Source organism: Dyadobacter sp. CY323 (assembly GCF_021390245.1).
Lineage (GTDB): Bacteria > Bacteroidota > Bacteroidia > Cytophagales > Spirosomataceae > Dyadobacter.
In genome coordinates, this window is sequence record NZ_JAJUXH010000003.1 from 57,672 (window position 1) to 115,342 (window position 57,671).

A 57,671-nucleotide genomic window follows, 5' to 3' on the forward strand; every position below is an offset into this window, starting at 1 on the left:
TCGTAGCCGACTGCGCACACCTTTGGGAGCGTGTATTAATCTACGATGTGGAAGCCTGATCATTCCTAATATTTGTTAACAAGTTATCCACAACAGCACTGTTGATAACTTGTTAATAATACTGCATTTAATGCATTTCCAGGCAATTAGAATGCATTTACACACTTTACTAGCTGTGGATAACTTAGTTTTCGCTTCTGGTAGACAGCCTGGGATTCCCTGAGAAAGGCACTTTTACGGTCTTACAATCGTTTTAATAGTAGCACAAAACGAACTAAGACCGTGAAAACAAATAGATTTCTGCTGTCATTTATCGTTACGATCATTGCAGCAATAAGCATTTCATCCTGTACATACAGAGCGTCATATAACCCTGGCTATGATTACGGTTACGGGCCCGGATATGGATATGGCTATCGGTATGCACCGCCACCTCCACGCGTAGTTGTCGTGAAGCCACCTCATCCGCACAGACGTGTTGTGAATGCCGACCGCCACAGATCGAGCAGGTATGGCGACAGAAATTACAGAAAACAGTACAGAAGCGGACAGCATTACGGCAACAACGCTCGTACAAGAGGTCCGAGAAGGTAATCAGAAGTATTTGATAAAAAAGAAAAGGTGACAAACCGCGCGATATTTGCCGGTTTGTCACCTTTTCTTTTATTTTGCTTTATATGGATATACTGGATCTACTGGAATCGAATGCGAAATTATATCCGGATAAACCTGCTTACAGGTACCTCGACAAAGAAGGTGAAATCTCAGAGCAACTTACATATCAACAATTAGCACGCGAAGTCTCAGCTGCGTCGGGCCAGTTAAGAGACCGATATCCATCCAATTCAAGAGTGATCGTCCTGCTGCCGGCGGAGGCTTCGTTCATCCGGTTTTTCCTGGCATCACTTCACGCGGGTCTAATTTCAGTACCCTGCCCGATCGGCTATTCCGAGTCCGGTATCCGGCGAATCCTAAACATCATCAGTGATTGCGGGGCGATTGGTATCATTACCAATAAAAAAACGCACAAAATGCTTTTCCAGCGGCAAAACGCAGCTTCTAATGCATTTCGGGATTATGATATCGACTGGTTTTTTACGGACAATTTCTCTGTTGAAACTTCCTCAATCCGGCACGATAGGGAAGAAACAAATGCCGACAAACCGGCTTATTTACAATATACTTCCGGCTCTACGAGCCGTCCAAAAGGCGTAATGATCAGTCATGCCAATCTCGTTGCCAATCTGAGTGCGATCAATCATTGCTTTGGCCGCACTGCCGAAGATACCTCCGTAACCTGGCTGCCTCATTATCATGATATGGGGCTGGTCGACGGACTTTTATCACCACTTTATACGGGAGGAACGGGAATGGTTATTTCGCCGCTTTTATTCATTACCAAACCCTTTTTACTACTTCAGTCGATCAGCCGGTATCAGGCTGGTTTCTGTGGCGGCCCAGGTTTCGGGCTCGATCATTGCGTGACACGTATTGCTCCCGAACTTTTGGAAACGTTGGATCTCAGCACTTTACGCGTTTTGTATGTCGGCGCAGAACCGATCCGGATTTCCAGTCTGGAACGATTTGCAGAAACAATGCGCGCGACCGGTTTCAGAAAAGAAAGTCTGGTTCCGTCTTACGGATTGGCGGAAGCGACGCTGGCTGTAAGTCTGCATTTCAACGGGACATCATTGAGCTACAAAAAAATACCCGGCGCTCACTTGAAAGAGGTCGTTGCCTGCGGTCCGCCGGTGGAAAATACCGAGGTCCAAATTGTTGATCCGGAATTGAAAACCGTTGTCGGCAATGGTGAAATCGGTGAGATTTGGGTCAAAAATGCAGGGGTAGCGTTAGGATATTGGCAGAACGAGGAAGCGACAAATGCGACATTCCGTGCATTCACCAGCTCAGGAAATGACCCATATCTGAGAACGGGTGATTTGGGTTTTATGGATGAAGGAAAGCTTTTCATTACCGGCCGGATCAAAGAGCTCATTATACTTAGGGGCGTAAATTACTATCCTCAGGACATTGAGGAAGTGGTTACTGAATGTCACGAGGCCATTCAGCCCAACGCCACGGCGGCATTTTCGGTGGAAACGGAGACAGGAGAAGCGCTGATGATCGTCAGCGAAGTGAGACGGATTGCTCAGCAGGCTGAACATTTGGATACCATCAAAACAAAGGTTGCTCAAAGTGTCGGGTTGGCTTTCGGGCTTATTGTACATAAAGTGGTGTTGATCCAGCCGGGAAAATTGCCCAAAACTTCGAGTGGTAAAATCCAGAGATTGAAGGCCAGGCAGGAGTTTGCCGAAAACTAGCAGGCAGTTTCGGCAAGTTTCAAAAAAGGACGATTCGCCTTTTTTTGAATAAATAATGATATTACATTCACAAATAAGAAATTCTACGTTCTACTCAACCATTCATGCAGAAGACTTTTACTGAAATTTCCGACTGGATCATTGCACATATCTCCAAATACGCCGAGATCGATCCGTCTGAGATCGCACTCGACGCTGACATTGTAAACTTTCGCCTCGACTCTCTCCTGCTTGTCAACATTACCACCGACCTCGAAGAATGGATCGGAATGGAATTGAGCCCGTCTATTTTCTGGGAAATGGGCACGATCGCAGCTACTACGCAATGGATTGTTGAAAATCAGGAAGTATAAATAACTGTTTCTATACTTGGTTCATGTGAAAAGTCTGCAACCTACCCCTATGTCTGTAACAGCCATTTGGTCTTCTCAAAAAGAGATCAACCAAAACTACTCTGAACTGATCGGTGACGTCCGAAAATCAAATCCGGTCCACTTCAATATGTTCGGCGATTTGGTAGTGATGGATTACGCAAACGTTAAAAAGATTTTTTCCGATTCCGTAAATTTCAAAAATTTCGACTTTACCGAGCGGTTCAAGATCGTATCAGCGATTGCGAATAATGATCCCGGCTTGTTGCGATTCGGTGAAAGCCTCAGCAACTGGCTGTTGTTCATGAATGGTGAAAAGCATGCGGAACACAGACGATTTGTAAACCAAAAATTTTATCAGGCTGATTATGAGAAAATTACTTTCGAAGCAATCAGTGAAATTCTGGATTCACTAAAAGATCAGGAAGAGACGGACCTGGTGGAAATGGCGAGACGGTTCAGCTTTTTGATCATCAGCAAGATCATCAATCTGGAAAGTTCAGACTTTGAGTTTATCCAGAAGTTCTCCTATGTGATTACATTAATTTTCGAGAAGACCCTCGCCATCAAGGATTTACTGGAATGCGCAAACATGTCCACCCGGTTTCACAGCTATCTTTCACAAACACTAAGCCGGCACGAAAATGAACTTACCCATAGCCTTCTGCTGGAAATGAGAGAAGTAATGGGCAGCAAACGCGCGCCAGAGCTAATCGGGACCTGGGAATTCCTGGTAAATGCCGCAACCGAAACGACTACATTATTGCTAACCAGGTGCATTGCGACATTAATTGAAAACCGGGATAAGGAGATCAACTGGAACGCGCACAACGATTGCGCCATAGCTGTCGAGGAACTGATACGCTACGTCAGCCCGGTGAACTGGATCCCACGGCAGATCGAAAACGATATGGAGATTGAGGGATTGAAATTAAAAAAGGGGAAAACGGTACTATTGGGCATTGCCTCGGCCAATCGGGACCCAAGTGTGTTTGAGAATCCCGATGCGTTTATTCCTACCCGTAAACCGAATCCGCATATCGGTTTCGGGTTTGGAATTCACCATTGCCTGGGTGCGCGGCTATCCCGGTTCGAAATGCAAAAATTCCTCCCAAGCTTCATGAATGCGTTTCCTGATATCCGTCTGCATCCGCAGAAACCGGCTGAATGGGATTCCAAAGTCTTTTTCAGAGGCTACAAGAGCTTGCCCGTGCTTTTGAAATAGAGCAGGATGATCAAATTCACTGATTTTTCGTATTTCCTCTTGTTATTCCTGATCGTACCGGTCTATTATAAGGTTCCGGACGGCAAAAAATGGATTTTTCTGCTCATACTCAGTACCCTTTTTAATGCAAGCTGGAGTGGAAAGTATCTGCCGGTTTGGCTCACATTGGTCGGGATTTGTTATGTAGCGGCAAAGTATCTGGGAAATCCGGCGTATTCGAAAAAGCAGCGGAAAGCCTTGCTCGCTATTTCTATCATTATTTGCCTGCTGCCGCTTCTCGGTTTCAAATACCTGGTCCCGATCCATGATTCCATGTCGCCGATTGCGCTTAACTGGCTGGCGCCCATTGGTATTTCTTACTACACATTTCTGATCATCGGATATCTCACCGATGTGCACCGTCGATATATCAAGCCCGAAAATCACCTGGGTTACCTGGCACTTTATCTGGGCTTCTTCCCAACCATGCTTGCGGGGCCCCTCGAACGTGCGCGACAACTTATCCCCCAGCTCCGCAATCCCGTTACGTATCAGGAGGATAATATAAAAGCCGGCATTTACTTCATTGTCTGGGGATTATTCAAAAAAGTAGTACTCGCATCCAGACTTTCCGGCGCAACCAATCCGGTATTTGACGAGCCTGGAAATTATACGGGCATATCGGTAACATTGGCGATCCTGCTGTTTTCCATTCAGCTTTACTGCGATTTTTCGGGTTATACCGATATCGCAACCGGATCAGCGAGATTGTTGGGGATTAAGCTGAGCAAAAACTTTTCAAATCGCTACTATTTTAGTTTGTCACGTACCGAATCGTGGAACTCCTGGAACATCACGGTCACTTCATGGTTCCGCGATTACGTATTCTTCAACATTAGTAAAGGTGTTTCAAACAAAAACCGCCTCGAATTCAACCGTCTTCTGACTTTCATCATTACCGGTCTATGGCATGGGCCAAGCTGGTCATTTGTGATATGGGGTTCGCTGCAATGGGCTTACATTAACTTTGAAATGCGGACAAAGCATGTCTGGCAAAAATTTTATTCCGCATTAGGTTTCCGGATCGGCTCACACATGCACGATGTATGGCGAATCGTGGTAAGACTTCTCACAGGCACATTGATCATGGGCTGGTTTCGTGCGGCGGAAGTGGGCAGCGGCGTGAAGTTGTACAGCAGCATGTTTGGCTTTACGTCCGGAACAGGTTCCATGATTACCCCCGGTTTTTTCCTGACGGTTGCGCTTTTCCTGGTCATGGATTTTTTTAATTATCGAATGGGTGAAAAAGAAGACATTGCCTCCTACCTGCTTAAAAGACCAGCCATTAACCGGGCACTTTCTATGTTACTTTTGGTTCAGCTTGTGCTGATATTCGGGAGGACCAACGTTGCCAATTTTTACTACATCCAGTTCTGACAGCCCACATCCACCATTTACCGAAATAATACATGATTGTAAAAATTGCAAAATGGCTCATCCTTTTCATTGTCATCAAAACGATGGCAGTGCTGCTCATTTCGCCATTTTACATAGATCCAAGGCTGCATATAGAAGCTAGAAAATCGCTTTGCAATGCATTCAAACCGAATGTGGTATTTATCGGGACCAGTCGGACGCTATATGGAATAAACCCTTCATTGTTTGATTCACTAAATAATGGGCAAACACGTAGTTATAATTTCGGCCTGTTTAGTTTATCCCCCGAAATCTCGTTTCAAATCGCAGACGACTTGATCCTGAATGAGCCAGAGGTCAAAAAGATTTACATAGAACTGAGTGCGTTGGATTACAGCACCGTCACTTTAACGCCCGGCACCATTTTCAGCGACGTCGCATTCAGGGCGAATGCCATGGCCGGTTGTTCCGGCCTCGATACTTCGGAAAAATTGAAGAGCTTTTTTCAGGGGCTCAGCACCACGTTATTCCAACTGTTTTCCATCGCACCGCAGATCACACTCGTCCGAAAAATCATGGCTCCCGATAACCATCCCATTGAAGGCAAACCGGAAATGCGACAGAATGGACATCAATCCGTTGCTCTGGCGCTATCTCAAACCAACGACGGCATATTAAGCAATGAGAATGCCTCACAACAAATGTTGGAAAAAGGTAAGCAGTCAGTGCCAAATACTTTTTACATTTCAAGGATCAACCAGTTGATCATGCGGGCCGGGCAGCTTGGGAAAAAGGTCATTTTCTTTTACCCCAATAACTTTACAAAAACCGAATCGATGATCCTTTCCGAAGTAGCGCCCTATTTACCGGAGCAGAATCTCATTCGATTGCCGGAGGATCAGCAATTAACGGAATTATTCAAACCGGAAAATTTATTTGATCCACACCATCTGAATCAAAAAGGAGCAGCCGTGTATACCCGTTTTTTACAGAAAGAATCATTAATTCGACCTAACCTATAAAGCCGACCACGAATGCTTGCCTTCTCTATTCTCGCTTATTTACTGGCCAACCTGGGCATTGGCCTTTGGGCTTCCCGGAGAATAACCACCACGCAGGATTTTGTATTAGCAGGCAGGCGATTACCGCTGGTACTTGCTGCCTCAGCCACATTTGCAACCTGGTTCGGTTCAGAAACAATTTTGGGTGCGCCATCGGAATTTGTGGAACACGGGTTACTGGGCGTCGTTGAAGATCCTTTCGGCGCTGCATTATGCCTGTTGCTGGTCGGGCTCTTTTTTGCGAGGCGATTTTACAAAATGAACATCATCACCTTCTGTGATTTTTTTAAAATCCGGTACGGTCGCTACGCCGAGCTGACTTCCGCCATTCTCATTATCCCCTCCTATTTCAGCTGGATCGCGGCCCAGTTACTCGCAATGGGGATTGTTTTAAATGTAGTGCTGGGCTGGTCGCTGCCGGTTTGTGTCATCGGGAGCTCCGTGATTGTGATCATTTATACCATTTGGGGCGGCATGTGGTCGATTTCCATTACCGACTTTTTACAAACGATCATGATCATCGTGGGATTACTGATCGTCGCTTATGTGTTGTATGAAAAAGTAGGTGGTTTTCAGCCGCTGATCAATGCGGCACCGGAAGGATTCTTTCGGTTTTATCCGGATTTTACATTAAAAGGTTCCCTCGAATATTTCGCAGCCTGGATTACCATTGGACTTGGATCTATTCCTCAACAAGATGTTTTTCAGAGAGTTATGTCCGCAAAATCAGCGGAAGTTTCTGTAAAAGCGACATTACTATCTTCATTTATGTACCTGACCATCGCATTGTTACCGCTTTTCATCGGACTTTGCGGAAATTACCTTTATCCTGGAAATCAGAAAGATGGGCAGCTCATTATCCCGAATATGGTGTTGCAGCATATGAGTTTGCCGTTGCAGATCGTCTTTTTCGGCGCACTCGTTTCAGCGATTTTGAGTACGACCAGCAGCGCGATTATGGCGCCTGCCACGGTATTGGGAGAAAACGTTTTCCGGTTCTTCAATCCGGAATTGACGGATCGCCAACTTCTTAAAATTATCCGCATTGGCATCGTGGTGATCACGGCGGTGTGCATTGGAATGGCTGTTACGCGGGAAAGTATCTTCGAAATGGTAGCCGAATCTTCCGCTTTCAGCTTGGTTTCACTCTTTGTACCGCTGACTGCCGGGGTTTATTGGAAAGCCACAAATCAGCTGGGATGCATTTTGTCTATGTTATTTGGGCTGGTAACCTGGCTTCTATGCGTTTCTATCGGGACCGAATACCCACCCTTGATTTACGGTCTGCTCGCCAGCCTTTTCGGAATGATTTTGGGGATCATTTTTGGAAAAGGATCCCCAAAAGACGCTTTGATCTGATCAGATAATAAACTTGGCAACGCCGCCATCCACTTTCAAAGCGGCTCCATTGGTACCCGCCGAAAGTGGGCTCGAAACGTACGTGACCAGATTGGCGATTTCTTCCACCGACGCAAAACGCTGCAGTAACGAACTCGGTCTTGCCGTTTTGAAAAAATCCTTTTCCGCTTCTTCCGCAGTAATGTTTTTGGAAGCACCCAGTTGTTTCACAAACTCAGCCACTCCTTCCGACTTGGTCGGGCCGGGCATTACCGTATTCACCGTTACATTTGTACCTTTTGTTAATTCCGCCAAGCCTCTGCTCACGGCAAGCTGCGCGGTTTTAGTGGTTCCATAATGGATCATTTCTTCCGGGATATTCACCGCCGATTCACTCGAAATGAAGATAATCCTGCCCCAATCCTTTGCCAGCATCTGAGGAAAGAAATGGCGCGACAGGCGAACGCCGCTCAATACATTTACTTCGAAAAATTTGAGCCACTCCTCATCTGTGATCTCTACAAACGGTTTTGGCTCAAAAATCCCTGCGTTGTTTATTAATATATCAATTTGCGGAAGTTGGGCGAGCAATGCATTCACTTCTTCAACCTTGCCAAAGTCAGCCGCATAGCCGGAAACATTTCCTTCTGGGAAAGCGTCTTTCAAGTTTTGCACAGCTGCATTGACCTTACTTTCAGATCGTCCGTTGATAATTACAGCAGTACCTTCCTTTAATAAACCCGTCGCGATGGCGAACCCGATTCCCTGCGTAGAACCGCTGATGAATGCAGTCTTGCCTGTCAGTTGTAAATCCATAATTTTTTATTGTTATTCAAAGAAAATATGTAGAAAAGGCTGGCAATCAAACCCTTTCATTGCAGCCAGCCCCGCAATGGGTATGTTACTAACACTTCTCCCAAGGAAAATGTCCATATGAAAAACATTTATATTCTCTTCTTTTTGCTGATTTCCACCATTGCTTTTGGGCAAAGTCCACGCATATTGATTGTTACCGCGCATCCCGACGATGAGACAATGTTCCCGGTTACGGTTTTCAAAATCACACATGAATTAAAAGGCTCTGCCGATCTAGCTTTGATCACCGACGGCTCAGGCGGCTATAATGGCGTGGTCGCATCCAGTTATTATGGAATGAATATGACTGATTCGGTCAATGGAAGAAAGCATTTGCCTTTGATCCGAAAAAAGGAAATGATGGCCTCGGGTGAGATCATGGGAATCGGGAATTTCTTTTTCCTCGACCAGCTTGATGATTACTACAACCGGGACGAAAAACCTTATTTGACTGGGAAAAACTGGGATATTGCTTATGTGGAGCGAAAGCTGGACAGGATTTTAAGTAACGGAAATTATGATTTCATTTTCTGCCTCATTCCGAGTGATGGCCAGCATGCACATCATAAAACGGCCTCAATCAGCGCGATACGTGCTGCGCAGCGTTATAAAGGAGCGAAAAAACCTATTGTACTTGGCGGGCAATCGCGAAACAAAGGGGGTGACATAAAGTTTGCAGGACTGGCAGGTTATCCTGAAACCAATGTCAGCAATGCAACTCCGGTTTTCGACTTCGACCGTTCATTTAGTTTTGGCGAGGAAAATAAGCATAGTTACATGATTGTCGCCGATTGGGTAAAAGCGGCGCATAAGTCACAGAGTGGCGATATGAACCAGGCCATGCACCGCGGGGAGCTCGAAACGTTCCTCTACTTCGATGTGAATGGGAATGCGGGTATCGGTAAAACCCAGGAATTGTTTGATAAAATAAACAGCTCGGGCTTTTCGAAAAAGAAGTAAATGCCGTCAGATCGGTTTGATCGTCATAAACAGGGAACTGCCAAACGGCGCACTTGAAAGTACGGCCGACTCGGTTTTTGTAATCGCCTTCAGAATGCTATTAATCGCTTCCCCCGGGAATTTCACGTCTGAATCCACGTGTTCCACGCTCAGGTTACTGTTTCTGATCCTGAATTTCTGCCATTGACGGACCGCCAGGATCGGCAATGAAAGTGCGAAAGGCCAATATGTGCTGTGAGTAATTTTCAAACCGGCTGCGGCGGTATAACCTCCAAAATCGTTCAGTTTGAACCGCCGCTGGCTGCCAACGGCCAGATCATGCGTACCCGAAAATGCCTCAAATGCATGAATGTTGATAATCAGCAGCCCGTTTTCGTTGAGGCGATCTTTGAATGCGCGGAGTGCCTGAACAATTTCGTCATCCGATAAAAAATACAAGGCATCATTGCAGCAGATCACGTCAAAAGTTTTTCCAGGGAGAAAATCCTGCACATTCCGAAGATCCCCAAAACCCACGGAAAGGTCACGCTCGTGGGAAAAATCGATGGCATGTTGCGAGTAATCGAAGCCTGTCAACGAAGTATAGCCGTTGATTTTTAGAAATGACAATAAACCGCCCGTACCACACGCTGCGTCAAGAATACTGACTTTTTTTTCTCCAAAATGCCTTTTAATGCTCGTCAGTACTTTCTCGTGGAGCACCTGATACCACCAAAGCTTTTGCTCCACCTCAAACATTCGCTGGTATTCGAGCCGGTTATCGATCATATCGTCTGCTCACTATTGTATTTGATCACATACTGGGGTTGTCCGCTCTGAGCCATGAAGCTTTTCCCGATATACTCTCCTAAAACGCTTAAAAGAGTGCACTGAATGCCGCCAATAAGAATAAATGTAGCGGTTACCACCTGCCAGCCTTTCGGGTCCGGCCCGATCACCCATTGAATTGTGAGGTAACAGAGCAATAAAAACCCTAACAGGAACATTCCCAGGCCGATCGGCATAAAAACCCGGATCGGAAGGGACGAATAGCAGAACAGAATATTTAAGAAAAGTGAGATCAGTTTTCGCCAGGTATAGTTCGAAATGCCTTCCTCCCGTTTCAAATGCGTAACCTGTACCGTTCCTATGTTTTTGGTAATCCTGAAAACCAGGCCATCGATATATGGATACGGCCCCTGGTATTTGATCACCTCCTGCACCACTTCCTTACGGATCAGCTTAAAGCTCGACAGGTACAGGTCCTTTGGTTTATTGAGAAGGTAGCTGGTGATCCAGTTTACCAGTTTGCTCCCCAGGTTCCGGCTGACGGAATGCTGTTTTTTTGCATAATACGTGTAAACGACGTCATAATCGCCTCGTTCGGCTACTTCGATCAGTTTCAGGATCTCTTCCGGCGGGTTTTGAAAATCATCATCGATCATCACGCAGTAATCGCCATAAGCCCAGTTGAGACCGCACATTACCGCATTGAACTCCCCATAATTTCGGCGGAGAGAAATAAAACGAACGTTCGGATACGCTTCCGCCAGTTGCATGCCCACCCGCTCGGAACCGTCGCGGCTGGCATCATTCACAAGCACAATTTCAAATGTAATTTCCGCCAGCGTGTTTTGTAGTTTTTCAACCAGAAAACCGATCGTTTTTTCACTATTGTAAACCGGAATAATAACCGACAATTTCATGCTTGTGAATCAAATTGATTTACTGTACGGATAATGTACGAAACTTCTTCATCAGTAAGAACCGGATTTAGCGGCAGACTTACCACCTGCTCGTGGATCAGCTCGGTAATCGGTAAGCTTAACGAGTTAAATTCCGCGTAAGCTTTTTGTTTATGAATGGGTTGCGGGTAATGTATATTGGTTTGAATGCCGTTTTTATCCAGATATGCCACAAATTCGGCGCGACGCGGGTGCCTCACTACGAACAAATGCCAGGCATCTTCATCCACACGGTCTGCCGGCGGCAAAATGAGTTCATCAACTTGTAATTCCGCCAGGTAACGTCTGGCCAATGCGCGGCGGCGGTTGTTTTCGGTATCGAGATACGGAAGTTTCACACTCAGGATCGCTGCCTGTATCTCGTCCAGCCTGCTGTTCACTCCCTGATAATCATTTTGGTAACGGATTACCGAGCCGTAATTCCGCAAGTATTTAACCTTTTCGGCCAGCTCGGGATCAGCCGTGGTTACCGCGCCTGCATCGCCAAATGCGCCCAGATTTTTGGTGGGATAAAAACTGAATGCGGTTGCATGAGCAAGACTCCCGGCCTTTTTTCCCTGAAATAATGCCCCATGGGATTGAGCGGCATCTGTGATCACTTTGAGATTGTACCGGTCGGCCAAATTCCTGATCTGGTCCATTTCACAGCTTCTTCCGTAAAGATCGACCGTAATGATCGCTTTGGTATGGCTTGTGATTTTTTCTTCAATGCGGCTGGGATCCAACAACATGGTCCGCGGATCGGGCTCCACGAACACCGGTTTTAAATGCAGGTAACTTACCGGCAGCACGGAGGCAATGTACGTATTGGCAGGTACGATCACCTCGCTGTCCGCAGGAAAATCCATTGCTTTTAAGATCAGCGTAATTGCATCCAGGCCGTTGGCTACTCCCACGCCATGCGCAACGCCGCAATAATCGGCAAATGATCTCTCAAAGGCTTTTAACTCATTCCCAAGAATGTACCACCCAGACCTGACTACACGCAGAGAAGCCTTCTCAATGGCTTCCAGGTAAGGTGCATTGACCTGATTTAAATCCAGGAAAGGGATCATTGGGATAAGATCTGATTCAGCAGATAGGGCTCATCAATGTAGTCAGCCTTGTCATAATATTCATTAGACAAAACGAGCAAAATCGCGTCCTCGGAAAACGCATCCATGATATGCCAGTCTTTGGGTTCCAGGATCAGGCAGGAAGCCGGACTGTCCAGCAAAAAGTATTCTTCTTTGTTTCCATCATTGGAATACACCCGGCAGCTGCCATGTATGCAAATGAGTGCGTTCCAAGACTTATGATGTCTGTGGCCTCCACGTTGCGTTTCGCCGGCCCCATAGATATAAAAAACACGCTTGATTGTTCCCGGAATTATTTTTTCAAACACAGTCAGGTTGCCTGAATCTGTGTTGAAAGTATCTAATTCAATCAACTGAGGCATATAGAAGTTCTTATTTTACGAATATTAATCGTTTACGCGCCGTCTTTTATCTATTTGAATATCAGCAACTCATGACAAGTGTAACCGGAAATTCCTTTCAAAATACAATAATAATAATCACAAAAAAAAGCTGATTATCCTCAGGCAAATACTAATTATTTTATACTCAGGCACTTGTAAGAATAAACTCTGACAAACTTAATATCCATAAAACATTCGGTATTTCTTTTGTTATGAAATACACCGAATTCATCCAATAACGGGCTAGTTGAAAAAATTCCAGTGTAACAATGTATCCATGTACATCAGGACTTTTACGGGAAGAGGTTCAAGCCACAATATTTTATTATACCCCATGTAAAATACTTGTAAATGGCTCACGCAAATAACCGCCATAAAAAAGAAAAGGAGCCGGTTGGCCTGAAAAGAAGTGGTTTTGAGAAGAATGAAAGCAGAAATCAGGATAAATGGAAACCCATATGCGAGTGCCCTGTCGAGGTCGTGCACGTAAATTCCCGTCGCTACAAGAACTGCGAAACCAATAACCAGTGCAACAAGCAGCCAGTAATGTTTTGAAAGCCATAGTACCAGCGCCGCGGCAAAAATGATCAGCCACGTTCCCTCAAATGTGCCCCAGATACTACTGCCCAAACCGTTTCGATGATCATTCGCGAACAATACCGGCGTCCCGATCGTAGAGTAGCTGTGGTTTGGGAAATACGCATCCTGGACATAAAAACGTACACCGAAATAGGCAATCCAGGCAATCCACACGATGAGGCTTTCGCCTGAAAAAACGGATTTGAGAAGAGAAGGAAATGTAAAGTCGTTCTTTTCATATGCTTTGGTAACCATCCACCAAAGCAGCAGATACCCGCCAGCCACCACCGCCCGCTCATCGGTAAAAAATGCAAGCTGCAACGAGGAAAAAATGAGTGCGGGGTTCCGGCTAAGTAATGCCAGCAACAGAAAAAAATATGCATATCCGTCACCATAGCCATGAATATCCGCAAATGTCCAGACGCAGACAAAGGTGTTAGCCAGCGATAAGACAAAAAGTGCAGTGAGTGATCTGTCACCGCAAAGCGAATACAGGTAATCGCCGATTTTTTTTATAAACAAAACCCCTAATGCGGCCTGAATGAGCAAAATCAGGAGCACATTGTGATGGGTGAGAAAAGACAACAAAGGAAGTGTCCACCTGAAAATCATGTTTTCACGCCTCACATCGTAATCCATATCCCTCGGATGGAGCAGGTCCTGAGCCTGATTTTGAATAAAAACCCAGGCATCCAGCTTTACGCCATTTTCCCTGAAATGGTCTATCAGAAGTGTGTATGGCGGGAATGCAAGAAAAAGGGAAAGTGCAATTGAGGTTAATGTGACCTTCCAAAGCCAGTTTTTATCAGATAATCTCGATTCAAGCCAGACAAAAAAAGCCTTGTAGAAGTTTTCTAATAGCATAAATAGGCGGAAAGCATTTCTCTGTTCAAATATACAGCTTAATGTAGTACTCCATATAGGCGCGCAAGTCCATTACTTCCAACTGGCTTGAATACGGCTGCCTTCTTCACTTTCCGTAATCCGGAGATAGCTCTGGATTTCCTGCTGCAATTCGTCGACGTGGCTGATAATTCCAACGATGCGATTCTCTTTTCGCAACGATTTCAGCGTTTCGAAAACGGTCTGCAGTGCATTTTTATCAAGCGATCCGAAACCTTCGTCGAGAAAAAAGAAATTATGTTTCGATTCGTTTCGAATGTGAATGTGATCGGCCAATGCGAGCGCAAGGGATAATGCTGCCTGAAATTTTTGCCCGCCGGAAAGTGTTTTCAGCAAACGCATATGACCTCCATTAAGTAAGTCCCTCACCCAAAAGCTGTTACCTTCACCCAATTCCAGGTGAAGCTGCTGGTGTGTCATTTGATGGAAGCGGTGATTGGCCGCCTGGATCAGGTTTTGCAGGTAAATACTTGACGCATAATCCACAAATCCGCTCGAACGGAACAGTTTGGCAAGATCATCCAAATGCTCTTTTCTCAATTGCAAACGTGCTTTTTCAGTCAGTAGCAATGCTTTTTTTGAAAGATCTTCCGCCAGCTTTCTCAGCGATCTTTCCAATCCTCCTTCTTCCTTTTGTTTGGTCTGCAGTTTTTCCGTTAAGGCGACTTTTGCCTGGATAACCACCTGGTGTTTTTCGGCATCGTAATGCTGGTCCGGATTTTCTGTTAACAAATTTTGCAGATCCCTGACCGTCGTTTCCAATGCAAACTTAAACTGGTCGATTTCCTTTCGCTCACGATCTATCTGGATCGGCTTTTGAAGAACCTCAGTCACCTGGCTTTCGGACTCAAATTCAAAAGCTTTCAATTGAGTATCCATCGTTGCCTGCAACACAGTCAGTTCCTTTCTACTGACTTCGAGCGCCGATTGTACCGTCTGCTGACTCCCCGAAAGCACGTTTATTTCTTTTTCCAGTAAATCGGTTTGCTTGTCCGTTTCTTCAAAAAGACCGGTGATTTTTTTATAATTCGTCCTCAACGATGTGATTTGCTCTGAGATATACGATTTCTCGCGGCCTTCGAAATCGGTATATTTTACTCTTTGTAATTGAGTTGTAAGTGTAGAAACTGTGTTTTCAAGCCGCAGGATCTCGTCTTTCAATGCTTGTAAAGGCTTTTCAAACTTCTCCGTTTTTTCGAGGATGCCGGCCTCAATCTGTGCGGACAATTCCTTTAAAAAAACCTCATTACGTTTAATTTCTTCCTGAACTTTGTTGATTTCGGTGAAGTGCTTTTCAAATCCTTCACGATCGTTTTTGCTGAATTTTTCCCAAACAAAGGCGGTCTCATGCTGGTCCAGCTTTGACTTCGCATCTGCATATCGTTGCTTAATGGAGGTTTTTTGCTTCTCAAGATTTTCAATTTGTGTAAAAATCCGTTCAATGGGAGTTTGCAAACGCCGGAGCAGTTTTTCCTGCTGGTCCAGTTTGGCCAGCTTCTTTTCAGCACCGGAAAGATCATCGGCAATGGAACCATCGGCATGGAGCGCCGCGGGATGATGCTCCGCGCCGCAAAGCGGACAAGGTACGCCGTCTTCCAGCTCGCCCGCATATTGGTAAAGTGCGAGCCGGGTATTGAGTTGCAAAAGCTGTTTGTTGGCCAATTTTTGCAGCTCCTCATTTGTCCGCAAATATTCCTGAACGGTACTTTGAAAGATGTCCGCAGTAATGGTTTCCGGCAATGCAAGTGAGAATTCCAGTTTGATGCCGTCTGTTTTCTGCCTCAGATCTGTTTGAAGCCTTACTATTTCAGCTTGCAAAGTTTCGGCTTCGGTTTTCACAATTTGTCTGGATTCCGTCAAACTATCCAGCGTTGTAAACCAGGATTTAACAAGGCTTAACTGCTGAATATCAGACAATTTATTTTTCAACAAATCCGTTTGCGACTCCTTTTCCAGCTTATTTTTTTTAAGTAAATCAATAGACTTTTCCTTTTCGAAAAGCAATTGTTCACCACGCACCAGCCTTTCTTTGGTTCTTGAAACCGACGAAATGCTTTCGAGGATAAGAATTACCTTTTCCAGTTCCTCGGCAGTGTCCAGCAATTCTTCTCTTTTGTCGTGCTGGGGTTTTAATTGAAGCAGCGTTTCCTTTTGTTTTTCCAGATTACCTGCTAATTCCGTAAGTCGCGCTGCATTCGACTGGACCGTAAGTTCGTCACGCGAAATGGACGTTGCTATATTTTTCTTTTGATCTAATATGGATTTAAAATGCAGTGAGCATATTTCGAAAACTTTCAGCGTTTCTTCTCGGAGAGCCATTACCGCACGCTTTTCTTCCAGTGCAGTTAATTGATTTTGAAGCCCCAGGATTTTATCGGCAGTCTCTTTTAGTTTTTGGAATTGATTTTCCTGTGTAGTGTAAATGAGTAATTCTTCATTCAACTTCTTGATTTCCAGCCTCACTTCCTCCCGCTTTTTTTCCTCCGCCTCCATCATATCGGCAGTCACTTCACCAAGGCTCAGCAATTGCCCCTCGACATTTGATGCGGCAATGTCATTTTGCTTACTCAATGAACCCACATTCCTGCTCAGATCGTACTTTTCGAGTTGGAAAAGCTCTTTCATCATGCGGGTGCGCTCGGCATCGCGGAGTTCGATAAATTCCTGAAAACGACCTTGTGGAATGATGATCGTACGCCGGAAATTATCGTAGCTCAGTCCGATGATACTTTCTGCAGTGACATTTTCCGAAAGCGGCACCCAGGCGTTTTCTTCCCAGATGTAGGTCCGTCTTTCAAAGGTTTTGACATCTTTGAAATTTTTGCTATTCCTTTTCCCCCGGACCGTGAAGCGGTAACGATCGCCATTTTTTCCTGCGATGCATTCAAAATCAATCAGCAACTCGTCCGACCGGAGATTCATCATATTATAAGTGCGGTCATCGCCCGACTTATTCAGACGTTCCGTATCGCCGTATAGTGCAAAAGTGATCGCTTCAAGAATAGAAGATTTCCCACTCCCCACCGCCCCGAAAATCCCAAACAACGAAGCGCCAGTCAGCGGATCAAAATCAATTTCCTGCTCGGTTTGATAAGAATATAAGCCTTTTATTTTGAGGGATTTAGGGATCATGGGGAGCTGTTAGCTATTAGCGGTTAGCCTTTAGCTTTTTTATTTCTGTTAATAAAGTTTAATATAGATGAAAGCCCACGCCTGACCATTTAAAGCTAAAGGCTAATAGCTAATGGCTAATAGCTATTAGCTATTAGCTAATGGCTAATAGCTAACAGCTAAAAGCTATTCACAAACTCCCCAGCAAATCATCCAGATATTCCCGGTTGTTGCTTAGTCTTGGGACTTTATTCTGGCCTCCCAGTTTATGAAGTTTTCCCATCCAGGCGTAGAATGTTCCCGCAGGGACGAAATGGATGATCGGATCAAGAAGCGCCATATCCTTGTACCGTTTTGCATCATAGTCGGAATTCACTTCGCGTAATGCATGATCGAGGGCAATTTTAAATTCATCTCTGTCATCCGGCTCTTTAGTAAATTCGATGATCCATTCATGCCGGCCGCGCGATCCGTCGCCCATATAAACCGGCCCAGCGGTATAATTGGCTACCAGTGAATCCGTCTTTTGCGCAGCTACTTTAATCGCATAATCGGCATTCTCAACAATTACTTCTTCTCCAAATGCATTTATAAAATGCTTGGTACGTCCGCTGACTTTTACTCTGAACGGATATAATGAAGTGAATTTCACCGTGTCGCCAATCAGGTAGCGCCATAAACCCGCATTGGTCGAAATCACCATCGCATAGTTTTTCCCGATTTCCACTTCGTCCAGCAACAATGCTTTCGGATGTTTCTTACCTACTTCTTCGACCGGTATGAATTCATAAAAAATGCCGTAATCGAGCATTAAAAGCATTTCACCTACCCGGGTAACATCGTCCTGGATCGCGAAAAAGCCTTCGGAAGCACTGTATGTTTCGAGATACAACACCTGATCCGACGGGAAGTATTTAGTCATAAACAAATCCCGGTATGGCTCAAATGACACGGCTCCATGCACAAAAACTTCAAAATCAGGCCAGACTTCCAGCATATTTTTCTTGCCGGTCATTTCAAGGATCTGGTCGAGAAGAACGATAGTCCAGGTAGGCACGCCGAGAATGCTCGTCACATTTTCCTGCGAACAAATGGAAGCCATTTTATCGAGCTTGCTTTCCCAATGGTCCATTAATGCTACCTCTAATGGCGGGGTACGCATGAACTCTGCCCAGGAAGGCAGGTTTTGCATGATCACCGCCGATACGTCACCGATTTGAGTATAATCATCAAATGGGTTGGCATGTAAAGTTCCGCCGATCGACAAGCCTTTTCCATCAAAAACACGGGTATCCGGACGATTATTGATGAGCAGCGTCATCATATCCTTTCCACCTTCATAATGACATTCTTCCAATGCTTCCGGCGAAACCGGCAGAAACTTACTTCTTGCATTGGTGGTACCCGACGATTTGGAAAACCACTCGATCTGGGAAGGCCACATCACATTCGGCTCACCTCTGAGGATTTTTTCAATATATGGATAAAGCTCCTCGTAAGTTGAAACGGGTACCTGATCCTGATATTCCTTAATGGTTTTAATCTGTCCGTAATTGTACCGGCTCCCCCATTCGGTATAACGCGCAGTATCGATTAGTTCTGAAAACATACGTTGCTGCGCCTCGATCGGGTATTTCATAAACTGCTCGATCCGTTCGAAGCGTCGCTTCAAAAACCAGACAGTCATATCATTAACCAGCTTCATAAGCAATCAATTAGTTAGGATCTTGTCGATGCATGCTTGTAAAAATAGCAATAAAAAATGGTGACAGAACAGTTTTGAAGCTGTTTACGATCACCATCAAATGATTTTCCGCGACGTTTATTGCTTAAAAAACATGTTGCTGCCGCCGGCCTTTTTGGTAATGGAAGAATTAATTACCTGACTCTCTTCCTCCTGCAGAATTCGGGCGTCTTTTGCCTGCCTCACTACATGCGTCCCGGTGATCCGGAACAATGCCTCCCCGAGCAGCGGATCTTTTGGGTTACCATATGGGAAGAGAAAAATCCCCTCGCTCACCGGATAATCCGGAACAAAACCGGTATTGTAATCCGACTTTTTGTCTTTATTCAACGATTTGGAAACGATGGGCTGCAATCCCCATTTAATACCCTTATCCTTGCCGGTCAGCGTTACCGATCCTACATTTTTCCCCACTGTTTTACCACCTATCAGGGTTACATTCATATACGGTTTCAAACCATTGATAACCAGCTCGCTTGCAGATGCAGAATTTGAGGAAACGAGGATGTATACATGATTGAGGCTGGAACCAATGTTCTGGGCCTTTGCCGCGAATTTGTCATAAAAGTAACTGTCCCCGAATTTCTTGCGGCTGGTTTCCGTCACCTCGTCGTTGTATTCTTTATAATAAAAAATGTCATTTGAGGTCGCTCTCACAATCAGGCTCGCCAGATTCGTGGCAGAACTCACGTAGCCGCCCGGATTATATCTCAGATCCAAAATCAATGCATTGACATTGCCGGCTTTGAACTTCGCGAAAATGTTGTCCAGTTTTTTGTCATACAAACCATTATTTGCCTGGTAAGGCTCGGGGACAAACTGATGGTAAACCACGTAGCCTATTTTGTTTGCACCGTATGTGTAAGTTGTATCAAAAAACACCGGATCTTCCTGCAAAACAACCGGGGTAACTTCTTTCACAATCGTTCCTTCTTCCAGCACGCCGTCTTTGTCGGGCTTGGAAAGTGTGAAGGTTTTTTTATCCTGATTATTCAAAAGACCGCTATAATTCGTACCACTCAGTTTCTGGCCATTCACACTGCTGAAAATGTCACCTCTGGCGAACCCTGCCTTCGAAGCCGGGGAATCCGGCGCCACATATAAAACAACACCGATCACATTCGTACTCCCGCTCGGATAATAGACCAGCTTGTACTCCATTCCGGTGGTTTTGGATTCACCCCCGAGCGAAGCCTGCAACTCGTCCGCGCTTTCCTGTATCCACGAAAACCGGTCGCCATCAGGCCTCGAAGTCGCATTATACTTGTATAAGAGTGACTCAAAAAAAGCTTTCGGATCTTTTGAATAATCGGGGGACGCCGTAATGTAATCGTTCCAATAGTACCAATACTTCATATTGGCATAAATCCATTCATTTGTTTCCGTCTCAGAAGCCGGATCGACGTTCCTCTCTTTACAGGAAAAGAACATCGTGGCCAGGAATAGAATGGGCAGGAAAATTTTCAATTTCATAAGTTGCCGGTCATTTCTAAAAATACTTCTTGAATGATATCACAGGCTTTGTTCATTTGTTCCTCATTGATCACTAATGGCGGCGCGAAGCGGATTTTGTTACCATGTGTCGGCTTACATAGCAAACCTTTTTCCATCATTTTATAACAAAGATCCCTTGCTGTGCTGCTTTCTTCACTGTCGTTGATCACAATTGCATTCAGCAAACCCTTACCTCTAACGATTTGGATCAGAGAACATTGTTGTTGTAATCCTAGCATTCTATTCCTGAAAAGCTGGCCCATATTTTCTGCATGATCGGCAAGATTCTCGTTTTCGACGACTTCGAGCGCAGCGATAGTGACGGCACAAGCAAGCGGATTTCCGCCATACGTGGAACCGTGCTCGCCCGGGGCGATGGTCAGCATAATTTCATCATTTGCCAAAGCTGCGGAAACCGGCATGGTACCTCCGGATAAAGCTTTGCCCAAAACCAGAATGTCGGGCTTTACACCTTCCCAGTCGCAGGCAAGGCGTTTTCCCGTTCGTCCGATGCCCGTTTGAACTTCGTCGGCGATAAAAAGTACATTGTATTTGGTACATAAATCCCTCACTCCTCTCAAATACCCATCCGCCGGAACCACAACCCCGGCCTCCCCCTGAATGGGCTCCACCATAAAGCCGGCAACATTCGGATCGGATCGGAAAATCGCTTCAAGCGCATTCAGATCGTCATAAGGAATGATCTCATACCCAGGCAAAAAAGGCCCATAATCGGAAGTGCTTGATGGGTCCGTCGACGCGGAAATGGCGGCTAACGTCCTGCCCCAGAAGTTACCTGATGCGTAAACGGTTTTTGCTTTATCCGGCTCGATGCCTTTTACTTTATAAGCCCATTTCCGGGTTAGTTTCAATGCAGTTTCCCCGGCTTCCACACCGGAATTCATCATTAAAACTTTATCGTAACCGAAATACTCGCAAATGTATTTTTCACATTCTCCGAGACGGTCATTGTAAAATGCGCGCGAAGTCAGCGTTAGTTTCTGTGCCTGTTCCATCATCGCATTGATAATATGCGGATGACAATGTCCCTGACTTACAGCACTATATGCCGATAAAAAGTCAAAATATTGTTTCCCCTCCACATCCCAGAGATACACTCCCAACCCGCGCTCCAGCACAACCGGCATAGGTTTATAATTATGTGCCCCAAACCGGTATTCCAGATCCATCGCATGTTCAGATGCATTCAAAGTGATGGTGTCGGTATAGTCAGGCATTTTGAGTTTCGTTTTTGGAGAAAGTAAAGTTTGTAAAAATAGCGAAAAGCAATGACGGAATTGGTGGTTTTGCATTTAGCTTCATAATCTTATATTTGCAAAAGACCAAAGAACAAAACTCATAAAACCGCACTATATTTCAGACAATCAGAACATTACCACCCGCATCTTTATTCCGGTTCAGGAGTGGAACTCTCTAAAATCCGAGCCCTCGGATAGCCAGGCAGGATATCAGGAGTCTGCCCGTCTTTCCATGTGCCATTCACTTTAAAATTTACAGCGCGACGAAAACGGTGGTCGTTTTTGCTGTTTTTCATACAAGCCTTAATCCCGCAAAGTGGCAATTACGAAAAGAATAGCGAAACATTCTTGAAACATCGACTCTTCGCCTTACTTTTGTAGCATAATCTCAAAGGGGTGCCCTACCTGACGGGCTGAGATCATACCCATAAACCTGATCCGGGTAATGCCGGCGTAGGAAGAGAAAGCCAGCTGAAAGTCTGGTCGTTTCTGATTTTTTATTTTTTTTCAAACCGAAGATAGGTGGCCCCTGCCTGTTGTAACAACTTATCTCGCAATGCGAAACGTTACTACCTATCTGTATGCGCTGCTTTTTAGCGTCTGCTTCATTTCCCAATCACATGCCGGGCAACGCTTTGCCCAACAAACCATTTCGGGCAAAATCACAGATTCCGAAGATGGAAAACCATTACCCGGCGCGACCGTCAAAGCCGGTGAAATCCGCGGTACAAATTCCGGCAAAGACGGAAACTTCTCATTGAAAAACATTCCTGCGACGGTTACCGCACTTGAAATTTCCTACATCGGTTATCAATCCACGGTCATAGCGATTCCAACTGACGGCCAGGTGGATGTGAAACTCACAAAAAGCACCTATCAGGCTGATGAAGTGGTTATTAATGCAACCCGCGTGACTGAAAAAAGCGCAATGGCATTTACAAATGTGAATGCAGCTGCCATTGATAAACAAAACTTCGGGCAAGATCTTCCGGTGTTGCTCAACTTCACGCCATCGCTCGTCAGCACAAGTGACGCGGGCGCGGGCGTCGGTTACACAGGCATTCGCATTCGCGGTTCGGATGCCACGCGCATTAATGTGACGCTAAATGGAATCCCCTATAATGATGCAGAAAGCCAGGGTGTGTTTTGGGTAAATATGCCGGATTTCGCTTCGTCTGTAAGCAGTATCCAGATACAGCGAGGCGTCGGGACATCCACAAACGGATCCGGATCATTTGGAGCAACCGTCAATATCAACACCAACGCATTACACAAAGAAGCTTATGCCGAGCTGAACAATTCGTATGGTTCATTTAATACATTTAAAAACACCCTGAAAGTCGGATCGGGACTCATTAAAGACAAGTTTACTTTCGACGCCAGGTTATCGCGCGTTTCTTCCGACGGATTTGTGGATCGCGCGTCTTCTGAGCTGCATTCGTACTATTTATCGGGAGGTTATTTTGGTAAAAAAAGCTTTGTCCGGGTCAATGTATTTTCGGGTAATGAACGTACGTACCAATCCTGGAATGGCGTGCCGGAAGCCAAGCTGCGCGGAGATCGTGAAGGTGTTCTGAGTTATATCAATCGGAATGGCCTGGATGAAGCGGATGCACAAAATCTATTGAATTCCGGCAACCGGACTTATAATTCCTATACCTATAAAAACGAAGTCGACAATTACCGTCAGGATCATTACCAGATCGTTTCCTCGCACGCATTGAGCGATAACTGGAACTTCAACCTGAATGCATTCCTCGTTCGCGGGCTGGGTTATTATGAGCAATACCGTAAATCAGACGATTACAGCAATTACAACCTTCCGAATGTCATTATCGGAAACGATACACTCAGTGGCACAGATCTGGTCCGTCGGCGCTGGCTGGATAATTACTTTTACGGGACCACTTTTTCGCTCGATTACAACAGTTTCAAAAAGCTGACTGCGAGTATCGGCGGCGGGTGGAACAAGTATGAGGGAGAACATTATGGCCAGATTATCTGGGCCAGAAATGCCGGAAATATTGAAAACGAGCATCGGTATTATTACAGCAATGGCATTAAAAAGGATTTCAACATTTACGGAAAGCTGTATTATCAGTTCACGGATAAACTGAATGCATTTGCCGATCTGCAATTCCGGACGGTCAGCCACGACATTCATGGAACAGATAATGATCAGGTGCAACTGGCTGTGGACGAATCGTATTCATTTTTCAATCCAAAAGCCGGGCTAACCTATCAGCTGGCGGATCAAAGTTCAGTTTATGCATCTTACAGCATCGGAAACCGCGAACCGAACCGGGATGATCTGACTGCGTCTACTGCCATTCTTTTCCCAAAAAGTGAGCATATGCAGAATGTCGAAGCTGGCTTTCGGACGCAGCGAGGCAAATGGGCGTTTTCTGCCAACTATTATTTGATGCATTATAAAAACCAGCTGGTACTCACGGGACAAATTAATGACGTCGGTAATTCAATCCGGGTGAATGTTCCTAAAAGTTACCGGACCGGGATTGAACTGGAAGGTGCGGTCGCATTCAACAAGTTTTTAAAATGGAATTTGAATGCGACTTTCAGCCAGAATAAGATCAACAATTTCACAGAGTACATCGTGAATTACGATGATGGTGGTTACAATACGATCGATCACGGCAAGTCCGACATTTCATTTTCACCCAATGTGATCGCGGGAAGCCAGTTTACATATTCATTGGTCAAAAATGTAGAGCTGGCATTACTGACTAAATATGTGGGCAAACAGTATCTCGATAACACCTCCAATGAAACCCGGAAACTGGACGCCTACTTCACCAATGATATCCGGCTTTCCTGGACGATCAAACCAGCCTGGGCACGTGAAATTTCGCTCAATTTGTTGGTCAATAACATCTTAAATGAACGTTATGAATCCAATGGATACACCTACGGATATTTCGCCGGCGGCGCCGTAACGCAGGAAAATTTCTACTTCCCACAAGCCGGGACAAACTTTTTGGTCGGGCTTAATTTTAGGTTTTGAAGTTGAAGCAGAAATAATAAGTCTAAAAAGAAATTTCTTACCTTGTCTTAAAGATTTACAAAGTCTTTAAAGCAAGGTTTTTTATTTCACACACAATCAAAAATACATGACCTCCACATCTTTGGAATTGGTACAGGCATTTATACGATCCCTGACGTTTCCTCCATTTTAGGTCTACCTTCGAATAAAGTACGTCGATGGCTTCATGAGTACTGGAATGCATAATTTGGCAAACCTGATCAAACTACTTTTTCAGAAGGATCAATATTTACAAAACACGGCGGCAACGCGAGTTATTTGAAGCGCACAATGTTGGTGTCTTTTTTCTCTCTCCTCCTTCCAAGAATGGCTATCAGTACTGGGAAATGGTGGAACAAATCATAAAAAGATGGCGTGAAATCAAAAAGCTCTGCCGGGAAAAGCGACCTTTTGCATTTGGCTGCACATCTCGAAGTAATGTGTTCGAAAGATGTTAATCCGTCCTTTGCTATTGTTACCTTTGCCGCATGAAATTGAAAAATGACCTTTTACTCCGTGCGGCACGGGGGGAGAAAACGGAGCGTACGCCCGTTTGGATGATGCGGCAGGCAGGCAGGATATTGGCAGAATACCGTGCAGTCCGTGAAAAAGCAGGCAGCTTCATTACCCTCGCAACCACGCCGGAAATGGCAGCCGAAGTAACGCTTCAACCCGTTGATATTCTTGGAGTTGATGCAGCAATTATCTTCTCCGACATTCTGGTGATCCCGGAAGCAATGGGACTTCCCTACGAAATGATCGAACAACGCGGCCCGGTTTTTCCGGCAACTGTGCATTCCATTCAGGATCTCGAAAAGCTGCATGTCGCCGAACCGGAAACGGATTTAAAATATGTCCTGGATGCCATTAAGCTGACCAAGATCGGTTTGGAAGACCGCGTTCCATTGATCGGTTTTGCCGGCGCGCCTTTTACCATTTTCTGTTACATGACGGAAGGTAAAGGCTCCAAAACTTTTTCAGTTGCTAAAAAGCATTTGTATGCAGATCCTCAATTCTCGCATTTATTACTTCAAAAAATAACAGATAGTACCATCGCATATCTGAAAGCGCAGATTACTGCCGGTGCCGATCTGGTGCAGATATTCGATTCGTGGGCGGGGATACTTTCACCCGAGCAATACCGGGAATTTTCACTTCCTTATATCAAACAGATCTGCGACGCGATCCATGAAGTACCGCTTACGGTTTTTGCAAAAGGTGCATTTTTCGCAAGAAAAGAAATCGGAGAACTGGATTGCTCCGTTGTCGGGCTGGACTGGAATATGGATATCCGGGAATCCCGCGATTTGATCCCGAACAAAACATTGCAGGGAAACCTGGACCCTTGCGTATTATACGCTTCTTATGATCAGATCAAAAAAGAGGTGAAAAATATGCTGGACCAGTTTGGTACGCAACGCTACATTGCCAATCTCGGCCACGGCGTTTATCCCGACACCGATCCGGATAAAGTGCGCTGCTTTATTGAATCTGTAAAAGAATTTTCAGCCTGATATGTCCGAAACAAAAACCAAATGTGTGTTCCTGGATCGCGACGGCGTACTCAACGAAGATTGTACAAATTATATGTACGACCTGAAAGATCTGGTAATCCCCGAAGGAGTTCCGGAAGCACTGAAAACGCTGAAAGATGCAGGCTTTCTACTGGTAGTAGTGACGAATCAGGCAGGTATTGCCAAAGGATTGTACACAGCCGATCATGTATACACGATCCATCAGGCTATGCAGGCAGCGTCCGGAAATGCGTTGGATGATCTTTATTTTTCTCCGTATCATCCAGACAATTCAGGTGTTTCACTTTCCAGAAAACCGGGTTCTTTGATGCTGGAAAAGGCGATTGCGAAATATGACATTGATCCTTCGCAATCCTGGATGGTTGGCGACAGGGACAGAGATATGGAAGCGGGGAAAAATGTGGGCGTCAGAACCATTCACATTGTCCCGGAGAATGAGGAGTCTTTTGGTGATTACGCTGTGGTGAATTTATTAGAAGCAGCAAAAATCATCCTTCAAAATCAGAATTAAGCTTTTACAACCGGTGCTGGTGCCGTTGTTTTTTGAACTGAGCCATAAGCCGGGCAAGCATGCTTGGTGCACGAAGAAACGGCGAGCGTTCCGAAAATAGCAACAAGAAGTAGGATCTTTTTCATTTTTCTGTTCGTATAAGATTTTGTCACCGCAAAAATATAAAAATAAATTCTTTGAATGAGCATTCACGTTGGACTAATAACGAACTCATTCAAAGAACTTTATACCTGATATCAGATTTTTGTTTCAGCCAATTCCGCCTCGGCTTCAACCGCCTCGATCTCAGTTTCCTTTTTGATTTCCGGCGCAGTATAGGTTTCATCTTTAAAACCCAGGATTTTCAGCATTGAATCACTGTTCTGCTCTTCTGCAAAAACACGGGAAATAAGATTACCTTCCTCGTCCCGATCCACCAGCACATGCTTGGGCGCCGGAATCAGACAATGCTGAATGCCGCCGTATCCGCCCAGAGATTCCTGATAAGCTCCGGTGTGAAAAAATCCGATGTATTGCTTCTCGGTTTCCTCTTCAAAAATGGGCATATACAGATCCGCACTATGCATTTCACTGTTGTAAAAATCCTGCGAATCACAGGTTAACCCTCCCAGATTTACTTTCTGATACGGACTGTCCCAGTTGTTGATCGGCAGCATGATGTATTTCTGGTTCATGCCCCAGGAATCGGGAAGCTGCGTGATGAATGAGCCATTGATCATATACCATAACTCCTTGTCATTCTGCAACTTTTTGTCAATGATTTCGTAAATCACCGCGCCACTTTCACCAACGGTATAGCTGCCGAATTCGGTAAAGATATGCGGCACCGGAACGTTGTTTTTATTACAGATCCACTGAATGTTTTCAATAATCTCATCGATCATCTGCTGATAATCGTAGTTGGATTGCAGGGATGTCTGGATCGGTAAACCGCCACCGATATCGATCGAATCGAGCTCCGGACAGATTTTCTGCATTTCACAGTATTTGAACATAAAACGGGTTAATTCACTCCAGTAATATGCACTGTCTTTAATGCCCGTGTTAATAAAGAAATGCAGCATTTTCAGCTTAAACCGCGGGTTAGGCTGGATTTTCTCTTTATAAAGCTGCTGAACGTCGTTGTAACGAATGCCCAGACGTGATGTATAAAATGCAAAATTCGGTTCCTCGTCCGTTGCGATCCGCATTCCGAAATTGACTACATCTGCGGTAACCTGCTGCTCGTAAGATTCAATTTCTTTGAGGTTGTCAAGGATCGGAATCACATTGAAACCTTCATTGATCAATTCGCTCAGATATTGGGTGTAACGTGGCAGCTTGTAGCCATTTGCAAGAATGTAGGTGCTTTTCTGGACTTTGCCGCGGCGGTACAGTTCCCTGATAATGGGGATGTCAAAGGCCGAAGAAGTCTCAATGTGAATATTGTGCTTTAAAGCCTCTTCCAGAACAAAACTGAAATGGGAAGACTTGGTACAATAGCAATAGGTGTAAGACCCTTTGTAATTATGCCGTTTAAATGCATTCCGAAAAAACATATTTGCATTGTAAATATGCTCTCCGATTTTTGGTAGATAGTTGATCTTTAATGGAGTACCATGTTCTTTGATGATGTCCATCAGCGGTACATTATTAAACAGCAATTCGTTATTATCAACGTTGAACTCCATAGTGGGAAACTCGAACGTTTGCTCAATAAGGTCAATGTAGCTGCTTTTCATTGATTTGTCAGTCGCGATAGCTATTAGTGAATGGTGGGTTAAACAAAAGGAACAAAAAGACTCGAAATTTGGCTAGAATCTATGTCAATTCCAAACACCGATTATTACCAAATCATTCCCCTTCCAAACTGATTTATCGGCTTAAATACCAAGTTCATACCCCAAATAAACCGTTTGATAATTTTTTCGTTGATCTTGGATTTCATGTCTTCCTACATTTAAACTTCATTACTTATCAAAATGTGATGTTGCGGTTACATATATAACGTTTTCAGGAGTAACTTTCAAAATACTTATTCTTGATAATTTACCATTTGCAGTTTTTAGCTAAACTTTTCAAAATTCTTATGAACACCTCATCAACTTTCGAAAAACAAATTCCGCTTCTTTTAAGTAGTTTATAAAATATTGATAATGAGACGTTTAATTTACATGCCGCGACTTAGCATTCATTCAGAAAACACATTATTAAAATTTCCTTAGAAAACTTTAAAACTTTACAGAGTTTTCATAGTTTTTATCATTCGAATATTTCAAATTTGCTGCGTGAAAGATCGAATTATAAAATCAGCATGTAATCTGTTTTGGCGCTACGGGATCAAGAGCGTTACGATGGACGATATTGCCAAGGATTTGGGTATATCAAAAAGAACTATTTATCAACATTACTCCGATAAAGAAGCAATACTCGCGCTGGTCATCCAGCAAGAGATCACGTCTCAGAAATGCGAGATGGAAAAATTGGACGAGCAGGCGTCCAACCCGATTGAGCAAATGATGTACGCGTCCAGGCAAATGCGCGATTCACTTTCGGATATGAACCCAACCCTGCTGTATGATCTCAAAAAATACTATCCCGCTGCCTGGGATTTATTTCAAACCTATAAACATGAATATATCATCAAAAGCATCCGCGATAACCTTGTTCAGGGGATCGAGCAGGGATTTTACCGTCCGGACATCGACATTGAAATCCTGTGCATTTTACGCGTCGAACAAGTCGTAATGGCCTTTGACCCCACTCTCTTCCCTCCCAAGAAATTCGATATGATGCGGACACAAATGCAGTTTCTGCTCCACTTTTTGAGGGGGATATTGTCGGAAAAAGGATTTGAATACTACAACACCATAAAAGATAAATCAGCAATCGAATTCAACACCCATGAAAAATGAACAAAGGATACGCCGCGCACTGATGCTGCTGGCGATAGTAATCAGCTTCTTCCCCGCCCGGGCGCAGGAAGGATATTCCCTGCCTCAGGCTGTGGAATACGCGATCAAGCACAATTTGAATATTAAAAATGCACAGCTTGATGCCGTGTCAGCGGAGGCGCGCATTGGTGAAATTCGTGCGGCAGGTTTACCACAAGTGTCTGCGGCCGTTGCATTGACAAATAACATCATTATCCCAAGGTTTTTCCTTCCGGGAGGCAGTTTGGATCCGAATACCCCCAAGGATGCACCACCAGCCGCTCTTGAATTCGGTATTCCGTGGCAGGGTTCGGCTTCGGCTAATTTGAACCAGCTCATTTTCAACGGTTCTTATTTTATCGGTTTGAAAGCCGCTGCAACCTATCGGGAACTGGCCCAAAAATCAACTACTTCGTCGAAAGTGCAGGTAGCAGAGGCAGTTACGAAAGCTTACTATTCCGCGCAAGTGGCGGAAGAACGTGCCAAGTTGCTCGACCTAAACATTTCCCGGGTGGACTCGCTCATGCGCGAAACCAAAGCAATGAATGAAAGTGGTTTTGTAGAGCTTTTGGATGTGAATCGCCTTGAAGTGCAGATCAATAACCTGCAAACGGAAAGACAAAAGGTGCAAAACCTTATCGAACTCAGCTATGCCCTGCTGAGATATCAGATGGGAATGCCTGCAAATGAGCCGATCAAACTGACGGATGATATTAATGCAGTGGATGTGGAGTCGCTCAGGGCAATATCCACCGGCAATGATCTGAGCTATGAAAACCGCATTGAATACTCGTTGCTGAATACCCAGGAAAAGCTCGCGGGACTCGACCTGCGCAATATCAGGAGCGGTTACCTGCCCAGCGTGTCGGCCTCGCTTGGATATGGATATAATGCGGGTGCGGATAAATTCTCGCAGTTGTTTACCAATAACTGGTTTCCCAACATGGTTTTAGCCATCAATCTCAACATTCCGATCTTCGACGGTTTTTCCAAAAAATACCAGATCAACCAGAAAAAGATCGCCATTGACAAGGTTAAGAACAACCAGACATTGCTGAAACAGTCGATTGATCTCGAAAATAACCAGGCGAGCATCAACATCAAGAATGCATTTGCAACACTGGAGACGCAGAAACGCAACCTGACACTTGCCGAAGAAATCGTGCGCGTTTCGAAGATCAAATACAAAGAAGGCGTTGGCTCCAACATTGAGGTGATCAATGCGGAATCTTCACTGAAAGAGGCGCAAACCAATTACTTCACAGCACTTTACGATCTGATGATTGCCAAGGTAGATCTAAGCAGAGCCAAAGGTGAGCTTTACACCGAAAAATAATATTAACACGAAACAAAATTTGAAACAGCTACTTACTAATACCATGAAAAACAATATTTTGCTCATAGCGGTCCTGGCTACCTTGCTCGCAGCATGCGGCGGAGCGGAAAAAGAAGGTCTCGCAGGAAAAAAAGAGGAATTGGCCAAGCTAAAAACAGAGCAGGCTGAAAATGAAAAGAAAATCAAGGCACTGGAAATTGAAATTGCCAAGCTGGATCCTAAAAAAGCAGCTACCACGAAAATCAAACCGGTTTCCATTGATACCCTGAATGCGGAAACCTTCCGTCACTATGTGGAGCTGCAAGGTACCGTAGATGCGAAGAACAATGTGATGATCACGCCGAAATCAGGCGGTGTCGTGGTGGCTATGAATGTAAAAGAAGGCGATTATGTGAAAGCAGGAAGCGTCATTGGTAAAATAGACAATAGTCTTATCAATGAATCGATTGAAGAACTGAAAACGCAGATGAGTCTTGCCAACACGCTTTATGAGAAACAAAAAAACCTCTGGGACCAGAAGATCGGAACGGAGATCCAGTTTATTCAGGCTAAAAACAACAAGGAAGCGCTGGAAAGACGTCTTAGCACATTAAATACGCAGCTTTCACAAACCAACATCGTATCGCCAATGGCAGGAGTAGTGGATATGGTGAATGTGAAAGTAGGTGAAATGGCTTCTCCGGGAATGGGCGTTGTCCGCGTTGTGAACCTGAGCAATCTGAAGGTAGTGGCGAAAGTTTCGGATACGTATGCGGCCAGCGTTCGCAAAGGCGACGAAGTGATCGTGAAATTTCCGGATCTTAAAAAGGAATTTAAAGCGAGGGTTACGTTCGTCAGTACAGCTGTCGATCCATTGTCCAGGACTTTTACCATTGAGGCAAATCTTCCTTCGGACAAAGACATTAAGCCAAACATGATGGCAAATGTTCAGATCAACGACGCTACCAGCAAAAACGCATTGGCGATCGATCAGAACTATGTTCAAAGCACTGAAAAAGGAACGGTGGTTTACGTGGCGGTTGCCGAAGGAAACAAGAAAATCGCCAAAGCCAGGGAGGTGAGAACCGGTTTGTCTTATAATGGCAAAATTGAAATTCTTTCAGGACTTTCAGCAGGCGATCAGTTGATTACACTAGGCTATCAGGAGGTATCTGACGGACAAGTGATAAGTTACTAGTCTAACATCACCGCACCGGCGACCCGCGACCCGGCAAACCGGTCATTCAAAATTTAGAAATATGAAATTTGAAGAATATAAAACCCTTGGCTTCACCAACTGGTGCGTAGAGAACCGTACAACGATTTACATCTTTACGTTCATCATTACGTTGGCTGGGTTCATGGTTTACAGCAACCTGCCCAAGGAGCAATTTCCGGACATTAAGATCCCGCAGATCTATATCAATACGATCTATTTCGGGACAGCTCCGGCCGATATCGAAAATACGATTAACAAGCCCATTGAAAAACAGCTTAAATCACTGAGCGGCGTTAAAAAGATCAAGTCCAATGCATTACAGGATGTATCGGTAATCCTCGTTGAATTTACCCCGGACGTGGCTGTGGAGGTAGCCCTCCAGCGAGTCAGGGACGCGATCGATAAGGCAAAGACGGACTTACCGCAAAACCTCGATTCCGGGCCAACCGCGCAGGACGTGAACTTCTCGGAATTCCCGATTATGAACGTCAACATCGCTGGTAACTATTCTCTGAAACAGCTGAAACAATTCGCAGAAGACTTACAGGACGGGATTGAGGCACTGCCTGAAATTACACGTGTGGACATCTTAGGTGCATTAAACCGTGAAATCCAGATCAATGTGAACCTGGACCGCATGAAGGCATCCGGCCTTACATTTTACGATGTTCAGACTGCCATACAAGGTGAGAACATCAACGTTTCGGGTGGTGAATTAAATGTAGTAGGTGTTCGCAGAACGTTGCGTGTAAAAGGCGAGTATACCAACGTAGCCGATATGGCGAACATCCGGATCCGGACTTCAACGGGCGCTACTGTTCGCCTGGGTGATGTGGCTGAGGTGAAAGATGATTTCGAGGAGCAGCAGGATTTTGCTCGTCTGGCGAATAAGTCGGTAATCACTTTGAATGTCATCAAACGTTCCGGAGAAAACCTGGTGGATGCGGCCGACAAAATCGAAAACACGATTGCCGAATATAAAGAAAACCGTTTTCCGCAAGGTCTGGACATCAACATCACAGCGGATCAGTCGATCCAGACGAGAGCCGATCTTCATGACCTGATCAATACCGTTGTACTCGGATTTATTTTCGTGGTAATGGTACTGATGTTCTTCATGGGAGTTCGCGACGCCATTTTTGTGGGTCTTTCGGTACCACTATCCGCATTAGTTGCATTTGTAATGATGCCGATCATCGGGCCGATGGTTGGTACTGAATTTACCTTGAATACCATTGTACTTTTTGCATTCCTGCTCGGGATCGGTCTGGTTGTGGATGATGCCATCGTGGTAATTGAAAACACGCACAGGCTTTTCAACAATCACAAAGACTGGACCATTCAGCAGGCGGTAAAAGCAGCAGCCGGCGAGGTGTTTATTCCGGTACTTTCGGGAACGCTTACTACGATTGCGCCATTTTTTCCATTGCTTTTCTGGACGGGTATAGTCGGGGAATTCATGAAATTTATGCCGCTGACGCTCATTATCACCCTCGGAGCCTCTCTTTTTGTCGCCTATGTGATGAACCCGGTATTCGCGGTTTCATTTATGGGAAGGCATGATGATGAAAAAGAGGCGCACGATACGAGCTTTAAAGCGATCCGCAGACCGGTGATCATCCTGGGAGTGGCTGCATTGCTGGGTTATCTGATCGATCGCGGTATTGGAAACTTCGTGGTTTTCATTCTGATCCTCTGGATTTTCAACCATTACATTCTGACACCAAGAGTCCTGGTCCCATTCCAGGATAGACTTTTGCCGTCCCTGAAAAACGGATATCGGAAATTGATTGACTGGCTGCTGAGAGGTTGGAGACCGGTCGTAGCGATCGTTACCATGCTCGTAATGTTGGTACTTACGTTTGTGCTTACCGGCATCGTTCAGCCGAAGGTACTTTTCTTCCCGAGCGGCGATCCGGATTATGTGTATGTATATGCCAAAATGCCTATCGGCACGGATGCCAGGGTTACAGATTCCGTGACTAAAATCATTGAAAAACGTGTTTTTGAAGTCCTGGAAAGAGAAAAAGCAATGGATATGGTCAACTCGGTGATTGCGAATGTTGGCAAAAACGCCGGTGATCCTTACAACCCCGACCGGGCCGCCACGCCGCATAAATCGAAGGTGACAGTTGCATTTGTCTACGGAACGGAGCGAGGAGGAAGATCTTCGGAAGCCATTCTTCGCAAAATACGTGAAGCTGTTTCAGGCATTCCGGGTGCTGAAATTTCTGTAGAAAGAGAAGCAGTGGGCCCGCCGACCGGGAAACCGATTTCGATTGAAATTTCCGGTGACGATTTTGAAATTCTCCAAAAACTTGAAAAGAGCGTTCTGGCGAGGGTTGAAGGTTCCGGCATTGAGGGGATCGATCAGCTTCGTTCCGATCTTGTCACCAACAAGCCGGAAATCGTCATCGATATAGATCGTGAAAAAGCGCAGCGCGAAGGAATCAGTTCGCAACAGGTTGCTCTGGCGGTGAGAACAGCATTATTTGGTCTGGAAGTGTCCAAGTTCAGGGATGATAAAGATGAATATCCGATTATGGTCAGACTACAAAAAGACGACCGCGAACAGATAGAAAAGCTCCTGAGCCTGAATGTGGTTTACCGCGATATGGTCATGGGTGGTGCATTGCGCCAGGTACCCATTACTTCCGTGGCAAATATCCGTTATTCGACCACATTCAGCCAGATCAACCGGCAGGATCAAAGCAGGATCGTTACATTGGGTTCCGACGTTTTGCCGGGCTACAATGCCAATGAAATAGTGGCTCAGATCCAGACACTCATTGAAGACATGGAAGTACCTAACGGTTATACCATTAAAATGGGTGGAGAGCAGGAAGAACAAAATGAATCGATGGCATTCCTTGGAACTGCCTTTGGCGCCGCCATTCTATTGATTTACCTGATCCTGGCGACTCAGTTCAACTCGGTCGTGAAGCCATTTATCATCTTCTTTACCATTATCCTTTCTTTGATCGGTGTATTGCTGGGTTTCATTATTTTCAACAAAGACTTTTCAATCATCATGTCCGGGGTCGGTATCATTGCATTGGCCGGTATTGTGGTGAAAAATGGTATCCTGCTCATTGAGTTTATCGAAGAGCTGCGCGGGCGGGGTTACCCGATGCGCGAGGCGATTATTGAAGGTGGAGCGATTCGTCTGACGCCGGTATTGTTGACTGCCTCTGCGGCGGTACTTGGACTCGTACCCCTGGCACTTGGTATCACCGTTGACTTTGTCGGTCTTTTCCGTAACCTCGAACCCCACCTGATCATTGGTGGCCCAAGCTCGATTTTCTGGAATATCCTGGCCTGGACAATCATCTTCGGACTTACATTCTCCACCGTTCTTACGCTGATTATTGTACCATGTATGTACTATGTCAACGAGCGTGTGAGAGACAAATGGTTCAGAAAAGGCAAAGTTGAGCCTGTGAATCCAAACTGGCAGAACGAGACGATCTGATCATCGAATTTCAAAGTATCGGAGAAAAACCTCCGATACTTTGAAAAAAATTGACTCCACTGGAAAAGATTATTACATTTGCAACCCCAAAGAAGGCGGGATGTAGCGCAGCCCGGTAGCGCACTAGCATGGGGTGCTAGGGGTCGCAAGTTCGAATCTTGTCATCCCGACAAAGGCCTGGTCGAAAGACCGGGCTTTTTTGTTCTAATACAGTCGCGAAGCAGCAGATGGTGCCAGGAGTCGCAAACCTGCGCGGCCCGGTTCGAATTTTGTCATCCCGACATTGATTATCAGGCTTTTAAGTGTAACAACTTGAAAGCCTGTTTTTGTTTAGTCGAACATAAGTCGAACATTTTTGTCAGATTGCTTCGGCTGATTTAGTGCTTTCCATCCGATTTTTGTCTTGGGTTAGATCTTACATCGGTCAGTTTTTTACCTTCAAGCTGGCTGTATATGAGGTGTTTAGGCTGACCTATCAGCTGGGAACCATAGATACCCCGGTGTCCCGAGAAGAAATAGGCCATGATGCACGCAATCGCGACATATACCCCGCATTCCGAGCCAAATAATTCGATAGCCATTAGTATACATGCCAGCGGCGTATTGGCGGCACCCGCAAAGACAGCGACGAAACCCATTGCCGCCAGAAGCCCCATTGGCAACGGGATAAAATACGACAAGGCATTGCCCAGTGTAGCACCAATAAAAAAAAGTGGTGTCACTTCACCCCCTTTAAAGGCTGCTCCAAGGGTAACCGCTGTGAAAATGATCTTGAGTAAAAAATCATATGGCGGCAGCTGCGTGGTAAACGATTCCAAAATGACCGGAATGCCGAGCCCAATATACCTCGTAGTCCCAAGGCACAAAACTGCCAGCGCCACAATAGCGCCGCCTATCATCGGCCGCAAAGGTGGAAATGAGACTTTATTTTTGAAAAGACTGGTTACGAAATGGGTCAGGGTTCCGAAAAGGACAGAACCGGCACCGAAGATGCAGCCGGCAAACACAGCGTATAAAACGTTTAGCACAGAGACATCCGGGATGAGCGGGATATGGTAGTGTGTGTGCCCCACCTGCCAGGCTTTCGTCACCAGGTCAGCAAATATGGCCGAAGCGAAAGCCGGGATCAATGCATCATACCTGATGCGTCCGATCAGAAATACTTCAAGGCCAAATACACCGCCCGCAAGGGGTGTCCCGAATACCGATCCAAAACCAGCTGCAATCCCCGCAATCAGGATCAGTCTTCGGTCCCTGGGACGCAGCCGAAAGATCCTCGTAAACTGGTCTGCAATAGATCCCCCCATTTGGAGTGCAGTACCTTCTCTGCCTGCTGATCCGCCAAACAAATGCGTGGCCATCGTCCCAATTAAAACAAAAGGAGCCATTTTCAAAGAAATAATTTTGGCCGGACGATTGATATTTTCCAGCAAAAGGTTGTTGCCGGCTTCAACTTCTTTTCCAAAATAATGGTACATGCACCCAATCACAAATCCGGCAAAGGGAAGTAGGGAGATAATCCAAATGTGGCTTTCTCTATACCGGGTCGCCCAGTCCAGTGAAACCAAAAACAAAGCGGACGCAGAGCCTGCCAGGATTCCGATCAGCGCTGAGAGAAACAGCCATTTAACCGTAAAAAAAATAATTGGTTTGCGCCAGAAAAAATAAGCGAGCGACTTGGGGAGGCGAAAAGCTGACATTATATATGTATACCTATTAGATGAACAAAGTTAATTGATCCAAGAGGTAAGTTCATTCTTATACATCCAGACCTAGCGACACACAACGTTCGGTTTGTAAGTTCGAATGTCCATTACCGGACACTGAAATAATACCAACTCATTGAAAAAGAATAATATACTGGCTGGTACATTTTTGAAAGCATGAAAAAACAGTTACTCAACTTTTCTATTCTGATAACCTTTCTTTAACATCCAGACCATGCTTCAAAATTATTTTAAAGTTGCTGTGAGGAGTTTGCTAAAAAATAAACTCTTCTCGTTCATTAACATTTTTGGACTGGCGCTGGGGATGTCTTGCAGCCTTTTGATCTGGTTATGGGTGCAGGATGAGATTTCTTATAACCGTTTTTATCCGGATTTAAGCCGGATCTATTTCATCCGGTCGGGTTATGACTGGAAAGGCCAAACCGGGGCTGGCGACGCAACACCCGGCCCGTGGCAGGAAGCCATTCAAAAGCAGGTCCCCGAGGTGGCGGCAATCACCAAACTTACCTGGAATCGCGACCTGTTGATCAAAGCCGGTGAAAAGTCCACCAAGGAAAGCGGGATTTATGCAACCAGCGATTTTTTCAAAGTATTCAACACACCTTTTATAACCGGCAGCGCTGCGAATGCGATTGCTCAACCGACCTCCATTGCAATCTCCCGCAAGCTGGCCGAGAAATATTTCGGTTCCGGAAAAGCGGTCGGTCAAACGGTGAAAGTGGATAACAAGACAAATTTCGTGGTGAGCGCAGTCTTTGAAGACATTCCTATGAATTCCTCCGAACGTTTTGACTGGATCATCAACTTCAAAGTCCAGGAGCAGGATTGGATGAAATGGTGGGGTAATTCAACCTTCAAAACATATGCCCTGCTTACTCCCGGTGCCAATGCTGCCCACCCTGAAAAAGTAATGCGGCAAGTAATCAAGAAAAGCGCACCACCCGAACTGCTCAGCTTCCCATTGCTGCAAAGTTTGCAGGACGTTTACCTTTATTCTGATTACGAAGGCCTTAAAGCGACTGGTGGCCGCATCGAGTATGTGCGTGTATTTTCAATCGTAGCCATTTTTATATTACTCATTGCCTGCGTTAATTTCATGAACCTGGCTACGGCACGCTCAGTCAAAAGGGCAAAAGAAGTTGGCGTGCGGAAAGTGGTTGGGGCCGAACGGAAATATCTGGCCATGCAATTCTTAGGAGAATCGCTGATTGTGAGCATCCTGGCCTGCCTCCTGGCTTTGGTGTTTGTGATTGCAGTACTACCCTATTTCAACGAGGTGGTTCAAAAACAGATAACACTTACCTTTTCTGATCCCTCCCTGTGGCTTTCGCTTACCGCCTTGCTGTTGCTTACAGGTTTGGTGGCGGGAAGTTACCCTGCATTGTACATGTCTGCTTTACAACCGATCCGTATTCTCAAAGGCCGGCTCACTTTTAACAACAAAGGCGCATATCTGCGAAAAGGCCTGGTTGTGTTCCAGTTTGTGCTTTCTATTTTTCTGATTACTGGTATGCTGGTGATAGGACGTCAGATGAACTATATTCAGACGAAAAGATTAGGTCTTGACAAAGAAAATGTGCTTTATATCCCTATTGAAGGCATTCTTACTGAAAAGCTTGAAGTTGCGAGACAAGAAATCATCAATTCTCCCTTCGTGGTTGCAGCGACGTCGACCGGCGATATTCCTACCAATATTACTGGGAACTCCGGCGACCTGGACTGGACGGGGCGCGACAAAGATCTGGACAACACCGTTCATGCGACCTACGTCGGTTACGATTTCGCCAAAACAATGAATATTGAAATGGTGGACGGACGTGATTTTTCGAAAGATTTTGCAGCAGATACAGCAAATTATATCATCAATGAGGCTGCTGCTAAAATGATGAAAATGAAAGATCCGGTTGGAAAACAGGTGAAATTCTGGATGGGCAAAGGAACCATTGTCGGTGTGATGAAAGACTTCCACCTTTCCACGTTCCACCAGGCAATCAAACCTGTGGTTTTGGTTAATTACAAAGGACTCAATACCGAGCATTTGATGATCAGGGCCCAGCCGGGGAAAACCAAGGAAGCACTTGCTCACATCGAAAAGGTTACAAAGAGTCTAAATCCGGAGTACCCATTTTCTTACCACTTCCTCGACGAGAACTATGAAAAGATGTATCGCTCCGAAATGGTTGTCAATACGTTGATCAAATGGTTTGGTATGCTGGCGATCGTCATTTCTTGCCTGGGGCTCCTGGGACTTGCCGCCTTTACCGCGGAGCAGCGCACAAAAGAAATAGGGATAAGAAAAGTTATGGGCGCAAATGTGGCCAATGTGGTCGCGTTGCTTTCCAAAGATTTTGTAAAGCTTGTCTTGCTCGCCATTCTGCTTTCCACTCCCCTGACCTGGTATGCGACCAGCCATTGGCTAAAAAGTTTTGTATACCGGATTGATCTGTCGTGGGAGATCTTCGCGATCGCGGGCGGCATTGCCATAGCCATTGCATTATTCACGGTAAGCTTCCAAAGCATCAAAGCGGCCATTGTAAATCCGGTCAAATCCTTGAAAGCTGAATAGTGAGATTACCAAAGAATTTCATTTGTAAATGAAATTGTAAATCGAAGTCTTAAACGCTGGATCATGATCGGAAGCTACTTCAAAACATCCGGGCGCAGCTTAATGCGCAACAAACTGTTCTCATTCCTCAATATTAGTGGCCTTGCCATTAGTATGTCGGTCGGGTTACTATTGATCGCATTCGTGCTCGACCTGCGTTCGTACGACAAGTTCCATAAGAACGGTGAGCGGATTTATCGCATTACCAACGTCGTCACTTTCAAGGGTGAACAAGGCAGCGGCAAATTTTCATCGACATCCATTAAAACAGGAAAGCTTATCCGGGAGAAGGTAACCGGCGTGGAAGAAGTGGCTATTATGCGCAATGACTTTTTGCAGGATGCGAAGGTCGGCGATAATGTCCTTCCCATCAAAGGCTTTTGGGCCGAGCCGTCGATTTTCAGAATGTTCACATTCCCGATGCTGGAAGGCAATCCCGAAACGGCGTTGAAAGATCCCTACTCGATCGTTCTCACGGAGACGGCCGCCAAAAAGCTGTTCGGCAACCGATCTGCACTCGGCAAAGCGGTCAAATTCGATTCGCTCGATTACCAGGTGACCGGTATCATGAAGGATGTCCCCTTTTTCTCACACATCAACTTTGAAGCGTTGGTGTCTCTGTCGACGGCCACACAGCTCAACAAGAACGACAAGAGTTTTGAAGATTGGACAAATATGTATTCAAACTCGGTGTACGTAATGTTACCGGAAAATGCCGATATGACTTCAATCCAGTCACAGCTCGACGCCATTGCAAAGCAGGAAAATCTGGCAGAAGAAAAAACGAAGATCCAACTTGAACTTCTTCCTTTACATAACATTGTAGTGGGAGAAAATCTCCGTTCCGGCTCCATGGCCGGCTCCGTGAACCCACATATGCCTCCGGTTGTGCTTTGGATACTGGGTGCTCTCGCAATCGTTGTGATATTGTCGGCGTGTTTTAATTATACCAATCTTTCGATCGCACGTGCCTTGCGCCGCTTTAAGGAAGTAGGTCTTCGCAAAGCCATTGGTGCCGGAAAGAGCCAGGTACGACAACAGTTTCTCGCAGAGGCGATCATGATTTCCCTTGCCGCGCTTTTCCTTTCATTTTTCATATTCATGATATTGCGGCCGCAGCTAATAAACATGGCCCCGGAGATGCAGCGTACAGTGAAACTCAATCTCACGCCGTCCACGGTCGTGGCTTTTATCCTCTTTTCGGTCGCCGTAGGTGTTATTGCAGGCTTCGTGCCCGCCATATTCTTTTCGAAGGTCAGCGCCATCAATGCACTGAAGAACGTGTCCGTTCCGGCATACCGGTCGGTGAAAGCATTCAAACACGGGACACTCAGACGGGCTTTGGTTGTCATACAGTATACGGTCACGCTGATCTTTATCACAACAACTGTGGTTGGCTATGTGCAGTATAAAAGCATACTTGCATTCGACCTGGGATTCAATACCGAAAATATCCTGAACATTGATATGCAGGATAATAAACCCGATGCATTGATCAAGGAACTGATTGAGATGCCGGAGGTAGCCGCATTATCCCGCTCGCTCATTATCACCAGCGTCGGGAACGCCTGGGGCGGCCATATGAAATACAAAGATTCCCGCGATTCTGCCTTGGTGCTGACCAACCATGTCGACGAAAACTATTTGTCCTTACATGGATATAAACTCCTCGCCGGCGGAAATTTCATTGCACGACCCGCCACCGCCGAGGCTGCCAGCGAGATAATCGTCAACGAGCAGGTCTTAAAACGGTTTAACTTAGGTAACCCCGAACAAGCAATCGGAAAGGAAGTCACATTTAGCAGTTTCAGAATAAAAGGACGCAAGATGACCATTGTCGGCGTAATGAAAGATTTTCATTATGGCAAAGTCGACAACCTCATTGAGCCGGTAGCATTCATGTTCTGGACACCTCAGGACCGGGCAGTCATTAATGCAAAAATACAAAGCACAGACATGCTGGCGACCCGCGCCAAAATCGAATCCATATGGAAAAAGATCGATCGTGTCCATCCTTTCCAGGCCAAGTTCTATGACCAGGAAATAGAAGAAGCTTACAGCGAATTTTCCACTATGATCAAGATCATTGGCTTCCTCGCCTTTCTGGCTATCTCCATTGCATCGATGGGATTATTCGGAATGGTGGTATTCACCACTGAAACGAGATTAAAAGAGATCGGCATCCGAAAGGTAATGGGCGCCACCTCGGGCAGCCTCATTTACCTGCTAAGCCGGGGATTTCTTATACTGCTGTCGATTTCGGCACTCATTGCGCTGCCCGTAACGTATCTTTTCTTCGAGAGTTTTGTACTTACGAAATTCCCCTATCATACGCCGGTTCAAATTGCCGAGCTGTTCGCTGGCTTGCTGGCTGTGGCTTCGATCGCATTCATTATGATCGGTTCGCAAACGCTGAAAGCAGCAAGAAGTAATCCGGTGGAAGTACTTAAGAACGATTAGGAGTTCATGTATTGAGATATTTTAACGAAAAACCCATTTGATCTTTCCGTTAAAAGGATCCTCGCTGACCACATATTTGCTGCCTGACTTGGCAAGGATTACGGTTTCTACCTGATCCTCGCCAGGCACGAATAGCTGCAATGTGGCTTTCTGAGTTGCATTCCCAAAGCAATGCAGTTCGATATTAGTCCAATCAATTTCTCCTGTTGACTGCGCCACTTTTACCTGCGGCAGAACAGCTCCCTGGCGCACCATCATCACTACTTCCAGCTCACCCGCCTCCACATTATGCCAGCCACTTTCGTAGACTTTCCGGGTTTGGTAATCAACCCACTTTCCTTTTGGCAAATACACTTGCCGGGATTTACTGTTCTCAAAAAGCGGTGCAACCAAAAGGTCCGGGCCCAGCATATACTGATTATCCACCAGCCACGCACCAGGATCGTCGGGAAACTCCAATAGCAATGCACGTACCATTGGTAAACCTTTTTCCGACGCCAGTTTCGACTGCGTGTAAATGTATGGCATCAGCTTGTACTTCATTTCCACCACTTTTCTGAAATAGTCCTGAAATTGCTCGCCATACTCCCACGGTTCTTTGGGTGCCTGACCATGTGTTCGGCTGTGAGAACTGAGCATTCCCATCGGTAACCATCTGCGATACAGATCTTCCGGAGTTTTCATGGTAAACCCTCCCACGTCGTGACTCCAGAATGTAAAACCCGACATCCCAAGTGACAATCCTCCGCGTAGCTGCGCCTCCATTCCCTTGTTGGTCGTCTCCGCGTCCCCGCCCCAGTGAATGGGGTACCGCTGACTGCCCGCCCAGGTACTTCTTGCCCAGATGATATTTTCCCCATTCATTTTGCGCGTCAGATCTGAGACAATTTTATTATAGCGTAAAGGATAGAGGTTATGCTCGTAAAAACCGGTGCGCCCGGATGCATACACGCCGGACAACGGAGCGGCCTCGCCAAAGTCTACTTTAATTGCCGATACACCCAGTTTCAACAAACCCGAAATTTTATCTTCATACCATTTGATCGTATTCGGATTGGAGAAATCAAGTACTGCATCTTCGTACGGGATCGTCCCATTCGCGTTTTTTACGGCCAGACCTTTCTCTACTATTTCCGGGTAAAGCACATTTTGTGGAACAAAATACGGCAATTGCCAAAGTGACGTGTGAAATCCCTGTTTTTTCAGATCAGAGATCATTAATGCAGGATCTTTGAAACGACTTGGAGCAAAACGGTAATCGCATCGCCAGTCGGTTTCAAACCAGCCCGTATCGAAATGGATCACATCAGATGGTATCTTATTCCGACGAAGCTTCTCCGCCACATTTCTGCCATCCTGCTCGGAAAAATAAGTAATGCGGCTCATCCACAATCCAAATGACCACAATGGCGGCATCGGCGCCTTACCAGTCAGGTCGGTATATGCATCGAGAATCTCTTTTGGCTGACCAAGAAAAACAAACAAATCCAGGTTTTCATCACCAATCTGCATGGCATTTGATTCTCCGTAAGTAGCCCCAAAATCGCAGGTAATCGGTGATGTGGTATGCATAAACATTCCGTAGCCGCGCGAACTCAGGTAAAACGGGATCGGTTTGTACATCGACTGCGTTTCTACTCCATTTGGATCGTGTGCCCAGAGCACTACTTTCTGGCCGTTTTTATCAAGCCGCGTAAACGACTCACCGCAGCCGAATATCTTTTCGTCGGGAGACATGCTGAATACCGCGGCCATACTACGCGAATAATCAGAAGCCCGTCGAACAAACGAAAAAGGCAAAGTAGGCGTAAATGAAGACCTCCCATCGGCAGCGCCACGCGTTTGCGTAAGAATTTTTCCATTTGCATCCCGAATCACGATCTTCCAGGGATTTTCATAGATCGTAACCGATCCGTGTACATTCGTGTATTCGTGGCCCCCATTAATTTTCTTATACTTCCAGGATGCGTCTTTAACAGGCTCGGTTACCAACATGAGCGAAGGCTCCGAAATGCGTACTTGCGCACTTGTATTAGCTCGAATTCGAATGGTGCGCGGAGCTGTAAACTCAACCGAAAACGGCAAAACGGGATCCTGTGCATATTCGATTGCAGGAAACTCATTGCTGTACGACCGTTTGTAGCTCAGCATGGAATTGTCAAAATTATGAGCAGAAAATGGCTCATGCCTTTTCCATTTGACTTTTCCCGTACCAGTTTCAGGATCAAATGCGGCCAGACTATCCGCAAAGAAAATAGTATTGGAAAAATCGCGGAAGTCTTCGCTGATATCGACGGGCTCGTTAACCAGTTTGGAGTGCTGGGCTATCACATTAAAGTTTACAAAAGCCAGGCACCAGACCGTAGTAAGCCATTTACCCGAAAGTATGATTTGACGCATTAGAAATATCAAAAGTTAGGCACCCGAATCAACGGGCCATGATTTGTTTTACAAGAGGAGTACCGTTTGTGCCGGTTAACCGGATGAGGTATGTTCCCGAAGAAAGTTGTTGATGAAGTGTAATTTGCTGCTGAGTTTTTTGAAGGTTTTTGGTAAAAATCCCTTTTCCATTCTGATCAATAATCTCGATCTTTTGAAATTCACGGTTACCCCATTTAACTGTAATATGGTCCCAGGTAGGGTTGGGAAAAACCAGTAGTTCTGAGGAAAGATCAGGTTCGATACCAAGTATTTCTCCCCCATTTTTCAAAACAACCGAAGTTAGCGACATCGCAGGAAGTAACAGATTGAGCACCTTCCCATTTACGGTCACATCCGACTTTTTTAATGCATTCCGGGTATCCGAATAAAAAGTCTCGGCGGAAGGCAAACCCGATAATATATACGCCACCGTCTTTTCCTGGCTGGGTAAAAAGTTACTGAAACTGACATTCACCGTCTGACTTTGGTCCGGCGATCGGTTCACTAAAACCACTGTCAGTGAATCTTTTGCGGCATTCAGAGTTGGATAGGCAGAAACCAGGGTCTCATTGGCAGACGTGGCTTTTACTGAATGCGTTTGATTATACCGGGTCATCAGATGCAATACTTCCCACATGCCCGTCTTCCAGCTCCACGGGGTAAAGATCTCGACGCCGTTTTTCATAAACTCGCCCATGGTCGAGGCGTACCACACTGCTGCGACGGAGGGCGATATACTGTCGTCAATGCCGGTTTCGGTAAGCCCGAGTGTCACGCCGTGTTCAGCGCCCATATATTGGTTCAGCCAATCATTGCAGCGGCCGAAAACGTATTCTTTAGTGATGCTGTTGTCGTAGCCGCCATTGATGGTTTTGACGCCGTTTGCTTCGGGGAAATTGTAATTTCTGTCAAAAAATACCCGGTGTAACTGTACTACTTCCTCCGTTTTTTTTGTGGACGGATAAAAATGAATATCAAGTACATCCAGTAACCTAACTCCGCTTTTCTGCTGTTCCTCGGCCAGGGTTTTAATGAAATATTCCAGCCAAGGATATGTTTTCCCATTTTCCGTAATGGTCTTTCCGTCCCAGTTGTACCATTGCCACTCATTAGCCGTAACCGGACCTACCAATTTGATATCCGGGTATTTGGCCCGTGCTTTTTTGGCCAGCGTAATGTATCGCTGCATAAATTCCTGCGGAGAAATTTGCGTGGGCATCACGTCATCATGCGTCCCCGACCAGATTTCCGGCTCGTTATCCATATTCCAGTAACGGATACTTTCCCGCTTTAAACCGGCTCCATTTGCCTCAAACCAATGATCGAGAATAGCTACGGACGAATCGGCGCCCCATTCTTCCAGGTAGAGATTGATGTCTCCTTCTTTTTTGGCTTTCGTGCCGGTCGCATTCGGTACTCCGTTTCCGGCGAGGTTCTGGTTTACACCTTCCCACCACCTGGATTGGTTGTATTGCCAATCCGCGAAGTTGGCTGCATTCGTTTTCGCCGCATAGCCCAGTAATGGGAACGCCCACATTCCCTGCGCATTAGGAAAATGCCTTTGCAATGTTTGCGCCGCCTGGTCCCAGTTATTGGTATACACATTGTTATACCAATCGGGATGACTTCCTAACTTTCTGCGCCAGTTGTATTTGCTGGAATTATTCCCGCCACTTTCTCTGAAAAACCTAACACCCGCATCACGTAATCTTACCAGATCTTCTTCCGGCAACGTCCAGTTTGGATCGGTGGAAGAAAAGGAATTATTACGTCCGTACAAATAAGGAGAGATTTCCCTGATCTCCGCATTCGCATCGATCTCGATGGCCACCTGCGCAAATGCAAATGGCGATAAACCGAACAGAGAAGATAATACCACCGCCCCTCTCAGGGCGGCTAGTATATTTTTGATCATAGGTTATTTCTTCACGATCCTGAAGTTATCCACGCTGCCGTTGAAAGAGGCGATCACTACATCAGGTGTGTTAAAAGATACTTTTAGATCGGTCACTTTGGAAACGTCGGCAATCGTCGAGCCGGCTGCGTTCTTGAATTCCGTAAGTTCGATCACGGCTGTGCTCCATCCGCTTGTCTGGTAACCGGTGGCCGCGTAAACCGTGGAGTTCCAGGGCTGAAATGCGTAAGTATATTCACTTCCTGCGGCAGTAATGGTGATATCGTACTTGCCTGCTTTCCAGGGTTCTGCGATATTATGTTCAAATTTAAACTGCCTGTCTGCCGCCGCTCCCGCTGCAAGTTTGAAATCGAATGAGCAGGTAGAGAATACCCAGCCGTCGTTATAGCCGGTAGCAGGCAGCTTGGTGTCTTTGATCCTTGAATATTTGCCCGAAATAGCACCCGCATCGGTAGCTGCAACAATAGGCGCACCGCCCCAGCAAACTTCTGATCCCCAGCTGGTAGTAGGCACATCGAAATTGACCATATGCCCGTCAGAACCATTTACCTGATAAGAAGTTTTGGCAGTCCCGAATTCTCCTTCCACGGTAATATTTCCAACTGCGGCCGTGGCTGGCATTTTCGCGGTGATTTGTTTCACCGTACTGCTCACGACCTGCAAAGTGGTTGCTCCCAGCTTCACCGATTTGATATTATAGAAATAATCTCCGTTGATCAGAACAGTGCCATTTGGCTTTACAAATTCAGAATACAAACCGGAAATAACCGGCTTTGGCGCACTTAGTACAAAATCGTAGGTAGTTTCTCCACCTTTGGTCACCACTTTGATTTTGCTGGAAACAGCCGGATCAACGGCTTTCGTAGGGGCATTTGCCGGAATCGTAATCACGATATTCGAATTGCTACCTAGCGCGGAATTGAAATCGGCTTCAAAATCATTGAAATACACCTTCAAAACACTCGAAAGGTTTTGTCCCTGGATTACGACCAGACTGCCCGGCTCCGCAGCACTCAGCGAGCTATCGGCCTTCGTAGGATCCAGCAAACGCACATTACTGATCGTCGGCGCGCCTTCGACATCGTCGTTATTACAGCTCTGGAAAGAGAGCAGCATTCCCGCCGCGAGCATCAGTCCCAGAACTGGCTTGTATATATGTTTTAAATTCATTGTTAAATCGATTAGAGGTTAGTCAACTAATTTGCTGAAATCAAAAGCAACCGGCTCATTTTTCAAAGACGGCGCATTCACGATCTCGGCCTCAGGAAAAGGCAGGTAAAGCGTTGCGGCCGACAATGGATAATACTCTGCCGGTGAATAGGTTACCGTGTATTTTCTCGGATTAGTCGAACCTGGTACGTAGCTCATCGTATAGTTTTCCTTGTGCTGTGCAGCAGTAAATGCGATTGCTTTTGCCGGGTTGAAATAATACCAGCGTACCACCTCGTTCCAAGAGTTACCTTCAAAAACAGTTTCAATCCTTCTCTCTTTGAAAATATCTTCGAAAGTCAGCGACGTTTTGTTAGGCATACCTGCCCTTTTCCGCACTGCATTGAAATATTCGAGGGCTTTCGGATCGGATGTTGCTGCACTGTTACCAAGTACTGCGTCTGCGTAGATCAGGTAAACTTCCGCCAGCCGCAGCATGTAGGAATTGATGTTGGCAGACATAAATCCACCCAGGCCGCCATTGTCCGCAGGCGAGCCGATGATGTATTTTTTGATCGCTGACAATGCCTCCGGTCTTGTATATTTCAGCCCACCATTAGCTTTTCTTATGTTCGGGTACACATCCCCATCGAACATGCCAATTGCTTTTCTACGCAATGAGTCAGCAGGATTTTCAGTAAAATATTTTACCAAATCAGCCGATACACCTTGCGCGGCACCCCAGCCATCTCCCGTACCCGTGATGTTGGCATCGTAGGCAAAGTAAGCCTGAAAGGAGTTGTTTACACCCCAGGGATTGCTGACCGGCATCCATTGCAGCGAGAACAAGCTTTCAGAATTGTTTTTAGAACTATTATGATTTGCACTCTCAAACAACTCAGCGTAGGTAGGGGCCAATGAAAGTCCACTCTTCGTGATCACACTTTCCGCATAATATTTCGCACTGTCCAGGTCGGACTGGCTGCGTGTACCGTTTTGGTTCAACCCCGAGCGCATCAGGTACATACGTGCCAGCATTCCCTCCGCGGAATACTTGGTCACACGCCCCTGTTCGGCAGTGGCCGGCAGACTAGCCGCTGCGAAACGGTAATCCTGGATCACCAGTTTCCAGATGTCTTCAATTTTGTTCCGCATCGGCGGCTCATTGATTTGCGCCACATTATCATATACGATCGGCACGGCGCCCCAGTTTGTCACCAGGTAATAGTAGGCAGTAGCACGCATGAACTTGCATTCACCCAATCCCTGTGCTTTCACAGCCGCCGAAGCAGTGCTCCCCGTCGCTTCGTTGATCGCTTTATAGGCATTGTTGCTTTGCGCGATGATCTTGTAAAACGATTTGTATCCCGGTAAAAGAGTACCCACATCGGTCGAGGAAATCGCGTGCTTGATGTACGCAGTACGGTCGTTGGAGTTCAGGTTTCCGGCACGGGCTTCCTGGAAAGCCATATTGGCCTTGTCGTTGAAGTCAAACCAGACAATGTTATACAAAGGCGCCGTTCCGGCCAGGATCTCTCCATCGGTTTTGTAAAAATTACCCGAGGTAAGTGCGTCCAGCGGCGGACGGTCCAGGAAATCTTCGCCGCATCCCTGAAGGAGCGTTAATGCCCCGATCGCCGCAATGAGTTTCAATTTGAATTGCATATAGAATATTTTTAAAATCTTGATATTGAATCAGTTGTCCGGTTTTATTAAAAATCAGCAAGCAGACCAAATGAATACATGCGCACAGAAGGATAGCGGCCTGTATCGATGCCCGCCATAACGGTACCTCCGTAGTTGACCATACCAACTTCGGGATCGTATCCTTTGTATTTGGTAATCGTGAAAAGGTTCTGCGCGCCTACCGATGCTTTCAACCCTCTGATAAAGAAATCTTTCAGGATCGTTTTAGGGAAGTTGTAGCTGATCGTAATGTTTTTCAGACGCACATAGCTTCCGTCTTCGATGAAATTGGAGTTCATCCGGTTATTGCCATTAGGATCCCCCGGCGCGATGCGCGGAATCGTGTGACCAGGATTGGTGAGCGTTACAGATTCCGCATCCGCCACATTGTAGCTGCTCGGTCTTGCATAGTTAGCCACAGACGACCATTGGTTACCAAAAACCCCTCCATTACCCGGAATTTCAGCCCGGTAACGTGGATAGTTCAGAAGATCGTTTTTGAAGCTTCCGGTCAGGAATGCATTCAGTTCGAAATTCCTGTAAGTCATATTGTTGTTAAATCCGAGGGTGAATTTCGGCCAGGGATTTCCGATCACCGTCCGGTCTTCTGCATCGATTACGCCGTCTTCGTTCAGGTCACGGAACTTGGTGTCCCCTACCCAGCTTCCTGTCGCAGGATTGATCGTCAGCTCGTTGTTGGAAGTCTGGATCGCGTGGTTTTTGATATCATTGGCATCCTGGAACAAGCCCTCGGCAATATATCCCGTGATCATACTCGCCGGCTGACCTACTTCCGTTCTGAAACCTACCGAAGTTGCATTCCAGACCGGCGTGATCGGGTTCAACAGCGAGGTTACTTTGTTACGGTCAAAGGAAAGGTTCAGACCTGTTTTCCAGTAAAATCCGCCTTTATCGATGTTTACGGTATTCAATGTAATACCCACACCACGGTTTTTCATAGATCCTGCATTTACTGCCGGCCAGCTCAGATATCCCGGTGAGTAAGCAATGTCACCTCCATATGTGAATGGATAAGAGTTTACAGTAATGAGGCTTGTGATATTCTTGATATATCCATCCACGATTAATTCCACGCGGTTGCTGAACATGTGCAGGTCAAGACCTCCATTGATCACGTCATCCTTTTCCCAGGTCAGGAACTCATTGGCAAAGTTGGATGCCAGAAAACCTGTTCCCCAGCCTGTCGGTACAGTCTGTAATGTGGAGAAAATGGCATTTCCACCGCTTCCCTGATTACCCGAACGACCGATCTCAAACCGTAGTTTCAGGTCATTGATGGCATTCACACTTTTAAGGAATGGCTCCTCAGAAACCCGCCAGGCCACCGATACAGCCGGGAAGTTACCCCAGCGACGACCCTGGCGAAATGCGGAAGAACCGTCCATCCGGTACGTTCCCTGTAAAAAGTAACGCTCATTAAAACTATAATTCAAACGGGCAAAGTACGATTCGCGTGAGCCTGCGCCTTTTCCGCTGTTGTTGCTGACATTGGAAATCACGGATGCATCACCGCCGGACAATTCTTCGATCGTGTTGGTAATGAATTTCTTTCTGGTCGCGGTTACAGACTCGTACGTGTATTCCTGCGCCTCGTGGCCCGCCATGATATTGAACGCATGTTTGTCAAGTTTCAGGTCATAGGTAAGGCGGCTGTGCAAGCTCCACCAGTTGTTGGTATTCACGGATCTTGTTGAAGTAGCTGCATCCTGCGACACGACGAAACCGCCGATGGTATAGGAAGGGTGAAATGAATAGTATTTCAAAAATTCAGCACTTCCATTCGCTTCTGTATGCCACGTCAGGTTTTTCGCCAGCTTTACGTCTGCAAACAAGCTTCCAAGAATCGACGTTCTGCGGTTATAATCATTGTAGATCCGGGAGATCATGACCGGGTTTGTAAACTGGAACTGCGTGGTGGTAGGCCCGCCCCAGCTTCCGTCGGGGTTGGTAACCGGTACACTCGGGTTTTGATCCAATGCAAGCTGAATAATGCCTCCATTATTGGTATTGACCTTTTCTTCGGTAATACCGACACTCATATTAGCCCCGATTTTCAACCAGCTGCGGGTTTGGTTTTCAAGGTTCAAACGTCCATTATAACGTTTGAATCCCGATCCTTCCACAATCCCTTTCTGATTGAAATATTCTCCAGATAAATAGTAGGTCGACTTCTCTGTACCGCCGCTCAGCCCTATCGAGTATTTTTGTAAGGTTGTCGGGCGGAAAAGTGCGCTTTGCCAGTCGGTTCCGTTTCCTAATACCGAAGGATCGGCAAATTGCGGCTCCGTGGCAGTAGAGCCCACCGCCTGGGCTTCGTTTCTGAACTGCGCATATTCACGCAAGTTCATTACGTCAATGTGTTTTGGCTCAGCTTGTATGGTAACCAAGGAGTTGAATGTCACTTTGGCTTCACCTGCTTTTCCGCGTTTTGTAGTGATCATCACTACCCCGTTTGCACCCACCGCACCATAAATCGCTGTGGCTGACGGCCCCTGCAACACGTTGATCGTCTCGATGTCATCGGGGTTAATGCTCGACAGGATATTAGAAAAACCGGTCGGACGGTTGTTGGGATCGTCACGCATGTTATCCGGCTTGATCTGCACACCGTCGATTACATATAAAGGCTGCGTTGTTCCTGTCAATGAACTCAACCCGCGTATTACCACAGAAGGTGCGGCACCCGGCTGTCCGGAGTTTTGCTGCACCATTACGTTGGCGGCACGTCCCTGCAAGCCTTGTTCCAGAGATGTGTTAATGGTTTTACTCAAATCTTTTCCCGACACGGTCACCTGCGAACTGGATACGTCGGTCTTTTTCATTTCACCGTAACCCACTACCACCACCTCATTCAGACTAGCGATGCTCTCTTTCAACCTCACCTCGATCTTGGTACGGTTCCCCACAGGAATCTCCTGCGACTCGTAACCGATAAAGGAAAAAACGAGCGTATTTCCCGAAGCCGCCTCGATCGAAAACTCTCCTTTTGTGTTGGTAGTCGTACCATTGGAAGTCCCTTTCACCACCACACTCGCGCCCGGAATGCCATCGCCAAGCTCGTCGCCAACGACTACGCCGGTCACTGTTTTTTTAGCATCCGCCTGGGCCATTACGCCCGGGGCAGCACACACGACTCCCAGTAGAATGAGGAGGGGTTGTAACCATGCCGACAGAGCACGTAAGCTTCGCCCCGACTGCCTTTTTTTGTACACGTTTTGTTGCATGTTGTTTTGTTTTAATATGCTTGTTTGTCCACTTCGATTTAGACATTTCCGCGATCGTTGCGGACGACGTCTTGTTTAGCACAAATCGAATGAATAGTTGGACAAATGTGACCGATTAAAACCTTCGGCGGGGGATTCAAATGTTTACATTAGGGGGATCATTTGTAAACATTGAGGTATATTTTATACTTTTTTCGTCATTTATCACAGTTTTAACCCCGACAAACAACAAAAAAAGCCGTAGTATACAAGGTGTATATCTCCGACCCTTTTTAAAGTATCAGATCATTCAATTGCACTATTCCGATCCGATAGGATTTTTAACTTTACTTAAATGACATTTTCGTGGCGCTGGAAATACAGAATTTAATGTTCCTCAACACTTTGCCGGCGATACTCGGTAGGCAGTTTCTGGTATTCATCTTTAAACAATCTGGCAAAGTACTTGGGGTTGTTAAACCCGATCTGATAGGCAATTTCCGACACCGAAAGCTGGCTTTTCAAAAGCAGGTCTGCACCTCTTTTCAGACGGATGATACGGATAAATTCAATAGGCGTTTTCCCCGTCAGCGAGCTGATCTTTTTATACAGGTACATCCGGCTCATCGACATCGCCTCGCTCAGTTCCTCGACGGTGTATTCCGCATTGGCAATGTTCTCCTCAACAACCTTTATTGCTTTTTTAATGAATTCTTCATCCAGCGAACGGATCGCCACTTCACTCGGCCGCACCTCGATGTGCTGCTGAAATTGCTTCTGGAAAAGCTCGCGCTGCAAGATCAGATTGGCGATCCGGACCTGTAAAATATCCAGCCGGAACGGTTTCGTCACATATGCATCTGCGCCGGTCTGGTAACCTTGCAATTGCTGTTCCTCCTCTGCCCGGGCTGTCAGCAATACTACGGGAATATGCGAAATCCGACGATCGGTCTTAATGGTTCTGCAAAGCTCAATTCCATCCATTTCCGGCATCATTACATCGCTCACGATCAGGTCAGGGATGGTTTCCAGGGTTATTTCAAGTCCCGCTCTTCCATTTGCCGCTTCCAGGATCCGGTACTCCTGCGACAGTACCTCTTTGAGATAATCCCTGAACTCATCATTATCCTCCACGAGCAGCACCAGCGGCTTTTCTTTCAATGCTATTTCTTTCGGCAGATCCAATGCGATCGTTTCTTCGGGAACAACAGCCTCCACAGGTTCTGCAGGCGCCACTCTTGGGGCTGTCTCGCGGAGAGGCAGCGATATCGTGAAAGTACTTCCGCTACCTACATAACTTTCGAGATCAATCGCGCCACTATGCATTTTGACAAATTCCGTGGCTATGGAAAGGCCGATCCCGCTACCCTGGTTGATGATGTGATCCGGCAACGGATGCTGGTAAAACCGGTCGAAAATCTTCTGCTGCGCCTCGGGCGGAATTCCTATACCTGAATCCTCTACTTTGATTTCAAGAAATTCCTCCATTTCATCACTGCTGATGATCTGCAACTTCACCGACACCTGCCCATTCTCAGGCGTAAACTTAAATGCATTGGACAGCAGGTTATACATGATTTTGGAGAGCTTATCCTGATCAAAATCAGCATAACGCGATTTTACGTCGCTTTCAAAATGATAGCGGATACGTTTGTGCGCCGACAGGTCCGAAAAGGTATGGGCGATCTCCCGGACAAACTGAATAATATCCCCTCGCTCAGGCCTGAACTGTGCTTCCTCAACTTCCAGCTTCTTGAAATCCAGTATCTGCGTAACCAGGTTAAGCAAACGTTTCGCATTGCGGTGCACAAGTGAAAGCTGTTTGTGAACTGCATGTTCCGCCCGGATATTTTTAAGCAAATTTTCCAGAGGCGTAAGCATCAGGGTCAGCGGCGTGCGGAATTCGTGACTTACATTGGTAAAGAACCGGATCTTCATCAGATCGAGCTCATGCATTTGCTGAGCATGCATTCGTTCCTGTTCAAGCCTGAAATTCATTCTTTCCCGCTCGACCAGCACCCACCGCGCAACCGCCAGCGCACCTATTACCAGCAATGCATAGACAAAATACGCCCACGAAGTGCGCCAGAATGGTGGCAAAACTTGAAGTGCCAGCCTTCGCTCCGTGGATACGCCGCCCTCCTTCATTCTCACCTTAAAAACATACGTCCCAGGGTCAAGATTGGTATACGTTACTTTCCGGGTTTCGTCAGCCTCGAACCATTGGTTGTTAAAACCTTCCAACGTATATATATAATGGTTTTTTTCGGGGTTCAGAAAATTCAATGCGGCGAACTCAATAGTGAACACATTCTGGTTGTATTTCAAAACAATGCGCTCGGTCTGCGTGATCGACTTTTTCAATACCTCTTCTCCGTCAGCCAGCTCTCCCGGTAGGATACTTTTATTGAATATCTGAAAATCAGTCAGCACAACCTGCGCCTTCACTGGCTCGCTGCTGATCTGCGAAGGATCAAAAATTGAAAATCCATTGGCGCCGCCGAAAGTCAGTTCTCCGGTACGAAGTCGCTGCGCCGCGTTCTCATTGAAACCTCTGCCTTGCAAACCGTCGATTTCATTGTAAGTATTGACACTGAACCTGGCAGGTATTGTGCCTGTTCTTTTAGTTACTTTGAAATTCACCAATCCTTTCGGCGTTCCGAGCCAAAGATTTTGCAGGTTATCTACCACAATGGTCAGAATGGAGTTATCCGGAAGACCATCTTTTGTATCGTATGAAACAAATGCATTCCCGTTTCTGTCAAAGCGATTAAGGCCTTCAATGGTCCCCACCCAAATATTTCCGAGACTATCCCGTGCCAGCGAAGTAACACCGTCGCTGCTCAGCCCCAGGGTGTCGCCTTCCGTGTGCATATAATGCACAAATTTGCCTGTACTATGTTTCAGCACATCGATCCCGTTGGCAGTTCCGACCCACAAATCACCATTTTTATCTTCCAGTAATGCAGAAATGTAGTCAGATCTTACAGAATTGGGGGCGAGCCGGCGGTAATGCCGGAATGTCTTTTTATTTCGGTCGAATAAATCCAGTCCGTCCGCCAAAGTGCCCACCCAAAGGCGTCTCTTGGAATCTTCAAAAATCTCCCACACCCGATCGTCGACCAGACTGGTGGAGTCGGCGGGATTGTGCAGGTAGCGGGTAAAAGTCTTTCCGTCGAAACTATTGAGCCCCCCAAAGTAGGTACCAATCCAAAGTACTTCCTCCCGATCCAGGAACATGCTCACGATCACATTGTTGCTCAGACTATTTGGATTTCCGGGGATGTTTTTAAACTGCCTGAATCGATTATTGGTCCGGTCGTAATGGATCAACCCGCCTCCGTTGGTACCCAGCCAGATGTTCCCGTTTTTATCCTCTGCAAAAACGTTTACATCCTCAAAAGGCAAGCTGCCCGCCTCGGCAGGAAGATGCCGAATGAGCGAGAATTTGAAAATATCTTTATGGTAATTGCAGAAACCTTTTTTGAAAGTTCCTGCCCAGATCATGCCCGTTGCATCTTTATAAAGGCTCAGTATGCTATTCTGACTGATGGTGCGGGGATCATTCGCATTGGAAAGTAACGTAGAAACTTCCCTCGTTTTTTTATCCAGAATATTAATGCCACCGTGATCCGTCCCGATCCAAATCTTCCCCCCGGGCCCTTCGATGATCGCACTTACTGCATTGTTGCTCAGCTTGAAATGCGGCCCGGCGGTACTTGCCGACAGAAGCTGATTTTGTTTTAAATCAAAATAAAATGCGCCCAGTACGGCTTTAACAATGTATACCCACGGCTGACCTTCATGATCAATAAAAACCCGGTGATTGAGCGATTTACCAAGCTTTTTGTCCCGTAATAAAGTACTTTGAAAACCCGTCTGATTGGTACGGGCATCAATGCGAAGCAGCAAACCATCGTCGCAAACTACCCAGAGATTACCCTGCATGTCTTCGGTAAAATCTGCGATAACCGGGCTGATTGTGTTCCGTGATCGTTTAAATGCAACAGATCCGACTTTGAGCAGCTTTTTAGAAGCAGTCAGGAATTTTACCAAACCCAGTTTGTTGTGATTGATCCAGTAATCCCCCGATTTTGTTTTGAAAATCCTGCCAAAATCTGCATCGGGAAGTCCGAGACGCCTGGCTGCTTTGCCGGAATTGCGGTCAATGCTTTCGGTGAATGGATCGTAAATGTTGAATCCCTGCTTCGTATTGACCCAGATATACCCCTCGGGATCTTCGAAAATCGACTCGATGTGGTGATCCGAAATGCTGGTTGAATCGGCAGGATCGTGCTTGAAAATCCTAAATGAATAGCCATCGAACCGGTTAAGGCCGCCGGCGGTACCTACCCAGACAAACCCCCGGCTATCTTTGAAAAAACAATTGACCTGATTGTGGGATAGTCCTTTTTCTGCATTATAGCGAGAGAATTGGTAGTCGTTCGACTGAGCCACACCTATTCTCACCCATCCTATTACACTGGCCAGTACTAAACAGCAAACCAAAAACCATCTTCGCATGAATGAACCGCAGTCATTACTATTAGTTAAAAGTAAACTTGTTTTTGATTAAAATCTTGCCTGATTAAGATATTTATCTTGCATATATTCGAAGGAATCTGCTATCATTTCTTCCAGCACACCTTTATCCACGTCGCTCAGCTTTTTAATGTAAACG

Annotated in this window: 38 protein-coding genes, 1 tRNA gene and 1 riboswitch (2 of these 40 cut by a window edge); of the genes, 19 read left to right on the forward strand and 20 right to left on the reverse strand. The window is 45.9% G+C overall.

Going from position 1 to position 57,671, the window contains the following annotated elements:
* From LZG72_RS06395 to LZG72_RS06430, 8 genes are all read left to right on the forward strand, one after another.
* Positions 1-59, forward strand: partial view of a Dabb family protein gene (locus LZG72_RS06395; protein ID WP_233869035.1) — the 3' end only. Its footprint begins 241 nt before the window's first position; the window shows 59 of its 300 coding nt (coding positions 242-300); its start codon lies off the left edge, out of view; the stop codon is at positions 57-59.
* A gap of 223 nt (positions 60-282) precedes the next feature.
* Entirely contained in the window at positions 283-594 is a 312-nt protein-coding gene (locus tag LZG72_RS06400) for a hypothetical protein (protein ID WP_233869037.1), read from the forward strand.
* 83 nt (positions 595-677) lie between these two features.
* Positions 678-2,321, forward strand: a complete 1,644-nt coding sequence (locus LZG72_RS06405; protein WP_233869039.1) for a fatty acyl-AMP ligase — start codon at positions 678-680, stop codon at positions 2,319-2,321.
* A gap of 104 nt (positions 2,322-2,425) precedes the next feature.
* The gene (locus tag LZG72_RS06410; RefSeq protein WP_233869041.1) at positions 2,426-2,674 is read left to right on the forward strand and encodes an acyl carrier protein; all 249 of its coding nucleotides are present in this window, start codon (positions 2,426-2,428) and stop codon (positions 2,672-2,674) included.
* 25 nt (positions 2,675-2,699) lie between these two features.
* The gene (locus tag LZG72_RS06415) at positions 2,700-3,917 is read left to right on the forward strand and encodes a cytochrome P450 (protein ID WP_233869043.1); all 1,218 of its coding nucleotides are present in this window, start codon (positions 2,700-2,702) and stop codon (positions 3,915-3,917) included.
* Between the two features lie 6 nt (positions 3,918-3,923).
* Positions 3,924-5,333: an MBOAT family protein gene (locus tag LZG72_RS06420; protein WP_233869045.1), complete on the forward strand. Its 1,410-nt coding sequence runs from the start codon at positions 3,924-3,926 to the stop codon at positions 5,331-5,333.
* Positions 5,334-5,365: 32 nt separating this feature from the next.
* Positions 5,366-6,334 carry a hypothetical protein gene (locus LZG72_RS06425; protein WP_233869047.1) on the forward strand — a complete coding sequence of 323 codons (969 nt, stop codon included), beginning with the start codon at positions 5,366-5,368 and terminating at the stop codon, positions 6,332-6,334.
* A gap of 12 nt (positions 6,335-6,346) precedes the next feature.
* Positions 6,347-7,732: a sodium:solute symporter family protein gene (locus tag LZG72_RS06430; protein WP_233869049.1), complete on the forward strand. Its 1,386-nt coding sequence runs from the start codon at positions 6,347-6,349 to the stop codon at positions 7,730-7,732.
* Here the strand turns inward: LZG72_RS06430 and LZG72_RS06435 are convergent, their stop codons facing one another.
* On the reverse strand, positions 7,733-8,527 hold the full coding sequence (locus LZG72_RS06435; RefSeq protein ID WP_233869051.1) for an SDR family NAD(P)-dependent oxidoreductase: 795 nt from the start codon (positions 8,525-8,527) through the stop codon (positions 7,733-7,735).
* Positions 8,528-8,644: 117 nt separating this feature from the next.
* Between LZG72_RS06435 and LZG72_RS06440 the strand changes: the two genes are divergently transcribed.
* A complete protein-coding gene (locus LZG72_RS06440) occupies positions 8,645-9,526 on the forward strand; it encodes a PIG-L family deacetylase (protein WP_233869054.1) in 882 nt (293 codons plus the stop codon).
* A gap of 6 nt (positions 9,527-9,532) precedes the next feature.
* Here LZG72_RS06440 and LZG72_RS06445 read toward each other — a convergent pair whose 3' ends face one another.
* The 9 genes from LZG72_RS06445 to rocD all read right to left on the reverse strand — a co-directional run bounded on the left by LZG72_RS06445 (position 9,533) and on the right by rocD (position 21,778).
* The gene (locus LZG72_RS06445) at positions 9,533-10,294 is read right to left on the reverse strand and encodes a bifunctional 2-polyprenyl-6-hydroxyphenol methylase/3-demethylubiquinol 3-O-methyltransferase UbiG (protein ID WP_233869057.1); all 762 of its coding nucleotides are present in this window, start codon (positions 10,292-10,294) and stop codon (positions 9,533-9,535) included.
* A complete protein-coding gene (locus tag LZG72_RS06450) occupies positions 10,291-11,211 on the reverse strand; it encodes a glycosyltransferase family 2 protein (RefSeq protein ID WP_233869060.1) in 921 nt (306 codons plus the stop codon). The genes LZG72_RS06445 and LZG72_RS06450 overlap by 4 nt, the downstream gene beginning before the upstream one ends.
* The gene (locus LZG72_RS06455) at positions 11,208-12,305 is read right to left on the reverse strand and encodes a DegT/DnrJ/EryC1/StrS aminotransferase family protein (RefSeq protein WP_233869063.1); all 1,098 of its coding nucleotides are present in this window, start codon (positions 12,303-12,305) and stop codon (positions 11,208-11,210) included. Before LZG72_RS06455 ends, LZG72_RS06450 begins: the two co-directional genes overlap by 4 nt.
* Positions 12,302-12,688: an FdtA/QdtA family cupin domain-containing protein gene (locus LZG72_RS06460; protein ID WP_233869066.1), complete on the reverse strand. Its 387-nt coding sequence runs from the start codon at positions 12,686-12,688 to the stop codon at positions 12,302-12,304. Before LZG72_RS06460 ends, LZG72_RS06455 begins: the two co-directional genes overlap by 4 nt.
* A gap of 264 nt (positions 12,689-12,952) precedes the next feature.
* On the reverse strand, positions 12,953-14,152 hold the full coding sequence (locus LZG72_RS06465; protein WP_233869069.1) for a hypothetical protein: 1,200 nt from the start codon (positions 14,150-14,152) through the stop codon (positions 12,953-12,955).
* A 72-nt stretch (positions 14,153-14,224) separates the two neighbouring features.
* A complete protein-coding gene (locus LZG72_RS06470) occupies positions 14,225-17,323 on the reverse strand; it encodes an AAA family ATPase (protein ID WP_233869072.1) in 3,099 nt (1,032 codons plus the stop codon).
* A gap of 169 nt (positions 17,324-17,492) precedes the next feature.
* Positions 17,493-19,007 (reverse strand): GH3 auxin-responsive promoter family protein, encoded by a 1,515-nt coding sequence (locus tag LZG72_RS06475; RefSeq protein WP_233869075.1) that lies wholly within the window; start codon positions 19,005-19,007, stop codon positions 17,493-17,495.
* A gap of 117 nt (positions 19,008-19,124) precedes the next feature.
* Positions 19,125-20,519, reverse strand: coding sequence for a S41 family peptidase (locus LZG72_RS06480; RefSeq protein ID WP_233869078.1), 1,395 nt, complete (start codon positions 20,517-20,519; stop codon positions 19,125-19,127).
* Positions 20,516-21,778 (reverse strand): ornithine--oxo-acid transaminase, encoded by a 1,263-nt coding sequence (gene rocD, locus LZG72_RS06485; protein ID WP_233869081.1) that lies wholly within the window; start codon positions 21,776-21,778, stop codon positions 20,516-20,518. The genes LZG72_RS06480 and rocD overlap by 4 nt, the downstream gene beginning before the upstream one ends.
* Positions 21,779-22,181: 403 nt before the next feature.
* A riboswitch (TPP riboswitch) is annotated at positions 22,182-22,276 on the forward strand.
* Between the two features lie 79 nt (positions 22,277-22,355).
* On the opposite strand from rocD, the gene LZG72_RS06490 reads away from it, so the two are divergent.
* The 3 genes from LZG72_RS06490 (at position 22,356) to LZG72_RS06500 (ending at position 26,885) form a co-directional block, all read left to right on the forward strand.
* Positions 22,356-24,821, forward strand: a complete 2,466-nt coding sequence (locus LZG72_RS06490; RefSeq protein ID WP_233869084.1) for a TonB-dependent receptor — start codon at positions 22,356-22,358, stop codon at positions 24,819-24,821.
* A gap of 506 nt (positions 24,822-25,327) precedes the next feature.
* On the forward strand, positions 25,328-26,353 hold the full coding sequence (gene hemE / locus LZG72_RS06495; RefSeq protein WP_233869087.1) for a uroporphyrinogen decarboxylase: 1,026 nt from the start codon (positions 25,328-25,330) through the stop codon (positions 26,351-26,353).
* A gap of 1 nt (position 26,354) precedes the next feature.
* Positions 26,355-26,885: an HAD-IIIA family hydrolase gene (locus tag LZG72_RS06500; RefSeq protein ID WP_233869090.1), complete on the forward strand. Its 531-nt coding sequence runs from the start codon at positions 26,355-26,357 to the stop codon at positions 26,883-26,885.
* On the opposite strand, the gene LZG72_RS29120 is transcribed toward LZG72_RS06500, so the two are convergent.
* Positions 26,882-27,010, reverse strand: a complete 129-nt coding sequence (locus LZG72_RS29120; protein WP_255700933.1) for a hypothetical protein — start codon at positions 27,008-27,010, stop codon at positions 26,882-26,884. The genes LZG72_RS06500 and LZG72_RS29120 overlap by 4 nt on opposite strands.
* 111 nt (positions 27,011-27,121) lie before the next feature.
* Positions 27,122-28,606: an arginine decarboxylase gene (locus LZG72_RS06505; RefSeq protein ID WP_233869093.1), complete on the reverse strand. Its 1,485-nt coding sequence runs from the start codon at positions 28,604-28,606 to the stop codon at positions 27,122-27,124.
* A 546-nt stretch (positions 28,607-29,152) separates the two neighbouring features.
* On the opposite strand from LZG72_RS06505, the gene LZG72_RS06510 reads away from it, so the two are divergent.
* From LZG72_RS06510 to LZG72_RS06530, 5 genes are all read left to right on the forward strand, one after another.
* The gene (locus tag LZG72_RS06510; RefSeq protein WP_233869097.1) at positions 29,153-29,779 is read left to right on the forward strand and encodes a TetR/AcrR family transcriptional regulator; all 627 of its coding nucleotides are present in this window, start codon (positions 29,153-29,155) and stop codon (positions 29,777-29,779) included.
* On the forward strand, positions 29,769-31,133 hold the full coding sequence (locus LZG72_RS06515) for a TolC family protein (protein ID WP_233869100.1): 1,365 nt from the start codon (positions 29,769-29,771) through the stop codon (positions 31,131-31,133). The genes LZG72_RS06510 and LZG72_RS06515 overlap by 11 nt, the downstream gene beginning before the upstream one ends.
* 43 nt (positions 31,134-31,176) lie before the next feature.
* The gene (locus tag LZG72_RS06520) at positions 31,177-32,310 is read left to right on the forward strand and encodes an efflux RND transporter periplasmic adaptor subunit (RefSeq protein ID WP_233869103.1); all 1,134 of its coding nucleotides are present in this window, start codon (positions 31,177-31,179) and stop codon (positions 32,308-32,310) included.
* A 61-nt stretch (positions 32,311-32,371) separates the two neighbouring features.
* Positions 32,372-35,803: an efflux RND transporter permease subunit gene (locus LZG72_RS06525; protein WP_233869137.1), complete on the forward strand. Its 3,432-nt coding sequence runs from the start codon at positions 32,372-32,374 to the stop codon at positions 35,801-35,803.
* A 96-nt stretch (positions 35,804-35,899) separates the two neighbouring features.
* Positions 35,900-35,973: transfer RNA gene (locus LZG72_RS06530), tRNA-Pro, on the forward strand.
* A 207-nt stretch (positions 35,974-36,180) separates the two neighbouring features.
* On the opposite strand, the gene LZG72_RS06535 is transcribed toward LZG72_RS06530, so the two are convergent.
* Positions 36,181-37,503, reverse strand: coding sequence for a voltage-gated chloride channel family protein (locus tag LZG72_RS06535; protein WP_233869140.1), 1,323 nt, complete (start codon positions 37,501-37,503; stop codon positions 36,181-36,183).
* A 241-nt stretch (positions 37,504-37,744) separates the two neighbouring features.
* Between LZG72_RS06535 and LZG72_RS06540 the strand changes: the two genes are divergently transcribed.
* Together LZG72_RS06540 and LZG72_RS06545 are read left to right on the forward strand one after the other, a co-directional pair.
* Positions 37,745-40,096 carry an ABC transporter permease gene (locus LZG72_RS06540; RefSeq protein ID WP_233869143.1) on the forward strand — a complete coding sequence of 784 codons (2,352 nt, stop codon included), beginning with the start codon at positions 37,745-37,747 and terminating at the stop codon, positions 40,094-40,096.
* A 63-nt stretch (positions 40,097-40,159) separates the two neighbouring features.
* Positions 40,160-42,595, forward strand: coding sequence for an ABC transporter permease (locus tag LZG72_RS06545; protein ID WP_233869146.1), 2,436 nt, complete (start codon positions 40,160-40,162; stop codon positions 42,593-42,595).
* 21 nt (positions 42,596-42,616) lie between these two features.
* Here the strand turns inward: LZG72_RS06545 and LZG72_RS06550 are convergent, their stop codons facing one another.
* From LZG72_RS06550 to LZG72_RS06580, 7 genes are all read right to left on the reverse strand, one after another.
* Entirely contained in the window at positions 42,617-44,995 is a 2,379-nt protein-coding gene (locus tag LZG72_RS06550) for a TIM-barrel domain-containing protein (RefSeq protein ID WP_233869149.1), read from the reverse strand.
* 28 nt (positions 44,996-45,023) lie between these two features.
* Positions 45,024-46,931: a glycoside hydrolase family 44 protein gene (locus LZG72_RS06555; RefSeq protein ID WP_233869152.1), complete on the reverse strand. Its 1,908-nt coding sequence runs from the start codon at positions 46,929-46,931 to the stop codon at positions 45,024-45,026.
* Positions 46,932-46,934: 3 nt separating this feature from the next.
* Positions 46,935-48,101 (reverse strand): glycan-binding surface protein, encoded by a 1,167-nt coding sequence (locus LZG72_RS06560; protein WP_233869155.1) that lies wholly within the window; start codon positions 48,099-48,101, stop codon positions 46,935-46,937.
* 18 nt (positions 48,102-48,119) lie between these two features.
* The gene (locus tag LZG72_RS06565) at positions 48,120-49,745 is read right to left on the reverse strand and encodes a RagB/SusD family nutrient uptake outer membrane protein (protein ID WP_233869158.1); all 1,626 of its coding nucleotides are present in this window, start codon (positions 49,743-49,745) and stop codon (positions 48,120-48,122) included.
* A gap of 47 nt (positions 49,746-49,792) precedes the next feature.
* Positions 49,793-53,011 (reverse strand): TonB-dependent receptor, encoded by a 3,219-nt coding sequence (locus LZG72_RS06570; protein WP_233869161.1) that lies wholly within the window; start codon positions 53,009-53,011, stop codon positions 49,793-49,795.
* A gap of 366 nt (positions 53,012-53,377) precedes the next feature.
* A complete protein-coding gene (locus LZG72_RS06575; protein WP_233869163.1) occupies positions 53,378-57,514 on the reverse strand; it encodes a two-component regulator propeller domain-containing protein in 4,137 nt (1,378 codons plus the stop codon).
* Positions 57,515-57,562: 48 nt separating this feature from the next.
* On the reverse strand, positions 57,563-57,671 hold the end of the coding sequence (locus LZG72_RS06580; RefSeq protein ID WP_233869166.1) for a DUF1801 domain-containing protein. The gene runs 323 nt beyond the window's last position; 109 of the gene's 432 nt are visible here — the last part of the coding sequence; the start codon falls outside the window, past its right edge; its stop codon occupies positions 57,563-57,565.

What these genes read in the sequence shown, in the direction of transcription:
- LZG72_RS06435 (WP_233869051.1), bottom strand. Translation starts at nt 8,527, where the DNA reads ATGGATTTACAACTGACAGGCAAGACTGCATTCATCAGCGGTTCTACG.
- LZG72_RS06500 (WP_233869090.1), top strand. Translation starts at nt 26,355, where the DNA reads ATGTCCGAAACAAAAACCAAATGTGTGTTCCTGGATCGCGACGGCGTA.
- LZG72_RS06515 (WP_233869100.1), top strand. Translation starts at nt 29,769, where the DNA reads ATGAAAAATGAACAAAGGATACGCCGCGCACTGATGCTGCTGGCGATA.
- LZG72_RS06420 (WP_233869045.1), top strand. Translation starts at nt 3,924, where the DNA reads ATGATCAAATTCACTGATTTTTCGTATTTCCTCTTGTTATTCCTGATC.
- LZG72_RS06565 (WP_233869158.1), bottom strand. Translation starts at nt 49,745, where the DNA reads ATGCAATTCAAATTGAAACTCATTGCGGCGATCGGGGCATTAACGCTC.
- LZG72_RS29120 (WP_255700933.1), bottom strand. Translation starts at nt 27,010, where the DNA reads ATGAAAAAGATCCTACTTCTTGTTGCTATTTTCGGAACGCTCGCCGTT.
- LZG72_RS06560 (WP_233869155.1), bottom strand. Translation starts at nt 48,101, where the DNA reads ATGAATTTAAAACATATATACAAGCCAGTTCTGGGACTGATGCTCGCG.
- LZG72_RS06440 (WP_233869054.1), top strand. Translation starts at nt 8,645, where the DNA reads ATGAAAAACATTTATATTCTCTTCTTTTTGCTGATTTCCACCATTGCT.
- LZG72_RS06445 (WP_233869057.1), bottom strand. Translation starts at nt 10,294, where the DNA reads ATGATCGATAACCGGCTCGAATACCAGCGAATGTTTGAGGTGGAGCAA.
- LZG72_RS06410 (WP_233869041.1), top strand. Translation starts at nt 2,426, where the DNA reads ATGCAGAAGACTTTTACTGAAATTTCCGACTGGATCATTGCACATATC.
- LZG72_RS06460 (WP_233869066.1), bottom strand. Translation starts at nt 12,688, where the DNA reads ATGCCTCAGTTGATTGAATTAGATACTTTCAACACAGATTCAGGCAAC.
- LZG72_RS06575 (WP_233869163.1), bottom strand. Translation starts at nt 57,514, where the DNA reads ATGCGAAGATGGTTTTTGGTTTGCTGTTTAGTACTGGCCAGTGTAATA.
- LZG72_RS06525 (WP_233869137.1), top strand. Translation starts at nt 32,372, where the DNA reads ATGAAATTTGAAGAATATAAAACCCTTGGCTTCACCAACTGGTGCGTA.
- LZG72_RS06475 (WP_233869075.1), bottom strand. Translation starts at nt 19,007, where the DNA reads ATGAAGCTGGTTAATGATATGACTGTCTGGTTTTTGAAGCGACGCTTC.
- LZG72_RS06455 (WP_233869063.1), bottom strand. Translation starts at nt 12,305, where the DNA reads ATGATCCCTTTCCTGGATTTAAATCAGGTCAATGCACCTTACCTGGAA.
- LZG72_RS06450 (WP_233869060.1), bottom strand. Translation starts at nt 11,211, where the DNA reads ATGAAATTGTCGGTTATTATTCCGGTTTACAATAGTGAAAAAACGATC.
- LZG72_RS06465 (WP_233869069.1), bottom strand. Translation starts at nt 14,152, where the DNA reads ATGCTATTAGAAAACTTCTACAAGGCTTTTTTTGTCTGGCTTGAATCG.
- LZG72_RS06505 (WP_233869093.1), bottom strand. Translation starts at nt 28,606, where the DNA reads ATGAAAAGCAGCTACATTGACCTTATTGAGCAAACGTTCGAGTTTCCC.
- LZG72_RS06430 (WP_233869049.1), top strand. Translation starts at nt 6,347, where the DNA reads ATGCTTGCCTTCTCTATTCTCGCTTATTTACTGGCCAACCTGGGCATT.
- LZG72_RS06550 (WP_233869149.1), bottom strand. Translation starts at nt 44,995, where the DNA reads ATGCGTCAAATCATACTTTCGGGTAAATGGCTTACTACGGTCTGGTGC.
- LZG72_RS06425 (WP_233869047.1), top strand. Translation starts at nt 5,366, where the DNA reads ATGATTGTAAAAATTGCAAAATGGCTCATCCTTTTCATTGTCATCAAA.
- rocD (WP_233869081.1), bottom strand. Translation starts at nt 21,778, where the DNA reads ATGCCTGACTATACCGACACCATCACTTTGAATGCATCTGAACATGCG.
- LZG72_RS06490 (WP_233869084.1), top strand. Translation starts at nt 22,356, where the DNA reads ATGCGAAACGTTACTACCTATCTGTATGCGCTGCTTTTTAGCGTCTGC.
- LZG72_RS06535 (WP_233869140.1), bottom strand. Translation starts at nt 37,503, where the DNA reads ATGTCAGCTTTTCGCCTCCCCAAGTCGCTCGCTTATTTTTTCTGGCGC.
- LZG72_RS06405 (WP_233869039.1), top strand. Translation starts at nt 678, where the DNA reads ATGGATATACTGGATCTACTGGAATCGAATGCGAAATTATATCCGGAT.
- LZG72_RS06480 (WP_233869078.1), bottom strand. Translation starts at nt 20,519, where the DNA reads ATGAAATTGAAAATTTTCCTGCCCATTCTATTCCTGGCCACGATGTTC.
- LZG72_RS06470 (WP_233869072.1), bottom strand. Translation starts at nt 17,323, where the DNA reads ATGATCCCTAAATCCCTCAAAATAAAAGGCTTATATTCTTATCAAACC.
- LZG72_RS06545 (WP_233869146.1), top strand. Translation starts at nt 40,160, where the DNA reads ATGATCGGAAGCTACTTCAAAACATCCGGGCGCAGCTTAATGCGCAAC.
- LZG72_RS06570 (WP_233869161.1), bottom strand. Translation starts at nt 53,011, where the DNA reads ATGCAACAAAACGTGTACAAAAAAAGGCAGTCGGGGCGAAGCTTACGT.
- hemE (WP_233869087.1), top strand. Translation starts at nt 25,328, where the DNA reads ATGAAATTGAAAAATGACCTTTTACTCCGTGCGGCACGGGGGGAGAAA.
- LZG72_RS06555 (WP_233869152.1), bottom strand. Translation starts at nt 46,931, where the DNA reads ATGATCAAAAATATACTAGCCGCCCTGAGAGGGGCGGTGGTATTATCT.
- LZG72_RS06520 (WP_233869103.1), top strand. Translation starts at nt 31,177, where the DNA reads ATGAAAAACAATATTTTGCTCATAGCGGTCCTGGCTACCTTGCTCGCA.
- LZG72_RS06540 (WP_233869143.1), top strand. Translation starts at nt 37,745, where the DNA reads ATGCTTCAAAATTATTTTAAAGTTGCTGTGAGGAGTTTGCTAAAAAAT.